Here is a 52440-nt window from a genome sequence, read left to right on the forward strand (position 1 = left end):
GCGGAAGGCGCGCTTCTCGTTCTTCGGCACCTGGATGCCGACCAGGATGTTGGACGTGTCCGCGCCCTGGTTGCGGTAGTGGAACAGGCTGATGTTCCAGTTCGGGGCCATGCTCGACAGGAACTTCATCAGCGCGCCCGGGCGCTCGGGGAATTCGAAGCGGTACAGCAGCTCGTCATGCGCCAGCGCCGAGCGCCCGCCCACCATGTAGCGGATATGCTGCTTGGCGAGTTCGTCGTTGGACAGGTCCAGCGTGTCGAAGCCATGCTTGCGGAAGCTGGCGGCGATCTTGTCGTTCTCGGCGCGGCTGGCGATCTGCACGCCGACGAAGATATGCGCCATGCTGGTGTCGGCGATGCGGTAGTTGAACTCGGTCACGCTGCGCGTGCCGACCAGCTCGCAGAAGCGCTTGAAGCTGCCGCGCTCTTCCGGGATGGTCACGGCGAACACCGCTTCGCGCGCCTCGCCCACCTCGGCGCGTTCGGCGACGAAGCGCAGCCGGTCGAAGTTCATGTTGGCGCCGCAGGCGATCGCCACCAGATGCTGGCCCTTGAGCTTCTCGCGCTCGGCGTACGCCTTCAGCCCCGCCACCGCCAGCGCGCCGGCCGGCTCGAGGATGCTGCGGGTGTCCTGGAACACGTCCTTCACGCCCGCGCAGATCGCGTCGGTATCGACCAGAATGATGTCGTCGACCAGCTCGCGCGTGATGCGGAAGGTCTCCTTGCCGACCAGCCTGACCGCGGTGCCGTCCGAGAACAGGCCCACTTCCTTCAGTTCGATGCGCTTGCCGGCATCGACCGAGCGCTTCATCGCGTCCGAGTCCACGGTCTGCACGCCGATCACCTTGATCTCCGGGCGCACCGCCTTGATGTAGGCGGCGATGCCCGAGATCAGCCCGCCGCCGCCGATGGCGACGAACACGGCGTGGATCGGGCCCGGGTGCTGGCGCAGGATTTCCATGGCGATGGTGCCCTGGCCGGCGATCACCTCGGGGTCGTCGAACGGGTGGATGAAGGTCAGCTTGTGCTTTTTCTCCAGCACCGCGGCGTGGTTGTACGCGTCGCTGTAGGACTCGCCGTGCAGCACGATCTCGACCCACTGGCCGCCGCGCTCGCGCACGGCGTCGATCTTCACCTGCGGCGTGGTCACCGGCATGGCGATGATGGCCTTCGATTGCAGCCGCGCCGCCGCCAGCGCCACGCCCTGCGCGTGGTTGCCGGCCGATGCGGCGATCACGCCGCGCCTGAGTTCTTCCGGCGACAGCGAGGCCATCTTGTTGTACGCGCCGCGCAGCTTGAAGGAGAAGACCGGCTGGGTATCCTCGCGCTTGAACCAGACCGAATTGCCGGTGCGGGCCGACAACCGGTGCGCGTAGGTCAGTTCGGTCTCCTGCGCCACGTCATAGACCTTGGCGGTCAGGATCTTCTTCAGGTAATCGGGTCGGGCGGCGGACTGGCGGGTCATGGTCTCGGGGCTGGCCGGCGCGCGCGCGGCGGCGCGCAAAAAAGCCGGGAAATTCTGGCGGAAACCGTCAATGATAAAGGATGCCGGCCTGGCGCACCCCGGCCGGGAGGCCCGGCCGCCGCCTGGCGACGACCGCGGCGATGTCGAAATCTCGCTGGGGGAGTGGCTCAGCATTCACTCGCGGCGGGGCCGGAAACGCGGGCGGCCGTGGCTGGCGCCGGACTTGCATCGGCCCCGGGTTGCGCTTGCGCCATGTAGGACGGCGCCCGGTGGACGCCGGTCAAAACGACGTGTTACGGTGTAACGCGATGCCACAGCTACCGCTAATCGAACCCAATACCGCCCTGTTTCTCGACTTCGACGGCACGCTGGCCGACCTGGCCCCGCGGCCCGAACTGGTGCAGGTCGAACCAGAACTGGTCGGCACGCTGCGCACGCTGTACCAGCGGCTGGACGGCGCGCTGGCCGTCATCTCCGGGCGCCCGATCGTCGAACTCGACTACTTCCTGCAACCGCTGCAATTGCCGGCCGCCGGCATCCACGGCGCCGAATTCCGCACCGACGGCGGCATGGTGTCCAAGACCCCGGCCCCGGGGCTCGAGCCCCTGATTCCCCACCTGGAAGCGCTGGTGCGCGCCTACCCGGCGCTGCGGCTGGAGCGCAAGTCGGTCGCGGTCGCGATCCACTACCGGCAGGCGCCCGAGCTGGCCGGCATCGTCGATGCCGCGGTCACTGACGTATTGCGCCATGCCGTCGGCCTGGAAGCGCTGCCGGGCAAGATGGTGGTCGAGATCAAGCCGGCCGGCGTCGACAAGGGCGATGCCATCGCGGCCTTCATGAAGGCCGCGCCCTTTGCCGAGCGCGTGCCGCTGTTTGCCGGCGACGACCTGACCGACGAGCCCGGCTTCGCCGCGGTGCGCAAGCTGGGCGGGCTGGGCGTGCTGGTGGGCCAGCGCGAGACCGTCGCCGCCGTCAGCGTGCCCGGTCCGGCGGCGCTGCGCAGCTGGCTGCACCGTTCGGCGCATGCGCTGGCGTCATCCGCCGGCGCACCGCGCGCCGTGCCCCACGAGGCCGGGCCAGGCCGGGGCCGGCGCCCAACGACATCGTAAGGGAGAACCCGTCGTGATCCATCCGAGCAGCCCCGGAGAACTGGGCAAGCCGTCGAGCGAAGGCGTCAACCGCACCGTGGACGGCGGCACGCGCTTCGCCAACCCGTCGCTGTCGCTAGGCATGATCGGCAACTGCGCGATCTCGGCGCTGGTCGACTGCCGCGGCCGCATCGTCTGGTCGTGCCTGCCGCGCTTCGACGGCGACCCGGTGTTCAACGCCTTGCTCGACCCGAGCGAGAACGCCGGCCATTTCTCGATCGAGATCGAGGACTTCCATTCGTCGCGGCAGTGGTATGAGCCCAATACCGCGGTGCTGCGCACGCGGCTGACGGACACCCATGGCAACTGCCTGGAGATCACCGACTTCGCGCCGCGCTTCTTCCGGCTCGGGCGCTATTTCCGCCCGACCACGCTGATCCGCCGCATCCGCCCGGTGCGCGGCGCGCCGCGCGTGCGCGTGGTGGTGGCGCCGCGCTTCGAATGGGGCCGCAAGGCGCCGCAGACCACGCGCGGCAGCAGCCACGTGCGCTACATCGGCGACGACATGACGCTGCGCATGACCACCGACGCACCGATGGCCTACGTGCTGTCGCACACGCCGTTCCTGGTCACGCGCGGGTACAACTTCATCCTGGGCCCCGACGAAACGCTCACGCACGGCGTGGAAGAGACCGCGCGCGACTTCGAGCAGGAAACCACCGCCTACTGGCGCCTGTGGAGCCGCCGGCTGGCGGTGCCGCGCGAATGGCAGGACGCGGTGATCCGCGCCGCCATCACGCTGAAGATGTCGCTGTTCGAAGAGACCGGCGCCATCGTCGCGGCCATGACCACCAGCATTCCGGAAGCGCCGGGCAGCGGCCGCAACTGGGACTACCGCTTCTGCTGGCTGCGCGATGCGTTTTTCGTGGTGCGCGCGCTCAACAGCCTGTCCGAGGTCGGCACCATGGAGGACTACCTGCGCTGGCTGTCCAACGTGGTGATGCAGTCGCAGGACGGCCATATCCAGCCGCTGTACGGCATCGGCCTGGAGCGCGAGCTGCCCGAAAGCATGCTCGACCACCTGCCCGGATACCGCGGCATGGGGCCGGTGCGCGTGGGCAACCAGGCGCAGGAGCACTTCCAGCATGACGTCTACGGCAACGTCGTGCTGGGCGCGGCGCAGGCCTTCCATGACCACCGGCTGCTGCATCGCGGCGGCCCGGCCGAGTTCGCCCGCCTGGAAACGGTGGGCGAGCAGGCGGTGCGGGTGTTCGGCACGCCCGACGCCGGCATGTGGGAGCTGCGCACGCGGGCGCGGGTGCATACCTCGTCGGCACTGATGAGCTGGGCCGCCTGCGACCGCCTCGCCAAGGTCGCCGAGAAGCTGGTGCTGCCCGAGCGCGCCGCGTACTGGCACGGCCACGCCCAGCGCATGAAGGAACGCATCCTGGCCGAGTCGTGGAGCGAATCGCGCCAGGCCTTTGCCGAGAGCTTCGGCGGGCGCGAGCTGGACGCCAGCGTGCTGCTGATGGCCGAGGTCAACTTCATCGACCCGCGCGACCCGCGCTTTATCGCCACCGTCAAGGCGCTGGAGACCACGCTGTGCGATGGCCCCTATATGCGCCGCTACGAGGCCCCTGACGATTTCGGCAGGCCCGAGACCGCGTTCAATATCTGCACCTTCTGGCGCATCGACGCGCTCGCGCGCATCGGCCGACGCGACGAGGCGCGCGAGATCTTCGAGGCCATGCTGGCCGCGCGCAACCCGCTCGGGCTGCTCTCGGAAGACACCCATCCGGTCACCGGCGAGATGTGGGGCAACTTCCCGCAGACCTATTCGATGGTCGGCCTGATCAATGGCGCGATGCGGCTGTCGGCGCCGTGGGACACCGTGATCTGAGCCGGCGCGCGTGGCGGCACCAAGAACAAAGGACTGAAGAAAAACATCTATGCCAAGACTTGTAGCGGTATCCAACCGGGTCGCAGATCCCCGCAACGTCGCCGCGGGCGGCCTGGCCGTCGCGCTTTCGGAAGCCCTGCGCCAGACCGGCGGCCTGTGGTTCGGCTGGAGCGGCAAGGCGCTGGAAACCGCGCAGGGCGGCACGCCCGGTGAAGGCGACCTGCACCTGCAGCAGGCCGGCAACGTCACGCTGGCGACGGTCGACCTGTGCCGCGAGGACCATGACGCCTATTACCAGGGCTACAGCAACGGCGTGCTGTGGCCGGTGTTCCACTACCGGCTGGACCTGGCGGACTTCGATTCCAACTTCCTGAACGGCTACCGGCGCGTGAACCAGCTGTTCGCACGCAAGCTGGCGCCGCTGCTGGAGCCCGACGACATCATCTGGATCCACGACTACCACCTGATCCCGCTGGCGTCCGAGCTGCGCGCGATCGGCTGCGGGCAGAAGATCGGCTTCTTCCTGCACGTGCCGCTGCCGCCGCCGCTGATCCTGGCCGCGATCCCGCAGCACGAGTGGCTGATGCGCGCGCTCTTTGCCTACGACCTGCTCGGCTTCCAGAGCCATGCCGACGTCGAGCATTTCTCGCGCTACGTGCAGGCCGAAGCGCAGGCCGAGCCGATGGGCGAGCACCGCTACCGCGCGTTCCACCGCACGGTGCGGGCGCAGGCGTTCCCGATCGGCATCGACGTCGACGAGTTCATGGAACTGGGCCGCGGCGAGGAAGCGCAGGAAACCTACGAGATGATGTGCGCGCAGTACGCGCGCCGCCGGCTGCTGCTGGGCATCGACCGGCTCGACTATTCCAAGGGCCTGCCGCAGCGGCTCAAGGCGTTCTACCGGCTGCTGGCCGAATACCCCGAGAACCGCTCGAGCGCAACGCTGGTGCAGATCGCCGCGCCGTCGCGCGAATCGGTCGACGCCTATGCCGACCTGCGCCGCGAGATGGAGCAGCTGAGCGGTTCGATCAACGGCGAATTCGGTGAGCTGGACTGGATGCCGGTGCGCTACATCCACCGCACCACCGCGCGCAAGCGGCTGCCGGGCCTGTGCCGCGCCAGCCGCGTGGCGCTGGTGACCCCGCTGCGCGACGGCATGAACCTGGTGGCCAAGGAATTCATCGCTGCTCAGGATCCCGAAGACCCTGGCGTGCTGGTGCTGTCGCGCTTTGCCGGCGCGGCCGAGCAGCTGCGCGAGGCGCTGCTGGTCAATCCCTACGACACGCGCGCCACCGCGCAGGCAATCCAGCAGGCGCTGCACATGCCGCTGGCCGAGCGCCAGCAGCGCCACCAGAAACTGCTGGAGCGCATCCGCGCGCAGGATGTGCACTGGTGGAGCCGTGAATACCTGCGCGCACTGACTGAGACCGAGGGCGCATAGCGCAAGCGCGTTCCTGCAGAAGGCGGGGGCGTCCCGGTCGGGGAGCAAGACCATGAGCGAAAACCTGGCAGCGCAATCCTGCACGCCTTGCCGTGGCGGCGTGCCGCCGCTGACGCCCGACGAAGCCGAGGCCCTGCTGCAGCAGGCACCCGGCTGGGAACTGGCGGACGGCGCCACGCGGCTCGAACGGCGTTTCAGCTTCGGCAATTTCGCGCAGGCGCTGGCCTTCGTGAACGGCGTCGGACAACTGGCCGAGGCGCAGGGGCATCATCCCGAGATCAGTTTCGGCTGGGGGCATGCCACGGTGTCGTGGCGTACGAAGAAGATCAAGGGGCTGCATCGCAATGATTTCATCATGGCGGTGAAGACCAGCGAGCTGGCGGAAGGGGACGATGGTGACGGCGGCTGAGGCCGACGCTGTCTGGACGACGGCGCGCGGCGTTAGCGTGTGAACTACTGCAAGCCGGTCCCCTCTCCCGCTTGCGGGAGAGGGCTAGGGTGAGGGCCAGCGGTTGCGGACCAACCCGCCATATCGCAAGGCAAGCGCCTGCCCTCACCCCCGGCCCCTCTCCCGCAGGCGGGAGAGGGGAGAAAACCGGCGGGATTCGTGCGCCTCAGTCAGCGCAAATCCGCCGGCGTATCAATATCCCTGAACGCCCCTTCCTCTTCCGTCAGGATCCGCGTCACCGGCTTGTCCTTCAGCAGCGCGCGCGCGCCCTCGTCGCCCTCCAGCGCCAGCAGGGCCTCGCGCCAGGCCGCGCCAAAGCCAACCGGATGCCCGCGCTGCCCATTGCGCCACGGTGCGGCGATGGTATCGGGCGTGGTGATGGTCAGCGCCACCGCGCGGATCAGCTCCATCGGCAGCCACGGCATGTCCGCCAGCGCCACCACCCAGCCGCGCGCTTCCGGCGTGGCCGCCACCGCGGCGCGCAGCGCCGCGCCCATGCCGGCCTCGGCCTCCGGCGCTTCCAGCACGCGGCAGCCGCCGCGGCGCAGTTCCTGCGCCAGCGCCGGGTTGCCGGGGCGGATCACCGCGATCGACTCCGGCAGCGCGGCGGCCAGCGTGCGGGCGCTGCGCCAGGCGACGGTGCGCCCGCCGGGCAAGACCTCGAGCAGCTTGTTGCGCTGGCCGGCGGCATCGAAGCGGCGGCCGAAGCCGGCCGCCAGCAGGATGCCGGTGGGCAGGTCGGTGCGGAGCAGGGGGGCGTTGGGGGCGGCGGTCATGGCGGCACTCGCGGGGTCGTCAGGCAGGATCGGGCGCCACGTCGCAGCTGCTGCCGGTGCTGGCAGCCATCTCGCGCGCGGCCTTGGCGCCTTCCACCTGCAGGATGTCGGGCAGCGATACGTGGTTCTTGGCCGCGATCACCTCGGCCAGGATCGAGATCGCGATTTCCGGCGGCGTGCGGCTGCCGATATAGATGCCCACCGGGCCGTGCAGGCGCGCCAGCTGCAGTTCGGTCAGGTCGAACTCCTTGAGCCGTTCGCGGCGCGCCTGGTTGTTGCGGCGCGAACCCAGCGCGCCCACATAGAAGGCGCGGGTGCGCAGCGCCTCCATCAGCGCCAGGTCGTCGAGCTTGGGGTCGTGCGTCAGCGCGATCACCGCGCTGCGCTCGTCCAGCTTCATGTCGGTGACGGTGTCGTCCGGCATGGTGCGCACCATGGTGACGCCGGGGATGTCCCAGGTCTCGGTGTACTCCTCGCGCGGGTCGCAGACGGTGACCTGGAAGCCCAGCCCCACCGCGATCTGGCACAGGTACTTGGACAGCTGCCCGGCGCCGATCACCAGCATGCGGTAGCGCGGGCCGTGGATGGTGAGCAGGGTCTTGCCGTCGAACGCCAGCCCGTCGGTGGCATTGGCCGGACCCAGCGTGGCCGCGCCCGTGCCCAGGTCGAGCGTGCGTGCGACCAGGCGGCCGTTTTCCACCGCATCGAGCAGCTCGGCGATGCCGCTGGCCGGCTTGAGCGGCTCGGCGACCAGTTCGATGGTGCCGCCGCAGGGCAGGCCGAAGCGGTGGGCTTCCTCGGCGCTGATGCCGTACTTGATCGCTTCGGGGCGGTCCGAGGTGATCCCTTGCTTGCGCACGCGGTCGATGATGTCGTCCTCGATGCAGCCGCCCGAGACCGAGCCCACCACCAGGCCGTCGTCGCGCACGGCCAGCATCGCGCCTTCGGGCCGGGGCGACGAGCCCCAGGTGCGCACTACCGTCACCAGCAGCACGCGATGGCCTTGCTGCTGCCACTGCACGCTGTTCTTCAGGACTTCGAGATCCACGCTGTCCATGATCGTTTCCGCTTCGCTTGTTCTGTCGGTTCGTTATCGGGGTTGTCGCCGGCGGCTGCGGCGGGGGCGCCCTCGGCCGCTGGCGTGCTGTCTGTGGCGTCAGGGGTGACGGCCTCGGTGAAGCGCGCAAAGAAGGTGTCAGCCATCTTGCGTGCCGCGGCGTCCACCAGCCGCGAGCCGATCTGCGCGATCTTGCCCCCCACCTGGGCGTTGACGGTATAGGTCAGGACAGTTTCCTCGCCGTCCGGTTCCAGCCGGACCCGCGCACTGCCCTTGCCGAAGCCCGCGGCGCCACCCTGGCCGTCGAAACGGATGGTGTAGCTGTCGGGCGCCTGGATGTCTTCCAGCGCCATGCGGCCCTTGAAGCGCGCCTTGACCGGGCCCACCGCGGCCGTCATGGCCAGCAGGTAGGCGTGGTCGCCGTCGGGCTCGATACTCTCACATCCGGGGATGCATTGCTTGAGCAGCTCGGTGTCGTTGAGCGCTTCCCATGCCACCTGCTGCGGGACCGGCAGGCGCTGGCTCTGGTTCATTTCCATGGCGGGGCTTCCTTGTTTGGCGTGGCGGGGGCGGTGGCCCGGGGCGGGCCGCCGTGGTCGGACAGCAGCGTCTCGAGCGCCAGCAGGCTGTCCAGGTTATGGGCCGGGCGCAGCGCGTCGACGTGCGGCAGGATGGCTTGCACGCCACGCGCCTGCGGCGCGAAGCCGGGGTAGCGCAGCAGCGGGTTGAGCCAGACGATGCGGTGCGCAAAGCGGCGCAGCCGCGCCATCTCTGCGCCCAGCAGGTCGATCTGCTCGTGGTCCAGGCCGTCGGTGACCAGCAGCACGGTGGCGCGCCCGGACAGCGTGCGCCGCGCCCAGTGGCGGTTGAAGCTCGCCAGCGCGGGGCCGATGCGGGTGCCGCCGGCCCAGTCGCGCACCTGCGCGGTGATCACGGCGACGGCCTCGTCCGGGTCGCGTTCGCGCAGCGAGCGGGTGATGTTGGTCAGCCGCGTGCCGAACAGGAACACCGACATGCGCTCGCGCGACTGCATCAGCGCATGGCAGAAGTACAGCACCGCGCGCGAGTACTGGCTCATCGAACCGGAAATATCGAGCAGCAGCACCACTGGCGGCTTGCGCTCGGCGTGCTTGCGGAATTTCCAGCGCAGCCATTCGCCGTGCTGGCGCACCGCCAGGCGCGCGCTGGCGCGCAGGTCGGCGTGGGAGCCGCAGGCGGCGGCGCGCAGCCGGCGCGTGCGCTGCAGCGCCAGGTGGGCGCGGCGCGTGCGCACCAGGTGCTGCAGCGCGCGCCATTCCTGCGCGGTCAGAGTGTCGAAGTCGCGCTGCGCCAGGCGTTCCTGGTCGGAGAAGGTCAGCGGCACGTGAACGCGCTGCGCTTCCGTCTGCGCCGGGCGCGCTGGCATGTCGGGCTGGCGCGCGGCCAGCGCATCGGCCAGCCGGTTGCTGCGCCTGGGCGGCGGCGCGCCGGCGTCGACGCGCGGCAGCAGCAGCGCGCGCAGCTTGCCTTCCCAGTCAGGGTCGCGCCAGAACAGGTCGAAGGCGGCGTCGAACAGCGGGCGCTGGTCGGGGCCGGACAGCACCAGCGCCGCCAGCGCGGCGCGCACCTCGTCGCGCTGGCCGATATCGACCAGCCGCAGCGCGCTCAGCGCATCGACCGCGTGCGCCGGCGACAGCGCAAAGCCGCCATCGCGCAGCAGCCGCATGAAGTGGGTGACGTTGCGCGCCAGCACCGGCAGTCCCGCTGGCGGACCGCCGCTGCGCGCGCCGGCGTGCAGCATCGGCACGGCTCAGCCTCCCGGCGCGGCGCCCGCCAGCAATTCCGCCACGGTGGGGCCGTCGACGCGCGCCAGGTCGTCCTGGTACTTGAGCAGCACGCCCAGCGTATCGCGCACCGATTGCGGATCGAGTTCGGTGGTGCCCAGCGCGGCCAGCGCGCGGCACCAGTCGATGGCCTCGGCGATGCCGGGCGCCTTGAACAGGTCGATGCCGCGCAGCCGGTGCACGAAGTCGACCGCCTGCACCTGCAGCGCGGCCGCGGCCTCGGGCGCGCGCGCCGCGACGATCTGCAGTTCGCGCTCGCGCTCCGGATAGCCGACCCACTGGTACAGGCAGCGGCGCTTGAGCGCGTCATGGACCTCGCGCGTGCGGTTGGAGGTGATCACGATCAGCGGCGGGCGCTCGGCGCGGATCACGCCGATCTCCGGGATCGACACCTGGAATTCGGACAGGACTTCGAGCAGGAAGGCCTCGAACGGTTCGTCGGCCCGGTCGATCTCGTCGATCAGCAGCACGCGCGGCACGTCAGGTGCGGCGGGGTCGGGCAGCAGCGCCTCCAGCAGCGGGCGCTTGAGCAGGTAGTCGTCGTGGTACAGCGATTGCGCCTCGGGCCGCTCGCCGCGCGCCTCGGCCAGCCGCAGCGCCATGATCTGGCGCGGGTAGTCCCATTCGTACAGCGCGCTGGCGGCGTCGAGCCCCTCATAGCACTGCAGCCGCAGCAGCCGCGTGCCGAGCACGCCGGCCATCGCCTGCGCCAGCGCGGTCTTGCCGACGCCGGGCTCGCCCTCGAGAAACAGCGGGCGCTGCATGCGCAGCGCGAGGTAGAGCACCGTGGCGGTTTCGCGGTCGGCGAAGTATTGCTGGCGGGCGAGCTGGGCGAGGGTGTCGTCGATGGAGGTGGGGAGCATGATTTCTAGGCTGGGCGTCACTACGCCTGGCGGTTTGCTCCCCTCTCCCGCGTGCGGGAGAGGGGCGGGGGTGAGGGCGGGCGTTGGCAATAGCGAGGGCGCCTGCTCCGTGGATGCTCCGGCCCTCACCCCCGGCCCCTCTCCCGCCTTGCGGGAGAGGGGAGCACACAATCGGAAACGGGAAACGCCACTAACTCTTCACCGCCGCCTCCACCGCCCTGGCAGCCAGCACCGGAATCAAATGCGCCCGGTACTCCGCCGACCCATGCAGGTCGGCATTCAGCCTCGCCGCGTCGATCTTCACCGCGCGCGCTGCCTGCGCGGTGAAATTCGCCGACAGCGCCTGCTCCAGCGGCTGGCAACGGAACACGCTGTCCGCCGCGCCGGTGACGGCCACGCGCACCGTCTTGCCGGTGCGCGCCACCATCACCCCCACCAGCGCGAAGCGCGACGCCGGGTTGGCGAACTTGACGTAGGCGGCCTGGTCGGGAATCGGGAAGCGTACCGCGGTGATCAGCTCGTCCGCAGCCAGCGCGGTCTCGTAGAGGCCCTTGAAGAAATCGTCGGCCGCGATGCTGCGGCGGTCGGTGACCACGGTGGCTCCTAGTCCGAGCACGCCTGCCGGATAGTCGGCGGCGGGATCGTCATTGGCGAGCGCGCCGCCAATGGTGCCCATCGCGCGCACCTGCCGGTCGCCGATGCCGCCGGCCAGCGCCGCCAGCGCCGGGATGCGCTGGCGCACCTCGGCGTTCCCGGCGACGTCGGCATGGCGCGCGGCGGCGCCGATGACGACCTCATTGCCTTCGACGCGGATCGCGGCCATGCCGGGAATGCGCGCCACGTCGACCAGCGTCGAGGGCGACGCCAGCCGCAGTTTCATCGCCGCCAGCAGGCTCTGGCCGCCGCCGAGGAACTTGGCGTCGGGATCGGCCTTGAGCCTGGCGACCGCCGCCTGGGCATCCGCGGCGCGTTCAAAGTTGAATGCGTACATGTCGGTTTCCTTTGCGGTGCGGTGGGGTCAGGGTTGGGGCTGCGCGGCCTGGATCGCCTGCCACACGCGGTGCGGCGTGGCGGGCATCTGCACATCCTTCACGCCCAGCGGCGACAGCGCATCGACCAGCGCGTTGATGAACGCCGGCGGCGAGCCGATCGCGCCGGCCTCGCCGCAGCCCTTGACGCCCAGGGGGTTGTGCGTGCATGGGGTGCCGCTGGCGGTCTCGACGGTGAAGTCGGGCAGGTCGGCGGCGCGCGGCATGGCGTAGTCCATGTAGGAGCCGGTCAGCAGCTGGCCGCTGTCGCTGTCGTAGACGCACTGCTCCAGCATGGCCTGGCCCAGCCCCTGGCCGATGCCGCCATGCACCTGGCCTTCGACGATCATCGGGTTGATGATATTGCCGAAGTCGTCGACCGCGGTGAACTTGACCACCTGCGACTCGCCGGTGTCGGGGTCGACTTCCACCTCGCACACATAGGCGCCGGACGGGTAGGTGAAGTTGGTCGGGTCGTAGAACGCGTTTTCGTTCAGGCCCGGCTCCAGCTTGTCGAGCGGGTAGTTGTGCGGCACGTAGGCGCTCAGCGCGACCTCGCCGAAGGTCTTGGTGCGGTCGGTGCCGGCGACGCGGAACACGCCGTTGCTGAACTCGATGTCGGAGTCCGATGCCTCCAGCAGGTGCGCGGCGATCTTCTTGGCCTTGGCCTCGATCTTGTCGAGCGCCTTGACGATGGCCGAGCCGCCCACCGCCAGCGAGCGCGAGCCGTAGGTGCCCATGCCGAACGGCACGCGCCCGGTGTCGCCGTGCACGATCTCGACCTGGTCGAGCTGCAGCCCGAGCCGGTCAGCCACCACCTGCGCGAAGGTGGTCTCGTGCCCCTGGCCGTGGCTGTGCGAGCCGGTGAAGACCGTCACCGTGCCGGTCGGGTGCACGCGGATCTCGCCCACTTCGAACAGGCCCGCGCGTGCGCCCAGTGCGCCGGCGATATTGGAAGGCGCCAGCCCGCAGGCTTCGATGTAGCAGGAATAGCCGAGCCCGCGCAGCTTGCCGCGCTGCTTCGCTTCGTCGCGCCGGGCCGGGAAGCCGTTGACGTCGGCCAGCTCCTGCGCGCGCGCCAGGCAGGGCTCGTAGTCGCCGGTGTCGTAGGTCAGGCCCACCGGGGTGGCGTAGGGGAACTGGCGGATGAAGTTCTTGCGGCGCAGTTCGGCCGGATCCAGGTTGAGCTCGCGCGCGGCGGTTTCGACCAGGCGCTCGACCACATAGGTGGCCTCGGGCCGGCCGGCGCCGCGGTACGCGTCGACCGGCGCGGTGTTGGTGAAGACGGCCTGCACCTCGGCGTAGATCGCGGGCGTGGCGTACTGGCCGGCGAGCAGGGTGGCATACAGGATGGTCGGCACGCTGCTGGCGAAGGTCGACAGGTAGGCGCCCATATTCGCCACCGTATGCACCCGCATCGCCAGGAACTTGCCGTCGGCGTCGAGCGCGAGCTCGGCCCTGGTCACGTGGTCGCGGCCGTGCGCGTCGGTCAGGAAGGACTCGGACCGGTCCGCCGTCCACTTGACCGGGCGGCCGATCTTCTTCGACGCCCAGGTCAGCGCCACGTCTTCCGGGTACAGGAAGATCTTGGAGCCGAAACCGCCGCCCACGTCGGGCGCGATGATGCGCAGCCGCGACTCGGGCAGGCCGAGCACGAACGCGCCCATCAGCAGGCGCTCGACATGCGGGTTCTGGCTGGCGACGTAGACGGTGTAGCTGTCGTCCTGGCGCGCATAGCTGGCGTTGACCGCGCGCGGCTCGATCGCGTTGGGAATCAGCCGGTTGTTGACGATTTCCAGCGTGGTCACGTGCGCGGCCCTGGCGAAGGCGGCGTCGGTGGCGGCCTTGTCGCCGTGGCCCCAGGTGTAGCAGGTGTTGGCCGGCACCTCGTCGTGCACCAGCGTCGACGCCTGCGCGGCATCGGCGGCGCCGACCACGGCGGGCAGCTCTTCGTAGTCGACGTCGATCTGCTCGGCGGCGTCGCGCGCCTGCTGCAGGGTCTCGGCGATCACCAGCGCGACCTGGTCGCCGACGTGGCGCACCTTGTCGTGGGCGATCACCGGGTGCGGCGGCTCCTTCATCGGCGTGCCGTCGATGCTGTGGATCAGCCAGCCGCAGGGCAGGCCGCCGACCTTGTCGGCGGCGAGCTCGGCGCCGGTCAGCACGGCGATCACGCCGGGCGCGGCCTCGGCCGCGGTCTTGTCGATCTTGCGGATGCGCGCGTGCGCGTGCGGCGAGCGCAGGAAGTACGCGTAGCTCTGCTGCGGCAGCACGATGTCGTCGGTGTACTGGCCGTTGCCGGTCAGGTAGCGGTAGTCTTCCTTGCGCTTGACGGAGGCGCCCACCAGGCGCTGGTTCTCGGGTGCGTTCATGGCGGTCTCCGTTATTCAGCGCCGGCCGTGGCGGACTGCATGCCCGCCTGGCCCTGCTGCACCGCGCGCACGATATTGTGGTAGCCGGTGCAGCGGCACAGGTTGCCCTCCAGGTGCTTGCGGATGGTGGCGGCGTCGGCGTCGGGATGTTCCTGAACCAGTGCGGTCGCGCTCATCACCATGCCGGGCGTGCAGAAGCCGCATTGCAGCCCGTGGCATTCGCGGAACGCCTCCTGCATCGGATGCAGGCCGTTGCCGGGCTTGTCGCCGGTCTTGGCGGCCAGCCCTTCGATGGTGGTCACGGTGGCGCCGTCCGCCTGCAGCGCCAGCAGGTTGCACGACTTGACCGCCCGGCCATCCAGGTGGACCGTGCAGGCGCCGCACTGCGCGGTGTCGCAGCCGACGTGGGTGCCGGTCAGGCGCAGCTGTTCGCGCAGGAACTGGACCAGGAGGGTGTTGGGTTCTACCTGCGCGTCGACGGGCTTGCCGTTGACCGTCAGGCGGATCGGAATCGCCATGCTTGTCTCCATGTGGGGTGGACGCGCATGACCAATTCCCAGATCCCGAAAGCCACTGCGCGGGACTGGCCACGACGCGGTACTGCCGTTTGGTACTGCCGCTTAAGACGGCTATAGGACGGCTAATTCGTGATATTGGTGCTGCCGCTGCAACTGCCATGGGTGCGCCAGCGAACGTTGCGGCCGGCGCGTGGGCGCGGCCGGCGAACGTTTGGCCGCGACAGGCTCTAACAGTTAATCACAAATCAAGCACAGGTGCCATGTGGTTTGCCCGCGCCCCGTTCGGGGCACGCCCGGCTAGAATGAGCCGCGCCACCGGCCCTGTCCCCTTAGCCGCCGGCCCCGGCCCCTTGGCCACCGGCCCTGTCCCTTTACATGGAAGCCTTCTTCGACTGGCTGTTTGAAACCGTTGCCTTGCCCAAGGTCGGCCTGCCCGCGATCTTCGTGATCAGCCTGGTGTCGGCCACCTTGCTGCCGCTCGGGTCCGAGCCCGCCGTGTTCGGCTACGTCAAGCTCGACCCGCAGATGTTCTGGCCGGCGATCCTGGTGGCCACCGCCGGCAACACCGTCGGCGGCGCGATCGACTGGTGGCTGGGCTATGCCGCCAAGCTGGCGCTGGTGCGCTACCACAAGCGGCGCCGCGCGCGCGAGCACGAGGCCGAGCACCTGGAGCACCGCGCCCACGCGCGCAAGCCGCCCAAGCCCAAGCTGGACGCGCGCTACTTCCGCTGGATGCGGCGGCTGGGCCCGCCCACGCTGCTGCTGTCGTGGCTGCCCGGCGTAGGTGATCCATTGTGCACACTGGCGGGCTGGCTGCGGCTGTCGTTCTGGCCCAGCCTGGCCTGGATGGCGGTGGGCAAGTTCCTGCGCTACCTGGTCATGACCGCCAGCCTGATGTGGATCCCGGACACTTTCTGGCAGAACATTGCGCACACGGTGAAGGCCTGGTTCTGATTCCGGACCGTGCCGGCGCTGTCTCCGGGGGCGTCCGGGGTGCCGCAAAGGCGCTAATCCCTTGTTCCGACAAGGATTCCGTCATGCTGCGGTGCGGCGAAAGCAGGGCTTGAAGTACAATCGCCCTTTACTGAACGATTCGCGCACTGTCCCCGTGCGCAGCAGGAAGCGGTCCCCCCATGAACGCCCCACTCGTGCTCGACGCCAAGCTCGCCGCGCAGGACGCCCCGCCGCGCCTGCGTGAAATCCCCTATAACTACACGTCGTTCTCCGACCGCGAGATTGTCATCCGGCTGCTGGGCGAGGAAGCCTGGCGCATCCTGGACGAGCTGCGCAGCGAGCGCCGCACCGGTCGTTCCGCCCGCATGCTGTACGAGGTGCTGGGCGATATCTGGGTGGTTCGCCGCAACCCCTACCTGCAGGACGACCTGCTGGAAAATCCCAAGCGCCGCCAGATGCTGGTCAGCGCGCTGCACCACCGCCTGAACGAGATCGAGAAGCGCCGCGCCGCCGACCGTGCCGAGCACGCCGAGCCCGCCGCCGAGGACCGCTCGCACCGCGTGGAGCAGCTGGTCGCGTTCGCCAAGCAGGCGATCGAGGACTTCAAGAACGAATTCGCCGCCGCCTACGACCTGCGCAAGCGCGCGCAGCGCGTGCTGGGCCGGGTCACGCAGAAGGACAACATCAAGTTCGACGGCCTGTCGCGCGTGTCGCACGTGACCGACGCCACCGACTGGCGCGTGGAATACCCGTTTGTCGTGCTGACGCCCGATACCGAGGAAGAGATCGCCGGCCTGGTCAAGGGCTGCTTCGAGCTGGGCCTGACCATCATCCCGCGCGGGGGCGGCACCGGCTATACCGGCGGCGCCGTGCCGCTGACGCCGATGAGTGCGGTGATCAATACCGAGAAGCTGGAGCAGCTCGGCCCGGTCGAGCAGACCGACCTGCCTGGCGTGTCGCACAAGGTCGCGACCATCTTCTCCGGCGCCGGCGTGGTGACGCGCCGCGTCGCCGATGCCGCCGACAAGGCGGGCCTGGTGTTCGCGGTCGACCCGACCTCGATCGATGCCTCGTGCATCGGCGGCAACGTGGCCATGAACGCAGGCGGCAAGAAGGCCGTGCTGTGGGGCACCGCGCTGGACAACCTGGCCTGGTGGCGCATGGTGGACCCGGAAGGCAACTGGCTGGAAATCACCCGGCTGGACCACAACCTGAGCAAGATCCACGACGTGCCGGTGGCCACCTTCGAACTGAAGTGGTCGGACGGCAACCGCGCCCCGGGCGAGAAGGTGCTGCGCACCGAGACGCTGGCGATCGAGGGCCGCAAGTTCCGCAAGGAAGGCCTGGGCAAGGACGTTACCGACAAGTTCCTGGCCGGCCTGCCCGGCGTGCAGAAGGAAGGCTGCGACGGCATCATCACCAGCGCGCGCTGGATCCTGCACCGCATGCCGAAGCACATCCGCACCGTGTGCCTGGAGTTCTTCGGCCAGGCGCGCGACGCCATTCCCAGCATCGTCGAGATCAAGGACTTCCTCGACGCCGAGACCAAAAAACCGGGCGGCGCCATCCTGGCCGGCCTGGAGCACCTGGACGAGCGCTACCTGCGCGCGGTCGGCTATGCCACCAAGAGCAAGCGCAACGCCTTCCCGAAGATGGTGCTGATCGGCGATATCGTCGGCGACGATGAAGACGCCGTGGCGCGCGCCACCTCGGAAGTGATCCGCATGGCCAACGGCAAGAGCGGCGAAGGCTTTATCGCCGTCAGCCCGGAGGCGCGCAAGAAATTCTGGCTCGACCGTTCGCGTACCGCCGCCATCGCCAAGCACACCAACGCCTTCAAGATCAATGAAGACGTGGTGATTCCGCTGAACCGGATGGGCGAGTACACCGACGGCATCGAGCGCATCAATATCGAGCTGTCGATCAAGAGCAAGCTCAAGCTGGTCGACACGCTGGAAGCGTTCTTCGCGCGCGGCAACCTGCCGCTGGGCCGCAGCGACGACGCCAACGAGATACCCAGCGCCGAGCTGCTGGAAGACCGCGTGCAGCACGCGCTGACGCTGCTGCGCGAGGTGCGCGCGCGCTGGCGCTACCTGCAGGCGCACCTGGACACGCCGCTGGCGCAGGCCAAGGCCTCGCTGATCGGGCATGGGCTGGGGCTGCTGGGGCAGGAGTTCGAGGCGCGGCTGCAGCAGCAGCCGGACGCCAACGTGTTCCACCTGCTGCAGGACCGCACCATCCGCGTGTCGTGGAAGAACGAGATCCGCGCCGAGCTGCGCAAGATCTTCAACGGCGGCGAGTTCAAGCCGATCCTGGACGAAGCCCAGAAGATCCACAAGCAGGTACTGCGCGGCCGCGTCTTCGTGGCGCTGCACATGCACGCCGGCGACGGCAACGTGCACACCAATATCCCGGTCAACTCCGACGACTACGACATGCTGCAGGACGCGCACCGCGCGGTGGCCCGCATCATGGACCTGGCGCGATCGCTCGACGGCGTGATCTCGGGCGAGCACGGCATCGGCATCACCAAGCTGGAATTCCTCACCGAGGAAGAGATCGGCGACTTCCGCTCCTACAAGCTGAAGGTCGATCCGCAAGGCCGCTTCAACAAGGGCAAGCTGCTGCCCGGCGCCGACCTGCGCAATGCCTACACGCCGTCGTTCGGCCTGATGGGGCATGAGTCGATCATCATGCAGCAGAGCGATATCGGCGCCATTGCCGAAAGCGTCAAGGACTGCCTGCGCTGCGGCAAGTGCAAGCCGGTGTGCGCCACGCACGTGCCGCGCGCCAACCTGCTGTACAGCCCGCGCAACAAGATCCTGGCGACCTCGCTGCTGGTCGAGGCCTTCCTGTATGAAGAGCAGACCCGCCGCGGCATCTCGGTCAAGCACTGGGACGAGTTCTCCGACGTGGCCGACCACTGCACGGTCTGCCACAAGTGCGTGACGCCGTGCCCGGTCAAGATCGACTTCGGCGACGTGTCGATGAACATGCGCAACCTGCTGCGCAAGATGGGGCAGAAGAAGTTCAATCCCGGCACCGCGGCGTCGATGTTCTTCCTGAACGCCACCAACCCCGAGACCATCAACCTGACCCGCAAGGTCATGATCGACTGGGGCTACAAGGCGCAGCGGCTGGGCAACGACGTGCTGAAGAAAATCGCGAAGAAGCAGACCGCGCATCCGCCCGCCACCGTGGGCAAGCCGCCGGTGCGCGAGCAGGTGATCCACTTCATCAACAAGAAGATGCCGGGCAACCTGCCCAAGAAGACCGCGCGCGCGCTGCTCGACATCGAAGACAACGAGATCGTGCCGATCATCCGCGACCCGAAGGCGACCACGCCGGAAACGGAAGCGGTGTTCTACTTCCCGGGCTGCGGCTCGGAGCGGCTGTTCTCGCAGGTGGGGCTGGCGACGCAGGCGATGCTGTGGCACGTCGGCGTGCAGACCGTGCTGCCGCCGGGCTACCTGTGCTGCGGCTATCCGCAGCGCGGCAACGGCCAGTACGACAAGGCCGAGAAGATTGTCACCGACAACCGCGTGCTGTTCCACCGCGTGGCCAACACGCTGAACTACCTCGACATCAAGACCGTGGTGGTCAGTTGCGGCACCTGCTACGACCAGCTGGCGGGCTATGAATTCGACAAGATCTTCCCGGGCTGCCGCATCATCGACATCCACGAGTACCTGCTCGAGAAGGGCGTGAAGCTGGAAGGCGTGACCGGTACCCGCTACATGTACCACGATCCCTGCCACACCCCGATCAAGACCATGGACCCGACCAAGCTGGTCAACGACCTGATGGGCGGCAACACCGGCGTGGGCAAGATCGAGAAGAACGAGCGCTGCTGCGGTGAATCGGGCACGCTGGCGGTGACGCGTCCTGACATTTCGACCCAGGTCCGCTTCCGCAAGGAAGAAGAGATGACCAGGGGCGCCGACAAGCTGCGCGCCGACGGCTTCACCGGCGACGTCAAGATCCTGACCAGCTGCCCGTCGTGCCTGCAGGGTTTGTCGCGCTACAAGGAAGATGCCACGGTGCAGGCGGATTACATCGTGATCGAGATGGCGAAGCATCTGCTGGGGGAGAACTGGATGCCGGAGTATGTGGCGAAGGCGAATGCGGGCGGGATCGAACGGGTGCTGGTGTAAAGGCTGACGACGTTTAACTCCCCGCTTGTTTGCTCCCCTCTCCCACTTGTGGGAGAGGGGAGCAAACAAGCGGGGTCTTGGTATGCATCGAGCATTCCAACCCGAACAAGGATCTCCATGCCCCGCACCCCCAACTGCCCCCTCTGCGAAACCGACGGCGGCGAGCTGGTCTGGATGGGCGACCGCGCCCGCCTGATCCTGGTCGAGCATGACCGTTTCCCGGGCTTCTGCCGCATCGTCTGGAACGACCACGTGGCCGAGCTGAGCGACCTGGACGAGGGCGACCAGGCCTGGCTGATGCGGCTGGTCGCGCGCGTCGAGCGGGTGGTGCGCGAGGTGATGACGCCCGACAAGGTCAACCTGGCGGCGTTCGGCAACATGGTGCCGCACCTGCACTGGCATATCATCCCGCGCTACCGCTGGGACACGCATTTCCCCGAGGCGATCTGGGCCGCGCCGCAGCGCGCGGCGGACCCCGTGCGCGTGCAGGAGCTGGCCAGCCGGCTGCCGGCGCTGCGCACGGCGCTGGCGCTGGTCGAGGCGGACGACGCCTGAGGCCGCCGGCCGGCGACAAGCCGCGCGCGCGGAGCCCGCGGAACCCGCGGAACCCGCGCAGGGCCGCGACCGTCTGAATGCTGTTGCCGCCGTGGCCCGCCACGGTATCCAGAACAACAAGCCCGGCCGGCCTGCGCTGGCGGGCCAAGCGCTGCCGCTATGTCCTCCACACCGACTTCCGTCACCGTACCGGGCCCTGCCGTACCGGCCCAGGCCCTGAAGATCCAGAGCCGCCTGCGCATGGGCGCGACCTGGGCGCTGATCAAGCCCTACTGGAAATCCGAAGACCGCCTCGCCGGGCTGGGGCTGCTGGCGCTGGTGGTGGTGCTCAACCTGGGCATCGTCTATATCAACGTGCTGCTCAACGAATGGAACCGCGTGTTCTACAACGCGCTGGAGCAGCGCGACTATGCCTCGTTCAAGGTGCTGCTGCTGCGCTTCTCGTGGATCGCGGCGTTCTTTATCGTCGCGGCGATCTCGCGCCAGTACTACACCATGATGCTGCAGATGCGCTGGCGTACCTGGATGACCGGCCGCTTCATGGGGCACTGGCTGGGGCACCAGGCCTACTACCGCATCGAGCAGACCCACGCCACCGACAACCCCGACCAGCGTATTGCCGATGACCTGCGGCTGTTCACCGACGGCGCGCTGTCGCTGTCGCTGGGGCTGCTCAACTCGGTGGTGACGCTGCTGTCGTTCGTCGGCATCCTGTGGACGGTGTCGGGCCCGATCAGCTTTGCGCTGGGCGGCACCGAGTGGACCATCCCGGGCTATATGGTCTGGTTCGCGGCCGGCTATGCGGTGATCGGTTCGCTGGTGGCGCACGTGGTCGGCCGCCCGCTGATCGGCCTGAACTTCCAGCAGGAGCAGTACGAGGCCGACTTCCGTTTCACGCTGGTGCGCCTGCGCGAGAACAGCGAGCCGGTGGCGCTGTACCGCGGCGAGCCGACCGAGCAGGCCGGCCTGCGCGCGCGCTTCGACCGCATCCGCGCCAACTGGAACCAGCTGATGCGCTATACGCGGCGGCTGACCTTCGTCAGTTCCGGCTATGCGCAGTTCGCCATCATCTTCCCGATCCTGGTCGCGGCGCCGCGCTACTTTGCCGGCAAGATGACGCTGGGCGGGCTGATGCAGACCAGTTCGGCGTTCGGCCAGGTGCAGGGCGCGCTGTCGTGGTTTGTCGACAGCTACGCCACGCTGGTGGGCTGGAAGGCGGCGGCCAACCGGCTGATCGACTTCCAGGAAGCGATCCGCGTGGCCGAGCGGCAGGAAGCCGCGCAGGACGGCAGCCGCGATATCGAGGTGGCGTACCACGGCCGGCCGCAGGAAGGCATCGCCATCGACAGCCTGGCGCTGGCCTTGCCGGTGCGCGCCGCGCGCGGCGCGGCGGTGGGACAGCGCCCGCTGGTGGCGCCGTTCTCGCTGGCGGTGGCGCCGGGCGAGCGCTGGCTGGTCAGCGGCCCGTCGGGCTGCGGCAAGAGCGTGCTGTTCCGCGCGCTGGCCGGGATCTGGCCGTACGGCAGCGGCACCGTGACCATGCCCGAGGGCGCGCGGCGGCTGTTCCTGCCGCAGCGCAGCTACCTGCCGATCGGCACGCTGGCCGATGCGCTGGCCTACCCCGACGCCGGCACCCAGCACAGCAAGGAGGTGCTGCAGGCGGCGCTGCGGCAGACCCGCCTGGCCGCGCTGGCGGACCAGCTCGACGTGTTCGACAACTGGTCGCTGCGGCTGTCGCCGGGGGAGCAGCAACGCCTGGCCTTCGCGCGCGCGCTGCTGCAGAAGCCGGACTACCTGTTTCTCGACGAAGCCACCAGCGCGCTGGACGAGGACACCGAGCGCGCCATGTACCAGCTGATGGTGGAGCAGCTGCCGCAAGCCGCCATCGTCAGCATTGCGCACCGCAGCACCGTGGCGACGTTCCACCAGCGCCGGCTGCGCTACGTGCCGCAGGACGCGCAAGCGGCCCGGGCTGCGCAAGCTGGCGAGCCTGGGGTAAGCTATCGGGTCGTATGCGAAGCGTGATGCGGGCTGCGGCAGCCGGCGCGGCCACCGCGGCATCATGCGGCATCATGCGGCAATCACCCCTCAGGAGCGCCCGTCACCGGGCTGCAATCACCATGGCAGGCCTGGAAAAAGATACCCCCCATCCCACCGCGCTGACGGTCCACACGCAATCGCGCGTGCTCGAGATCGGCTTCGACAACGGCCGCAGCTTCCGGCTGCCGTTCGAGCTGCTGCGCGTCTATTCGCCCTCCGCCGAAGTCCAGGGCCATGGCCCCGGGCAGGACGTGCTGCAGACCGGCAAGCGCGAGGTCGGCGTCGAGGCGGTCGAGCCGGTCGGCAACTACGCCATCCAGATCCGCTTTTCCGACGGCCACGACACCGGCATCTATTCGTGGGACCTGCTGTACCGCCTGGGCGACAACCAGGACGCGTTGTGGCAGGACTACCTGCAGCGCCTGGCAGCGGCCGGCGCCGACCGCGACACCCCGATGCCCGCCGCCGGCGGCGGGCACGCCTGCGGCCATCATTGAGCCGCCCCCGACAATCCTGGAGTCTTGAAAGATGAGTGAAACCCACTTCGGGTTCGAAAAGGTCGACGAAACCGAAAAGGCCGGCAAGGTTGCCGGCGTGTTCCATTCGGTGGCCGCCAAGTACGACGTGATGAACGACCTGATGTCGGGCGGCATGCACCGGCTGTGGAAGATGTTCACCATCGCCCAGGCCGGGGTGCGCCCGGGCCACAGGGTGCTGGACATTGCCGGCGGCACCGGCGACCTGGCCAAGGCGTTCGCGAAGCAGGCCGGCCCGACCGGCCAGGTCTGGCTGACCGACATCAACGAGTCGATGCTGCGCGTCGGCCGCGACCGGCTGCTGAACAAGGGCATCGTCACGCCGGTGGCGCTGTGCGACGCCGAGAAGATCCCGTTCCCCGACAACTACTTCGACCTGGTCACGGTGGCGTTCGGGCTGCGCAACATGACGCACAAGGAAGCCGCGCTGGCCGAGATGCGCCGCGTGGTCAAGCCGGGCGGCAAGGTCATGGTGCTAGAGTTCTCCAAGGTATGGAAACCGCTGGAGAAGGCCTACGACGTCTATTCTTTCAAGGTGCTGCCGTGGCTGGGCGAACGCGTGGCAGGGGATGCCCCCAGCTATCGCTATCTCGCAGAATCGATCAGAATGCATCCAGACCAGGTTTCACTTGTACGCTTAATGGAACATGCGGGCCTGGAGAATGTCGAATACTTCAATCTGACGGCCGGAGTGGTGGCGCTCCATGTCGGACGCAAGTATTGAGAACACTTGAAAGAACACTTGAAATCGCCATGCTCGCCCGAATATGGGCGAAACTGACAGGGGATAACAGCATATGTCGTCAATTCGTGGAAAATTCCTGGTGGGGTCGCTGGTCACGGCGCTGGCCGTCGGCATGGCGTTCGACGCCGAGGCCAAGCGCATGGGCGGCTCGCGCAGCATTGGCAAGCAGTCCGAGTCGGTGACCCAGCGCCAGCAGACCCAGCCCACCTCGCCGACGCAGCAGGCGCAACCCGCACAGCAGGCAGCGCCGGCCACCGCCGGGGCAGCCGGCGCGGCCGCGGCCGCGGCGCCCAAGCGCAACTGGGGCGGCATCCTGGGCGGCATCGCCGCCGGCCTGGGCATCGGCTGGCTGCTGTCGCACTTCGGCCTGGGCGGTGCGGCACTGACCTTCCTGTCCAACCTGATCCTGATCGCGCTGGTGGCGTTCGCCGCGATCTGGCTGATCCGCAAGTTCCGCGGCAGCAAGCGCACGGCTCAACCGGCCTACGCCGGTGCCGGCGGCGCGCCGAACCTGGGCCGCAACGCCGAGCCGATGTTCCGCGGCGAGCCGACGCCGGTGTCGTCGGGTAGCCAGTCCGCCAGCCCGGTGCTGCCGGCAACGGCAGCCCCGCTCGCGGCCGGTGCCGTGGCGCAGCAGCCGTGGGGCGTGCCGGCCGACTTCGATACCGAAGCCTTCCTGCGCAACGCCAAGGTCCACTTCGTGCGCCTGCAGGCCGCGTGGGATGCCGGCAACCTGGACGATATCCGCGAGTTCACCACGCCGGAAATGTTCGCCGAGATCAAGATGGACCTGTCCGAGCGCGGCGCCGAGGTCAACAAGACCGACGTGGTCACGCTGGAAGCGCAGCTGCTCGGCATCGAGTCGGCCGCGGCCCAGCATATCGCCAGCGTGCGTTTCTCGGGCATGATCCGCGAGAAGGCGGGCGAGGCGGCGCAGCCGTTCGGCGAGGTCTGGAACCTGGCCAAGCCTGCCAGCGGCAACGGCGGCTGGCTGCTGGCCGGGATCCAGCAAGAGTCCTGATGCCGCACCCCGCGGCGGTGATGCGCCGGGGGAGTAGCTTAGAATGGAGGCCCACGCGAAAGCGTGGGCCTTTTTTGTCTGGGACGCCAGCCGTCGCCGCCTGCCCGCCAACCGCGCTGTCATGAATACTCTGCCTTCCGCCCTGGCCACGCCTGCCGTTTCGGCACTGAACCACCTGCTCGAGCAGGAGCCGTGGGCCCGCAACCAGCTGGCGCCGTTTGCCGGACGCGTGATCCGCTTCGATGCCGCCGCCTTCGAGCTGTCGCTGAAGGTGACCGAGCACGGCTGCACCGAACTGGCGCCGGCGGCCGAGGCGCCGGCGGTGACGCTGCGCGTGCCGGTGCAGCAGTGGCCGCTGGTCGCCGCCGACGTGGCCGAGGGCGGCCAGGCCGCCGCCATGCGCCATGTGCGCATCGAGGGCGACGCCGAGCTGGCCAACACGGTGTCGACGCTGGCGCGCAACCTGCGCTGGGATGCCGCCGAGGACCTGTCGCGCGCGCTGCGCGGCATCCTGGGCGGCCCGGTCAGCGACAGCGTGGCGCAGCGCGTGGTCGACGGCGCGCGCCAGGTCCATGCACAGGCCACGCGCGTGGGCCGCGCGCTGGTCGACAACGTCACCGACTACTTGCTCGACGAGCAGCCGACGCTGGTGCGCCACGCCGCGCTCGACGAATTCGGCGCCGACGTCGGCCGGCTGCGCGACCGCCTGGCGCGGCTGGAGAAGCGCCTGGAACGGCTGGAGCGCGGCGGCACGCCGCCCGCGCCAGGCCAGTCCGGCCAGTCCGGCACGAGCGGCAAGCTGCCGTCGCCGCACCGCTGAGCCGGCCCCGCCGCGCTTGCCCCCCAACCTCCGCTGACTGCCTGCCCGGCCCTGTGAAGACTCCCGAATGACCCGCCTCCTGCGCCTTGGCAAGATCCTTTTCGTCATCCTCTACTACGGCCTGGACGAGCTGGTGCTCTCCGGCTTCAGCAGCCGCAGGATCCGCTTCCTGGTTCGGGTCATCACCATCGGGCGCAAGCTCGACATGCCGCGCGGGGTGCGGCTGCGGCTGGCGCTGACGCGCCTGGGCCCGATCTTCGTCAAGTTCGGCCAGGTGCTGTCGACCCGGCGCGACCTGATGCCGCCGGACATTGCCGACGAACTGGCCAAGTTGCAGGACCAGGTGCCGCCGTTCGATTCGGTGGTGGCGGTGAAGATCATCGAGCGCGCGCTGGGGCGGCCGCTGGACCAGCTGTTCGAGACCTTCGAGCACCAGCCGGTAGCCAGCGCGTCGATCGCGCAGGTGCACTTCGCCACGCTCAAGGGCGGCCCCAGCCACGGGCGCGAGGTCGCGGTCAAGGTGCTGCGTCCGGGCATGCTGCCGGTGATCGACAGCGACCTGGCGCTGATGCGCGACATGGCGACCTGGCTCGAGCGCTTCTGGGCCGACGGCAAGCGCCTGAAGCCGCGCGAGGTGGTGGCCGAGTTCGACAAATACCTGCACGACGAGCTCGACCTGATGATCGAGGCGGCCAACGCCAGCCAGCTGCGCCGCAACTTTTCCGATACCAGCCTGCTGCTGGTGCCCGAGGTGTTCTGGGACTGGTGCAGCAGCACGGTGTTCGTGATGGAGCGCATGCACGGCATCCCGATCTCGCGCACCGAATCGCTCAAGGCCGCCGGCGTCGACATGCACCAGCTGGCGGAGGAGGGCGTCGAGATCTTCTTCACCCAGGTGTTCCGCGACGGCTTCTTCCACGCCGACATGCACCCGGGCAACATCTTGGTGTCGGTGCAGCCCGAGACCTTCGGCCGCTATATCGCGCTGGACTTCGGCATCGTCGGCGCGCTGTCCGAATTCGACAAGAACTACCTGGCGCAGAACTTCATCGCCTTCTTCCGCCGCGACTACCACCGCGTGGCGCTGCTGCACGTGGAATCCGGCTGGGTCCCGCCGGAGACCCGCGTGGAAGAGCTGGAAAGCGCGGTGCGCGCCTGCTGCGAGCCGTACTTCGACAAGCCGCTGAAGGAAATCTCGCTGGGCATGGTGCTGATGCGGCTGTTCCAGACTTCGCGCCGCTTCAATGTCGAGATCCAGCCGCAGCTGGTGCTGCTGCAGAAGACGCTGCTCAATATCGAAGGGCTGGGGCGCCAGCTCGACCCCGACCTGGACCTGTGGAAGACCGCCAAGCCGTTCCTGGAACGCTGGATGCATGAACAGGTCGGCTGGAAGGGCGCGTGGGAACGGGTCAAGGTGGAGGCGCCGCTGTGGGCCAAGATGCTGCCCGACTTCCCGCGCCTGGCGCACCAGTTCCTGGAGCGGCGCGCGCTGACCAGCAACGGCGAGCAGGACAAGCTGCTGGCGATGCTGGTGCTGGAGCAGCGCCGCACCAACCGGCTGCTCGGCACCGCGGTGCTGCTGGTCGGCGGCTTTGTCGCCGGCGTCGTGCTGACCCATGTGCTGGGGTGGGCCGGCTACTGGTAGCGGCCCCGGGACCCGTCCATACTGGAAACGACCATGAGCGACACCGCCAAGCCTGCGCCGACCTTTGCCACCCGCAACGCTGCCGACCCGGCGTTCTGGGACGAGCGTTTCAAGGAGGGCTTCACGCCCTGGGACCTGGGCGGCGTGCCCGAGGAATTCCGCCGCTTTATCGAAGTCCGCCAGCCCTGTCCCACGCTGGTGCCCGGCTGCGGCAACGGCTGGGAAGCGGCATGGCTGTTCGAGCGCGGCTGGCCGGTGACGGCGATCGACTTCTCGCCGCAGGCGGTGGCGTCGGCGCGGCGCGCGCTGGGGCCGGCCGGGGCGGTGGTGCAGCAGGGCGATTTCTTCGCCTTCACGCCGCAGCCGCCGTGCGAACTGATCTACGAGCGCGCCTTCTTGTGCGCGCTGCCGCCGGCGCTGCGGGCCGACTACGCCGCCCGGGTGGCGCAGTTGCTGCCGCCGGGCGGACTGCTGGCGGGCTACTTCTACCTGGGCGAAGCGCGCGGCGGGCCGCCGTTCGCGATGCCGGCCGAGGCCCTTGACGCGCTGCTGGCGCCGGCCTTCGAGCGCATCGAGGACCAGCCTTCGTCCGCGCCGCTGCCGGTGTTCCAGGGGCAGGAGCGCTGGCAGGTATGGCGCCGGCGCGGCGGCTAAGGCCGTCGCCGGCCCGCCGCTGTGGTGAAGCCGATGCCCCGCGTGGCGCATTCGCGCCAGCGGGGAATTTTTTTCGCCCGGGCCGGTCTGCGTCGCTATAATCCGCGTTTTGATTCGGCTACGACCGCGGGCCCCCGCCGCGTTACCCGCCCCGCCGGGACGACGCCAGGCACCCCGATATGCGGCCCCGACCGATGAATTGGACTCCGGGCCACCGCGCGCATCCCCGCGCGCTGCCGCCCGGCATTCGGTTTCTCGCCACAAGGGCACCTTCTGCATAGGGCAGCGGCATGCTGATCTGGTTTGTCATCATCTACTGGGTAATCTCGGTCGGCATCGGCCTGTGGGCGGCGCTGCGCGTGCGCAACACCACCGATTTCGCCGTCGCCGGGCGCAGCCTGCCGTTCCATATCGTCACCGCCACCGTCTTCGCCACCTGGTTCGGCTCGGAGACGGTGCTGGGCATCCCCGCCGTGTTCCTGAAGGAAGGGCTGTCGGGCGTGGTCTCCGACCCGTTCGGCTCGTCGCTGTGCCTGATCCTGGTGGGCCTGTTCTTCGCCCGGCCGCTGTACCGGATGAACCTGCTGACCATCGGCGACTACTACCACAACCGCTATGGCCGGCTGGCCGAAGTGCTGACCACGCTGTGCATCGTGGTTTCGTACCTGGGCTGGGTGGCGGCGCAGATCAAGGCGCTGGGGCTGGTGTTCTATACGGTTTCGGACGGCGCGCTGTCGCAGGAGGCCGGCATGATGATCGGCGCCGCCAGCGTGCTGGTCTATACGCTGTTCGGCGGCATGTGGTCGGTGGCGATCACCGACTTCATCCAGATGATCATCATCGTGATCGGCATGATGTATATCGGCTACGAGGTCAGCGGCCAGGCCGGCGGCGTCACCGCGGTGGTGTCGCACGCGGCCGCGGCCGGCAAGTTCGAGTTCTGGCCGGCGCTGGATTTCGTGCAGATCATCGGCTTCGCCGCGGCGCTGTTCACCATGATGTTGGGCTCGATCCCGCAGCAGGACGTGTTCCAGCGGGTGACCTCGTCGCGCACAGAGCAAATCGCCGGGCGCGCCTCGGTGCTGGGCGGCGTGCTGTACTTCTGCTTCGCCTTTATCCCGATGTTCCTGGCGTATTCGGCCACGCTGATCGATCCCGGCATGGTGGCGAAGTACATCGACACCGATTCGCAGCTGATCCTGCCGCAGCTGATCCTGCAGCACGCGCCGATGTTCGCGCAGGTGATGTTCTTCGGCGCGCTGCTGTCGGCGATCAAGAGCTGCGCCTCGGCGACGCTGCTGGCGCCGTCGGTGACCTTTGCCGAGAACATCCTGCGGCCGTATTTCCGCCATCTCGACGACCGGCAGTTCCTGCGCGTGATGCAGACCGTGGTGCTGGTGTTCACCACGCTGGTGACGCTGTTCGCGCTGAACTCGCACCTGTCGATCTTCCATATGGTTGAAAATGCCTACAAGGTCACGCTGGTGTCGTCGTTCGTGCCGCTGGCCTTCGGCATGTTCTGGAAGCACGCCACCCGCCAGGGCGGGCTGGCGGCGATCCTGCTGGGGCTGTCGTCGTGGCTGACCTGCGAGATAGCGTTTGCCGATGCCGTGGTGCCGCCGCAGATGGTGGGCCTGCTGTTCTCGGTCAGCGGCATGGTGATCGGCTCGCTGCTGCCGCAGTGGATTGCAGATCACGCGCCGGTCAAGGAAGTCCATATCGCCTGACGGCGCGAGGGGGGCCACCCCCTTATTTCCACCGATCAGGCAGCCCCGGAACGGTTTATAATTCAAGGCTTTGCATCGCCGCGCGGGATCTTCCCGCTGCCGCCATGGCGCGCGACGATGTCCGCCCTGGTACCGATTCCCACGTTTTCTCGCGAAATAACACCATGCCGATCTATGCCTACCGTTGCGACGCCTGCGGCCACGGGCGCGATGTGCTGCAGAAAATGAGCGATGCGCCGCTGACGGACTGCCCGTCCTGCGGCGCCGCCGGCGCGTTCAAGAAGCAGCTGACCGCTGCCGGGTTCCAGCTCAAGGGCTCGGGCTGGTATGTGACCGACTTCCGCGGCGGCAGCGGCGGCGCCGCCGCGCCTGCAGCTGCCGGTGCGACCGGCGGCGCCGCGGCGACCGCCAGCGCCCCCGCGGCGGCTGAAGCGTCGGGCGGCACGGCTGCGGCAAGCCCGGCGCCGGCCGCCGGCGGCTGCGGCAGCGCCTGCGCCTGCCACTGAGCCGGACCCGCCCCGTGGTAGCCAAGAAAACTTCCGCCCTGAAAACCTGGTTCCTGACCGGGCTGCTGGTGCTGGTGCCGCTGGGCATCACGCTGTGGGTGCTGAGCCTGATCATCGGCACGATGGACCAGAGCCTGGCGCTGCTGCCGGAAGCGTGGCGCCCGGACCGGCTGATGTTCGGCAAGCGCGTGACCGGCCTCGGCGCGATCCTGACGCTGCTGTTCATCCTGCTGGTCGGGCTGCTGGCGCATAACTTCATCGGCCAGCGCCTGGTGCGCTGGTGGGAAGCGCTGCTGGGCCATATCCCGGTGGTGGGCCCGATCTACACCAGCGTCAAGCAGGTTTCGGACACGCTGCTGTCGTCGTCGGGCAATGCCTTCCGCAAGGCGCTGCTGGTGCAGTACCCGCGCGAGGGCTCGTGGACCATCGCCTTCCTGACCGGCCGTCCCGGTGGCGACGTGCAGAACCACCTGCAGGGCGAATACGTCAGCGTCTACGTGCCGACCACGCCCAACCCGACCTCGGGCTTCTTCCTGATGATGCCCAAGGCCGACACCATCGAACTCGACATGACCGTCGACGCCGCGCTCAAGTACATCGTCTCGATGGGCGTGGTGGCACCGGCGGAATTGCCGCGCAAGAACGGCAGCGCCCCCCGGCCGGCGGTCCCCGCCAATCCGGCCGGCAGGGCCAGCAGCGAGGAACCGGTCCAGACCACCGATCCTTGAGCCTACAAACTGATCACGGGCTGCCCGATGCAATCGGGCAGCCGCGTTTTACCGGGAATCTCCTTATGTCCTCCATGCGTACTCACTACTGCGGTCTGGTGACCGAACAATTCTCGGGCCAGGAAGTGGCCCTGACCGGCTGGGTCCAGCGCCGCCGCGACCATGGCGGCGTGATCTTCATCGACTTGCGCGACCGTGAAGGCCTGGTGCAGGTGGTGTGCGACCCGGACCGCCCCGAGATGTTCAAGGCCGCGGAAGAGATCCGCAACGAGTTCTGCATCCGCGTCACCGGCAAGGTGCGCCCGCGCCCGGCCGGCACCGAGAACGCCAACCTGACCTCGGGCAAGATCGAGGTGCTGTGCCACGAGCTGACCGTGCTGAACCCGTCGGTCACGCCCCCGTTCCAGCTGGATGACGACAACCTGTCGGAAACCACGCGCCTGACGCACCGCGTGCTGGACCTGCGCCGCCCGCAGATGCAGTACAACCTGCGCCTGCGCTACAAGGTGGCGATGGAAGTGCGCAAGTTCCTGGATGCGCAGGGCTTTATCGACATCGAGACCCCGATGCTGGGCAAGAGCACGCCCGAAGGCGCGCGCGACTACCTGGTGCCGTCGCGGGTCAACCCGGGCCACTTCTTCGCGCTGCCGCAGTCGCCGCAGATCTTCAAGCAGATGCTGATGGTGTCGGGCTTCGACCGCTACTACCAGATCACCAAGTGCTTCCGCGACGAAGACCTGCGCGCCGACCGCCAGCCGGAATTCACGCAGATCGACTGCGAGACCTCGTTCCTGACCGAGCAGGAGATCCGCGACCTGTTCGAGGACATGATGCGCACGGTGTTCAAGAACGCCATCGATGTCGACCTCGACGCCAGGTTCCCGGTGATGGAGTTCCGCGAGGCCATGGCGCGCTTCGGCTCGGACAAGCCTGACCTGCGCGTCAAGCTGGAATTCACCGAGCTGACCGAGGTGATGAAGGACGTCGACTTCAAGGTGTTCTCGGGTCCCGCCAACAGCGACAACGGCCGCGTGGTCGGCCTGCGCGTGCCGGGCGGCGGCGCCATCTCGCGCGGCGAGATCGACGCCTACACCCAGTTCGTCGGCATCTACGGCGCCAAGGGCCTGGCCTGGATCAAGGTCAACGAAGTGGCCAAGGGCCGCGACGGCCTGCAGTCGCCGATCGTCAAGAACCTGCACGATGCGGCGATTGCCGAGATCCTGAAGCGCACCGGCGCGCAGGATGGCGACATCATCTTCTTCGGCGCCGACAAGGCCAAGGTGGTCAACGACTCGATCGGCGCGCTGCGCCTGAAGATCGGCCATTCGGACTTCGGCAAGGCCAACGGCCTGTTCGAGGACGCGTGGAAGCCGCTGTGGGTGGTCGACTTCCCGATGTTCGAGTACGACGAGGAAGACGCGCGCTGGGTGGCGATGCACCACCCGTTCACCAGCCCCAAGGACGAACACCTGGAATACCTGGAGACCGACCCGGGCAAGTGCCTGGCCAAGGCCTACGACATGGTGCTGAACGGCTGGGAAATGGGCGGCGGCTCGGTGCGGATCTTCCGCTCGGACATCCAGAGCAAGGTGTTCCGCGCGCTCAAGATCAACGACGAGGAAGCCCGCGCCAAGTTCGGCTACCTGCTGGACGCGCTGCAGTACGGCGCGCCCCCGCACGGCGGCCTGGCCTTCGGCCTGGACCGCATCGTCACGATGATGGCCGGCGCCGACTCGATCCGCGACGTGATCGCCTTCCCCAAGACCCAGCGTGCCCAGGACCTGCTGACGCAGGCACCGAGCTCGGTCGACGAGAAGCAGCTGCGCGAACTGCATATCCGCCTGCGCACCGCCGAGCCGAAGCCGACCGCCTGACCGGTTCTGGTCGCCTGATCTGCAAGAAAGCCGCGCCATTGCGCGGCTTTTTTGCTTGATGCGCAATGCCGGCGCGCCGCGCATTGGTTTCGATTTGTTACCGGTCGGAACGAAGGCACCGGCGTGCCGGTCTCCTCCCTTTGACACGCAATTTGCCGAGGGGCCCTGTCATGAAGGTTCCCGGCGCTCGGGAGGAAATTCGTGAACATGACGCTGGATACCGAACTGATCCGCCAGTTCCTGCTGGCCCACCAGGAAACCATCCTGACCTGGCTGGCGGCGGGCCTGATCATGATGCTGCTGGCCCGTTTCGAGCTGCGCCGCGCCCAGCGCCGCGCGGCGCAGGCGATGTCCGAAGCGGTGGCCACCACCGTGGCCGCGTGCGTGCCGGATATCGCCCATGCGGTGCAGGCGGCGTCGCCGCAGGCGGTGGCCGAGCCGGTCGAGATGCAGCGCGCCGAAGCCTTGCGCCGGCTGGCGCTGGATACAGTGGGCGTGGTGATGACGCGCGGCCGCTGGCTCGATGAACTGGGCAACCTGCGCCTGGCCGACGATGCCCTGCTTGCCGGCCAGCGCGCCGACGGCGCCGACCCGCTGCTGGTGGTAGCGCCCCAACCGGTGGTGCAGGCCTACCTGGACGCGCAGCGCGCGTTCGAGGACGAGGCCGCGCAGGTGCAGGCACTGCGCCGCGACGCCCAGCGCGTGCACGAGGCGCTGCAGGCGCTGGACGCGGAAGCCGCCCATATCGAACAGGAAACCGGCAGCATCGTGCTGCGCTTCGAGCAGGTCAACGCGCAGGCGGCGCAGGGCATGGATGGCGGCGATTACCAGCGCTTCCTGATCCAGAAGTACAACACGCTGGGCCAGCGCGAGAAGGAAATCGCGCAGGAGCGCACCCGGCTGCAGGGCGAGGCGCGCCAACGCGCCGAGGCGCTGGCCGCGCACGCGCATGGCGCCTCCCGGCGCTACCGCCAGGCGCTGGCGCCGCTGATGGAGCAGCTGCGCGCGGCCTGGGGCCACGGCGAATCGCCGCAGGTGTTCGACACCTGGCAGCGCCACGACAGCGCCGAGCCCTACCTGGCCCCGCATCCGGTGCACGGCGCGCGCAACGCGGCCTGATCCGGCGCACGCCTGCGCCCTGGCGGCGCAGGCGTGCGGCGCTTTCGCGTGGCAAGCGCGCGCGCCTGCGCTATCCTTGGGTTTGTCCTTTGGCCCCAGACCCATGTCCTACAAGATCCCGGAATCCGTGCTGGTGGTGATTTACACGCCAGATCTTCAAGTCTTGCTGCTGGAACGCGCCGATCGCCCGGGGTTCTGGCAGTCCGTCACCGGCAGCCTCGACACCCTGGACGAACCGCTGGCCCTGACCGCCGCGCGCGAAGTGGCCGAGGAAACCGGCATCATCGCCGGCGAGCACCAGCTTACCGACTGGGGCCATGCCATCCAGTACGACATCTACCCGCAGTGGCGCCACCGCTACGCCGAAGGCGTGACGCGCAATACCGAGCACTGGTTCGGCCTGCGCGTCGCCGAGGCATTGCCGGTGACGCTGGCGCCACGCGAACACCTGCAATACAAGTGGCTGCCGTGGCAAGAAGCGGCGCAGCAGTGCTTTTCGCGCAGCAATGCCGACGCCATCCGGCAACTCGCCTGGCGCGCGGAAGGCGCCAGCGCTGGCACCGTTGCCAGCCGCGAGGCGGCCGTCGGAGGGCAGCCATGAAGCTGCGCGTGGTCACCTACAACATCCACAAGGGAGTGACCGGCATCGCGCGGCGCCCGCGCATCCAGAACGTGCGCGCCGGCCTGCACGCGATGGACGCGGACATCGTGTTCCTGCAGGAAGTGCAGGACCGCAACGACCGGCTGGTGGCGGCGGCGCTGTTCGACCCGGAACACACCCAGCTCAACTACCTCGCCACCGACGCCTATCCGCATTCGGTCTACGGCCGCAACGCGGTCTACGACTACGGCCATCACGGCAACGCGATCCTGTCGCGCCATCCGATCCTGATGTCCGAAAACCTCGATATCTCCGACCACCGCTTCGAGCAGCGCGGGCTGCTGCATGCGGTGGCGGACGTGCACGGCATCGAGACCCACCTGATCTGCGTGCATTTCGGGCTGTTCGCGCGCAGCCGCGCGCGCCAGGCCGAGGCGCTGGTGGAACGGGTGCGCAATGTGGTGCCGGCCGGCGTGCCGCTGGTGATCGCCGGCGACTTCAACGACTGGAACCACCGGCTCGACGCGCAGATCTGCAATACGCTGGGCGCGGTCGAGGCCTCGCACGCGCGCGGCGCGCGGCTGCATACCTTCCCCAGCCACATGCCGTGGTGGCAGCTGGACCGCATCTATGTGCGCGGCTACGAGATCGAGCGCGCCCACGCGCTGACCGGCCGCGACTGGGCGCAGCGCTCGGACCACGTGCCGCTGGTGGCGGAACTGGGCCATCCGCTGGGTGAAGTGGTGGAGCGCGTCGCGCCCGCGGACCAGGCCGCGTGAGGCTGCCGGAAATCCGGCTCAGTGGCTGCCGGGCAGGGGGTAGTCGCGGATAAACACGAACACCGCCTGCGGATCGTTCAGGTCCAGCACCGGCAGCGAAGTCATGGCGGCGACGGCGGCGGGCTCGTCGCTCGCCACCGCCACCACGCCCGGCACTTCGTGCCACAGCGGCGCCCGGCCCAGCGCGGGCCGGAATACCTCCAGCTTGGGAAAATCGCTGCGCTTGTACCCTTCCACCAGCACCAGGTCGGTGTCGGGCGGCAGCACCGCGAGCGCGTCGTCGAGTTCGGGTGACGGCACGGCTTCCGGGTAATGGCGCATCAGCGTCAGGTGGCGCGCGCCGACCAGCACGACATTGGCGCAGCCGGCCGCGCGCATGCGCCATGAATCCTTGCCGGGCGTATCCGGATCGAAGCCGTGGTGGGTGTGCTTGACGCCGGCCACGCGCAGGCCGGCGCCGACAAAGCAGGGAATGAGCTGGTCCAGCAGCGTGGTCTTGCCGCTGCCGGACGAGCCGGTAATGCCGAATACCTTCACCATGGTTTCCGTAGGGGGCGTCGGAGTTGGCCTGCGCGCAACGGCAGTGCCGGCGGACAGGCATCGGCATCGACGATAGCAGAGTTCCGCGCGCCAATGTGCAGGCGGCGCCTTGCGCGCGGCAAACTGTCCGATAATCACGGCATGTCACGGATCTCCCACTCCGCCCAGGCCGAGGATGCCCCGGTGCACGACACGGCCACCACCGGCGAGCCGCCCTATCGCCACCACATGCTGCGCTGGGCCTGGCGCCGCGGCAAGCCCACCACCGGCAACACGGTGCGGCTGCTGCACGGCGGCCAGGACTTCTTTCCGGCGCTGATCGCCGCCATCGACCAGGCCGCGTTCCAGGTCATGCTGGAAACCTACATCTATGCCGACGACGAGGTCGGCCGCGCCGTCGCCGACGCGCTGATCCGCGCCGCCGCGCGCGGGGTCGCGGTGCGCGTGACGGTGGACGGCTTCGGCGCCGGCGACATGCCCGCCGAGCTCGCCGGGCGGCTGCGCGCCGGCGGCGTGCGGCTGCGTGTGTATCGCGCCTTGCGCGGCTTCCGCCTGGCGCGGCGGCACCTGCGCCGGCTGCACCGCAAGCTCGCCGTGATCGATCGCCACATCGCCTTCGTCGGCGGCATCAACATCATCGACGACCACAACCACGGCCCCTTCGAAGGCGCCAACCTGGGGCCGCGCTATGACTTCGCGGTGCAGGTCAGCGGGCCGCTGGTGGACCGCATCGCGCTGTCGTCCGAGCGGCTGTGGTGGCGGCTGTCGCTGCGCGAAGCGCGCGGCAGCGAGCGCGCCGCCGCGGTCGCCGACTACCCGCTGGTGACCGACCTGCCGCCGCGCCCGGAAGCCACCGGCGGCATCCGCGCCGCGCTGCTGCTGCGCGACAACCTGCGCAACCGCCGCACCATCGAGCGCGAATACCTGCGCGCGCTGGGCGCCGCGCGCCATGACGTGATCCTCGCCAACGCCTACTTCCTGCCCGGCCACAAGATGCGGCGCGCCTTGCTGGCCTGCCGCTAGCGCGGCGTGCGGGTGCGGCTGCTGCTGCAGGGCATGGTCGAATACCGGCTGCAGCACTACGCCACGCACGCGCTCTATGCGTCGTTGCTCGAGGCCGGCGTGGAGATCTACGAGTACGCCGAAAGCTTCCTGCACGCCAAGGTCGGCGTGGTCGACGAGGCCTGGGCCACGGTCGGCTCGAGCAACATGGACCCGTTCAGCCTGCTGCTCGCGCGCGAGGCCAACGTTGCCGTTTATGATGCCGCCTTCGCCGCCGAACTGCGCGAAGCGCTGGAGCGCGCCATTGCGCACCGCAGCGTGCGCGTGCTGCCCGACGCGCATGCGCGGCGCTCGCCGCTGCACCGGCTCGCCAACTGGGCGGCGTATATGCTGCTGCGCCTCGGCGTGATCATCGCCGGCGTTACGGGCCGCTACTGAAGCGGTGTGCGCCGCGCTGCTGTGCGTTTGCTGCCATGCGGCAACGCGAACGCTGCAACCGGTTGCAGCGCGGCCGCTGGCGGACATGCTGCATTGCAGTCCGTTTAGAAACAGCGGTCTAATTAAAAGCTTGATGGGCAGGTGCCGCGCCAGAATAATCTGAACGACCGTTCTTTTTTGGCTTAGACTGCGTGCATTCGCGGTATGCACCGGCAAATCCGCCGGCCGCCCGCAAGCAATGAATGCAACGTCAGGGTCATACGCAGGGCCACAGCAGGCCCCGCAGAACGGAGAAAAAACATGCGACACCAGTCAGCCCGTCTCGAATCCGCCTCGTCGTCCCCCTCGCCCATGCGCAAGGGCGAGATGACGCGCGTGGCGATTCTGGATGCCGCACTGGAATTGTCGTCCCGCGACGGGCTCGAAGGTCTGACCATCGGGCTGCTCGCGGAACGCATGCAGATGAGCAAGAGCGGCGTGTTCGCGCATTTCGGTTCGCGCGAGGACCTGCAGGTGGAGGTGGTGCGGGAGTATCACCGCCGGTTCGAGCAGGAGGTGTTCTATCCCTCGCTGCAGGAGCCGCGCGGCCTGCCCCGGCTGTGGTCGATGGTGCGGCGCTGGATGGAAAAGCGCATCCAGGAAGTGACGACGGGATGCATCTACATCAGCGGCGCCGTGGAGTACGACGACCGCGCCGGCAGCCTGGTGCGTGACGAGCTGGTCAAGAGCGTCACCATCTGGCGGGCAGCGCTGAACCGCGCCATCAACCAGGCCAAGGAAGAGGGGCACCTGCGCGCGGACTGCGATCCGCGCCTGATGCTGTTCGAGATGTACAGCCTTGAACTAGGCTTGCATCATGACGCCCGTTTCCTGCGCCTGCCCGACAGCGCCGAGCTTGCCATGGTCGCGCTCAACAAACTGATTCAGTCTTACCGTACCTGAGGCCGTCGGGTCGGACCGTATCGCGCAAGCGGGACGGGCGGCGTGGCGGCATCGCACAACTCCAAGGAGTCTCTGATGGGCCAGTACACCGCACCGTTGCGCGACATGCAGTTCGTGCTCCATGAACTGCTCGGCGCCGAAGCCGAACTCAAGGCGATGCCGCCGCACGCGGACATCGACGCGGACACCATCAACCAGGTCATCGAGGAAGCCGGCAAGTTCTGCTCGGACGTGGTGTTCCCGCTCAACCAGGTGGGCGACCGCGAGGGCTGCACCTATGTCGGCGACGGCGTGGTCAAGGCCCCCACCGGCTTCAAGGAAGCGTACCAGCAGTATGTCGAGGCCGGCTGGCCGGCACTGGCGTGCGATCCGGCCTACGGCGGCCAGGGCCTGCCGATCGTGGTCAACAACGTGGTCTACGAGATGCTGAACTCGGCCAACCAGGCCTGGACCATGTACCCCGGCCTGTCGCACGGCGCCTATGAGGCCCTGCACGCACACGGCACGCCCGAACTGCAGCAGACCTACCTGCCCAAGCTGGTGTCCGGCGTCTGGACCGGCACCATGTGCCTGACCGAGCCGCATTGCGGCACCGACCTGGGCATCCTGCGCAGCAAGGCCGAGCCGCAAGCCGACGGCTCCTACCTGATCACCGGCACCAAGATCTTCATCTCCGCCGGCGAGCACGACCTGGCCGAGAACATCATCCACCTGGTGCTGGCGCGCCTGCCTGACGCGCCCGCCGGCACCAAGGGCATCTCGCTGTTCGTGGTGCCCAAGTTCATTCCCGATGCCAGCGGAAACCCGGGCGAGCGCAATGGCATCCAGTGCGGCTCGATCGAGCACAAGATGGGCATCCACGGCAACGCCACCTGTGTGATGAACCTGGACGGCGCGCGCGGCTGGATGGTGGGCGAGCCCAACAAGGGCCTGAACGCCATGTTCGTGATGATGAACGCCGCGCGCCTGGGCGTGGGCGCGCAGGGCCTGGGCCTGACGGAAGTGGCGTATCAGAACTCGGTCGCCTACGCCAAGGACCGCCTGCAGATGCGCTCGCTGACCGGCCCCAAGGCGCCCGAGAAGGCCGCCGACCCGATCATCGTGCACCCCGACGTGCGCCGCATGCTGCTGACCCAGCGCGCCTACGCCGAGGGCGGCCGCGCGTTCAGCTACTGGACCGCGCTGCAGATCGACCGCGAGCTGTCGCACCCGGACGAGGCCGTGCGCAAGCAGGCCGGCGACCTGGTCGCGCTGCTGACGCCGGTGATCAAGGCGTTCCTGACCGACAACGCCTTCACCGCCACCAACGAGGGCATGCAGGTGTTCGGCGGCCACGGCTACATCTCCGAATGGGGCATGGAGCAATACGTGCGCGACGCCCGCATCAACATGATCTACGAGGGCACCAACACGATCCAGGCGCTGGACCTGCTGGGCCGCAAGATCCTGGGCGACATGGGCGCCAGGATGAAGGCCTTCGGCAAGATCGTGCAGGAGTTCGTCGAAGCCGAAGGCACCAACGAAGCCATGCAGGAGTTCATCAACCCGCTGGCCGACCTGGGCGACAAGGTGCAGAAGCTGACCATGGAAATCGGCATGAAGGCGATGGGCAACGCCGACGAAGTCGGCGCCGCCGCGGTGCCGTACCTGCGCGTGGTGGGCCACCTGGTGTTCGCGTACTTCTGGGCCCGCATGGCCAAGGTCGCGCTGGAGAAGCAGGGCAGCGGCGACAAGTTCTACACCGCCAAGCTGGCCACCGCACGCTTCTACTTTGCCAAGCTGCTGCCGGAAACTGCGGCGGAGATCCGCAAGGCGCGCGCGGGTTCGGCTTCGCTGATGGCGCTGGACGCGGAATTGTTCTGATCTGATCTGCGGAACTGACTCCCGCTGACGGTTTCTCCCCTCTCCCATTTATGGGAGAGGGGCCGGGGGTGAGGGCCGGTGCTTCGACGAAGTGATTCGGCATAGCAACCTCCTGCCCTCACCCCCTGCCCCTCTCCCGCAAGCGGGAGAGGGGAGCCAACCGGCAGCAATGGGAGAGCCATACCCCCTCACCTCAACGCTCACTAATCCAGGAGCGAGCATGTCCAATTTCATCGTCAAGAAAGTCGCCGTGCTGGGTGCCGGCGTCATGGGCGCGCAGATTGCCGCCCACCTGATCAACGCGCGCGTGCCGGTGGTGCTGTTCGATCTTCCGGCCAAAGAAGGCCCCAAGAACGGCATCGCGCTGCGCGCCATCGAGAACCTGAAGAAGCTGTCGCCGGCGCCGCTGGGCGTCAAGGACGAGGCCGGCCTGATCCAGGCCGCCAACTACGAAGACGATATCGCCCTGCTCAAGGAATGCGACCTGGTGATCGAGGCGATCGCCGAGCGCATGGACTGGAAGCACGACCTGTACAAGAAGGTCGCGCCGCATCTCGCTTCGCATGCGATCTTTGCCACCAACACCTCGGGCCTGTCGATCACCGCGCTGTCCGACGGCTTTGATGACAACCTGAAGTCGCGCTTCTGCGGCGTGCACTTCTTCAACCCGCCGCGCTACATGCACCTGGTCGAGCTGATCCCGACCGCGGCCACGCAGCCGGAAATCCTCGACCAGCTGGAAGCCTTCCTGACCACCACGCTCGGCAAGGGCGTGGTGCGCGCCAAGGACACGCCCAACTTCATTGCCAACCGCGTCGGCATCTTCTCGATCCTGGCGGTGTTTGCCGAGGCCGAGAAGTTCGGCATCCCGTTCGACGTGGTCGACGACCTGACCGGCTCCAAGCTGGGCCGCGCCAAGTCCGCCACCTTCCGCACCGCGGACGTGGTCGGCCTGGACACCATGGCGCACGTGATCAAGACCATGCAGGACAACCTGCAAGACGACCCGTTCGCGCCGGTGTACAAGACCCCGGCCGTGCTCAAGGGCCTGGTCGATGCGGGCGCGCTGGGCCAGAAGACCGGCGCCGGCTTCTACAAGAAGGAAGGCAAGGCCATCAAGGTGCTGGACGCGAAGACCGGCCAGTATGTCGAGTCGGGCAAGAAGGCCGACGAGATCGTGGTGCGCATGCTGAAGAAGGAACCGGCCGAGCGCATCAAGCTGCTGCGTGAATCGGCCAACCCGCAGGCGCAGTTCCTGTGGGCGGTGTTCCGCGACGTGTTCCACTACATCGCCGTGTACCTTGAGCAGATCGCCGGCTCCGCCGCCGATATCGACCTGGCGATCCGCTGGGGCTTCGGCTGGAACTCGGGTCCGTTCGAGGACTGGCAGGCGGCCGGCTGGAAGCAGGTGGCCGAGTGGGTGAAGGAAGACGTCGAAGGCGGCAAGGCGCTGTCGGGCGCGCCGCTGCCGGCATGGGTGTTCTCCGGCCCGGTCGCCGACAACCAGGGCGTGCATGCGGCGGCCGGTTCGTGGTCGCCGGCGACGCAGTCGTTCGTCGCGCGCAGCACGCTGCCGGTGTACCAGCGCCAGGCCTTCCGCGCCGCGATCCAGGGCACCGCCGCGGCCGATCCGCGCAAGGCCGGCCGCACCGTCGAAGAGAACGATGCGGTGCGCATCTGGGTGGGCGAGGGCCAGGACGACGTGCTGGTGGTCTCGTTCAAGAGCAAGATGAACACCATCGGGCCGGACGTGATCGACGGCCTGACCCGCGCCATCGACCTGGCCGAGGCCGGCTACAAGGGCCTGGTGGTGTGGCAGCCGACCTCGCTGCAACTGGGCGCGCCGGGCGGCCCGTTCTCCGCCGGCGCCAACCTTGAAGCCGCGATGCCCGCGTTCATGATGGGCGGCGCCAAGGGCATCGAGCCGTTTGTGAAGAAATTCCAGGACGGCATGATGCGCGTGAAATACGCCGCGGTGCCGGTGGTGTCGGCGGCGTCGGGCATTGCGCTGGGCGGCGGCTGCGAGCTGATGCTGCACTCCGCCGCCCGCGTGGCCGCGCTGGAAACCTATATCGGCCTGGTCGAAGTGGGCGTGGGCCTGGTGCCGGCCGGCGGCGGGCTGAAGGAAGCGGCGATTGCTGCGGCGCGCGCCGCGCAGGCCGCGGGCAGCACCAACTACCTGCAGTTCCTGACCAGCCGCTTCCAGAGCGCGGCCATGGCCAAGGTCTCGGGCTCGGCGCTCGAAGCGCGCCAGATGGGCTACCTGCAGCCGTCCGACCAGATCGTCTTCAACGTGCATGAACTGCTGTACGTGGCACAGAACGCCGTGCGCGCGCTGGCCGACGCCGGCTACCGCGCGCCGCTGCCGACGCTGATCCCGGTGGCCGGCCGCTCGGGCGTGGCCACCATCAAGGCCTCGCTGGTCAATATGCGCGACGGCGGCTTTATCTCGGCGCACGATTTCCTGATCGCCACGCGCATTGCCGAAGTGGTGTGCGGCGGCGACGTCGACGCCGGCGCGCTGGTCAGCGAGGAATGGCTGCTGGCGCTGGAGCGCAAGGCCTTCGTCGACCTGCTGGGTACCGGCAAGACGCAGGAGCGCATCATGGGCATGCTGCAGACCGGCAAGCCGGTGCGCAACTAATCAGCGAAGCGAGGAACCGACATCATGAAACAACTGCAAGACGCATATATCGTTGCGGCCACCCGCTCGCCGATCGGCAAGGCCCCCAAGGGCGCGTTCAAGCATACGCGCCCGGACGACCTGCTGGCCACCATCCTGAAGGCCGCGCTGGCGCAGGTGCCCGGCCTGGATCCGAAGCTGATCGAGGACGCCATCGTCGGCTGCGCCATTCCCGAGGCCCAGCAGGGCCTGAACGTCGCGCGCATCGGCGCGCTGCTGTCGGGGCTTCCCAACACCGTCGGCGGCATCACCGTCAACCGCTTCTGCGCCTCGGGCCTGAGCGCGGTGGCGATGGCCGCCGACCGCATCCGCGTCGGCGAGTCCGACGTGATGATCGCCGCCGGCGTCGAATCGATGAGCATGGTGCCGATGATGGGCAACTCGCCGTCGATGTCGCCGGAGATCTTCACCCGCGACGAGAACGTCGGCATCGCCTACGGCATGGGCCTGACCGCCGAGAAGGTCGCGCAGCAGTGGCAGGTCAGCCGCGAGGACCAGGACGCGTTCTCGCTGGCGTCGCACCAGAAGGCCATCGCCGCGCAGCAGGCCGGCGAGTTCCGCGACGAGATCACGCCGGTCGAGACCGTCGAGCGCTCCCCCGACCTCGCCAGCGGCCAGGTCAGCGTGAAGACCCGCACCATCGCGCTGGATGAGGGCCCGCGCCCGGATACCTCGCTCGAGGGCCTGGGCAAGCTGCGCCCGGTGTTCGCCAACAAGGGCAGCGTCACCGCCGGCAACAGCTCGCAGACGTCCGACGGCGCCGGCGCGCTGATCCTGGTTTCGGAAAAGATCCTCAAGCAGTTCAACCTGGTGCCGCTGGCGCGCTTCGTTTCGTTCGCGGTGCGCGGCGTGCCGCCCGAGATCATGGGCATCGGCCCCAAGGAAGCGATTCCCGCGGCGCTGAAGGCAGCCGGGCTGACGCAGGACCAGCTCGACTGGATCGAGCTGAACGAAGCGTTTGCCGCGCAATCGCTGGCAGTGATGCGCGACCTCCAACTGGATCCGGCGCGGGTCAACCGCATGGGCGGCGCGATCGCGCTGGGCCACCCGCTCGGTGCCACCGGTGCGATCCGCTCGGCCACGGTGGTGCACGCGCTGCGCCGCCACAACCTGAAGTACGGCATGGTCACCATGTGCGTGGGCACCGGCATGGGCGCCGCAGGTATCTTCGAGCGCGTCTGAACGCGCCTGCGGGATGGCCCGGGGCCATCCCGCCCTTCTGGATCAGGTGAAGAAAGCAGTACCGGGGGCTGCCGCCCGCGACGCGGGTCACCAGGTAGGGGAGGAGACAACAATATGCAGGAGACAGCCATCCTGGCCGATGCCGCGTGCGATCTGCCGCGCGACGTCATGGCCCAGCTGAAGGTCCACACGATTCCGTTCCGCATCCGCGCCGGCGAACACTTTGTCGCCGATACGCGCGACGAGGACGCGCTGCCCACGCTCTACCAGCAATACCTGGTCGGCCGCCAGGACCACTACGCCGAATCGATCCCGCTGCTCGAGCGCGAGCTGGAAGAACACCTGCTGCGCAACGTGGTGGCGCATTGCGACCGCGCCATCCTGTTCACCATCGCCAGTTCGCGCAGCAAGCTGTATGCGCATGCGAGCGGCGCGGTGATCGGCACGGTGGCCCGCAGCGTGCGCCTGCGCAAGGCAGCCGGGCGCACCGGCCTGTTCGAGCTGACCGTGGTCGACACCGGTGCGATCGGGCCGGGCCAGGCGTTGATCGTGCGCGAAGCCGCGCGCATGGCCGCCGCGGGCGCCAGCGCGCAGGCGGTGCGCGAAGCGGTCGAGACGCGCCTGCGCGATGCGGCCCATATGTTCCTGGTGCCCGACGAACTGCTCTACCTGTACACGCGCGCGCGCCAGAAGGGCGAGGGCAGCGTTACCTGGGGGCGCTATGTGATGGGCAGCGCTTTCAATATCCGCCCGGTGGTGCGCATGCACCGCGGGCACACCGACGCCATCGCCAGGGCGCGTGGCTCCGACGAGGGCGCGCGCCGCGTGCTGCAGCATGCCGAGCAATGCATCCGCGGCGGCAAGCTGATGGTGCCGGCAATCTCGGTCTGCTATGCCGGCCCGCTCGACGCCGTGCGCGCGATGCCGGCCTACCAGTCGCTGGCGCGCACCGCGCGCAGCCACGGCGTCGAGCTGATGCTGGCGCCGATGAGCCTGACCGTGGCGCTGAATGTCGGTGCGCGCGCGTTCGGGCTCAGCTATCTCGCCGAATCGCCGCCGCCTTTCGAATAACTCCCACAGACGAGGACACCATGAGCATCCGTACCAGCATCGAGCAGGGCATCCTGACGCTCGAGTTCGACCGCATCGACAAGAAGAACGCCATCACCGCGGCGATGTACCAGGCGCTTGCCGACGCGCTGCGCGCGGCCGAGACCGATCCTGCCGTGCGCGCCATCCTGCTGCGCGGCAAGCCCGAAGTCTTCACCGCCGGCAACGACCTCGAAGATTTCATGCAGCGCCCGCCCAGCGCGGGCGAGGGCGCCGAAGCGGCCCTGGTGTTCCAGTTCCTGCATCAGATCAGCCATGCCAGCAAGCCGGTGGTGGCGGCGGTCAGCGGCGCCGCGGTCGGCGTGGGCACCACCATGCTGCTGCATTGCGACCTGGTCTATGCCTCGGACACCGCCAAGCTGTCGCTGCCGTTCGTGCAGCTGGGGCTGTGCCCGGAAGCCGCATCGAGCCTGCTGCTGCCGCGGCTGGTGGGCTACCAGCGCGCAGCTGAAAAGCTGCTGCTGGGCGAGGCCTTCAGCGCGCAGGAGGCGCTGGAGATCGGGCTGGTGACGCGCGTGCTGCCGGTGGCCGAGCTGCACGACTTTGCGCTGGCGCAGGCGCGCAAGCTGGCGGCCTTGCCGGCATCGTCGCTGCGCGAGACCAAGCGCCTGATGAAGGCCGGCGCGCAGGCGGAGGTGGACAAGCAGATGGCCGACGAGGGCGCGGTGTTCCGGCGCATGCTGGTGGCGCCGGAAGCGAAGGAGGCGTTCAGCGCGTTCTTCGAGAAGCGCAGGCCGGATTTTATGAAGTTTGCGTGAGCCCTGGCTGAGCGGAAGAGGAGAGCGGTGTTGCGCGCTCCCAAGCCGCCCGAACTCGCCTTAGCAAGGTGTTCTCCCTCTCCCCTCATGGGGAGAGGGCCGGGGTGAGGGGTGGGCTGGCAAGGCATCACAAGAAGCAGGGCCAACGGTTGTTTCCAGCGCGGCGGCTTCGGCCAGCGCCCGCCCTCACCCCGACCCTCTCCCGCAAGCGGGAGAGGGAGCACACCGATCGATGATCGGAGGCCTTTGCGTCGTCAAGCCGTCGGCAACACCCGCGGCTGCCGCGACTCATCCGTCGCCACATACGTCAGCGTGGCCTCCGTCACCTTGACGATCTCATTGCTGTGCCGCATGCGCTGCGCATAGACCTCGACCTCGACCGTGATCGAGGTCCGGCCGGTCTTGACGATGTCGGCATAGAAACTGACCAGGTCGCCGACCAGCACCGGGTGCTTGAACAGGAAGGAGTTGACCGCGACGGTGGCCACGCGCCCCTGCGCGCGCTCGACTGCCGGGATCGAGCCGGCGATATCCACCTGCGACATGATCCAGCCGCCGAACACGTCGCCATGGACATTGGCGTCCGCGGGCATCGGGACCACGCGCAGGGCGGGATTCTTGCCGGCAGGCAGGGCGGGGACGGTGTGGGGAGCGTTCATGAGGCGGTATGGTGGACAGCGGAAGGGGGCGGGCGCGGCGAAAAGACCCTTCGCCAGCCGCAATATGCGAATCCTGCGACAATCTCGCATTGGCCCGAATTCTAACGTATGCGCCGCTATTCCACGACCGCCGAGCCGGCCCCCGACCGCGCCTCGGTCAAGCTCTTTCCCGGCCAGCGCGCGCCCCGCAGCGACTGGCAGACCGTGCGCAACCTGCTGCCCTACGTCTGGCACTACAAGTGGCGCGTGATGCTGGCGCTGGCCTGCCTGGTGGCGGCCAAGGTCGCCAACCTGGGCGTGCCGGTGCTGATGAAGCGGCTGATCGACAGCATGAACATCACCGCGGGCGATCCGCGCGCGCTGCTGGCGGTGCCGGTCGGGCTGATCGGGGCCTACGGCCTGCTGCGCCTGTCCGCGACGCTGTTCACCGAGTTGCGCGAGATCCTCTTTTCCAAGGTCACGCAGAGCGCCGTGCGCGAGATTGCGCTGCAGGTGTTCCAGCACCTGCATGCGCTGTCGCTGCGCTTCCACCTGGACCGCCAGACCGGCGGCATGAGCCGCGACATCGAGCGCGGCACGCGCGGCATCCAGTCGCTGATCTCGTATTCGCTGTACAGCATCCTGCCCACGCTGGTGGAAATGGCGCTCGTGATCGGCTTCTTTATCCTGCACTACGACATCTGGTTCGCCGCCATCACCGGCTGCGCGCTGGTGGGCTATATCGTCTTCACCATCGTGGTGACGGAATGGCGCACGCACTTCCGCCGCCGCATGAACGAACTCGATTCGCGCGCCAACCAGAAGGCGATCGATTCGCTGCTGAACTTCGAGACCGTCAAGTACTTCGGCAACGAAGCCTACGAGGCGCATCGCTATGACGAAAACCTGCGCAAGTACCGCACCGCGGCGATCCGTTCGCAGAACTCGCTGTCGTTCCTGAACTTCGGCCAGCAGGCCATCATCGCCGTCGGCCTGATCCTGATCCTGTGGCGCGCCACCGTGGGCGTGGTCGACGGCAAGCTGACGCTGGGCGACCTGGTGCTGGTCAACACGCTGATGATCCAGCTCTATATCCCGCTGAATTTCCTCGGCGTGATCTACCGCGAGATCAAGCAGGCCACCACCGACATGGACCGCATGTTCGTGCTGCTGGGCACGCACCAGGAAGTGGCCGACGCGCCGGGCGCCCCCGCGCTGCGGGTCAGCGGCGCGCAGGTGCGCTTCCGCGACGTGCGCTTCAGCTACGAGCCCGACCGCCTGATCCTGGACGGCGTGGATTTCACCATTGCGGCGGGCAGCACCACCGCGGTGGTGGGGCACAGCGGCTCGGGCAAGTCGACGCTGGCGCGGCTGTTGTTCCGCTTCTACGACGTGGGCGGCGGCGCGATCGAGATCGACGGCCAGGACATCCGCGCGATCACGCAGGACAGCCTGCGCCGCGCCATCGGCATCGTGCCGCAGGACACCGTGCTGTTCAACGACAGCATCTACTACAACATCGCCTACGGCCGCCCGGACGCGACCCGCGACGAAGTCATCGCCGCGGCGCAGGCGGCGCAGATCGACGCCTTTATCCGCGAGCTGCCGCAGGGCTACGACACGCCCGTGGGCGAGCGCGGCCTGAAGCTGTCGGGCGGCGAGAAGCAGCGCGTGGCGATCGCGCGCACGCTGCTGAAGAACCCGCCGGTGCTGGTATTCGACGAGGCCACTTCCGCGCTGGATTCGCGCACCGAGCAGGCGATCCAGGCCGAACTGATGCGCCTGGCGCAGAACCGCACCACGCTGCTGATCGCGCACCGGCTCTCCACCGTGGTCCATGCCGACCAGATCCTGGTGATGGACCACGGGCGCATCGTCGAGCGCGGCACCCATGCGCAGCTGATGCGCGCGGGCGGGCGCTATGCCGAGATGTGGGATATCCAGGCGCGCGCCGCGGCCAAGGGCGGCGAAGCGCTCGGCGCGCAGGCACTTGCGCTCGACGTGGGCGACGCCACCCAGGACGCCTGAGCCGTTATCCGCCGCGCCCGCTTGCACCGGGAAGCGGCGCGGATTGTCGGCAATTGCTGCCGACGATGCCGCTGCGGCAATCGCCGCGCCCATTTCTGGTTCGACAATCGCGTGCGGCCACGCCCTGAAACGGGGCCTGCAAGGCTGGCATGTCCCTTGCGGACACATCCCTCCGAAATCCTTTATCCACGGAGAGATGCCATGCCCCAATCCCGCGCTGCGCAAGTGTCGCCCGGCGTTTTCACGGCTGCCAGCGAGAGCGTTGGCCACACCGCCGCGCGTCCGGCCCGTGCCGCCGCACGCCGCCGCCTGCTGAAGCTCGGCGCCATCATCGGCACCAGCCTGGTGCTGTCGACACAATTCGCCGGCGCGGCCCATGCACAGGCTGCGTCCACCAGGGTCCGGTTCCAGCTCGACTGGCGCTTCGAAGGGCCGGCCGCGCTGTTCCTGCTCGGCGAGCAGAAGGGCTACTACAAGGCCGAGAAGCTCGACGTCGCGATCGATGCCGGAAACGGCTCGGGCAACGTGGTCAACCGCGTGGCCTCGGGCACCTATGACATGGGCTTCGCCGACATGTCGTCGGTGATGGAGTTCTACGGCAACAATCCCGACGCGAAGAACAAGCCGGTGGCGGTGATGATGGTCTACAACAACACGCCCGCGGCCATCCTGGCGCTGAAGAAGTCAGGCATCCGCGCGCCGAAGGACCTGGCCGGCAAGCGCATGGGCGCGCCGGTGTTCGACGCCGGCCGCCGCGCCTTCCCGATCTTCGCCAAAGCCAACGGCCTGCAGGCCTCGTCGTTCAACTGGCAGGCGATGGATCCGACGCTGCGCGAAACCATGCTGGTGCGCGGCGACCTCGATGCCATCACCGGCTTTTCGTTCACGTCGATCCTGAACCTGAACGCGCGCGGCGTGAAGGACGAGGACATCGTGGTGCTGCCGTACCCGCAGTTCGGCGTGAAGCTGTACGGCAACGCCGTGATCGCGTCCGAGGACTTCCTGAAGAAAAATCCGGAGGCGGTGAAGGCGTTCCTGCGCGCCTTCAGCAAGTCGGCGCGCGACGTGATCGCGCGCCCGGAAGACGGCATCCGCGCGCTCAAGGCGCGCGACGGCATCATCGACGAGAAGCTGGAAACGCGCCGGCTGAAGCTGGCGCTGGACAGCGTGGTCCGCTCGCCCGACGCGAAGGCCGAGGGCTTCGGCCGCATCAGCAAGCCGCGGCTGGCGCTGATGGCCTCGCAGGTGGCCGATGCCTTCGGCACCAAGGGCCGCATCAACGCGGATGCGCTGTGGACCGACGCCTACCTGCCGAGCGCGGCCGAACTGGATGTGCTGCGATGATGACGCGCCAGGCTGCCTTCATGCCCGCCTCCGGCGGCAGCGCCGCGCCCGCGGCGGCGGAACCGTTTGTCGATTTCAACCGGGTCTGGCTGGCCTATAACGACGAGCTGGCGCACCAGGGCGAGTTCGCGGTCGAGGACCTGTCGCTGCAGGCCGCGCCGGGCGAATTCATCGCCATCGTCGGCCCGTCCGGCTGCGGCAAGTCCACCTTCATGAAGCTGGCGACCGGGCTCAAGCCCGCCACGCGCGGCATCGTGAAGATTGCCGGGCAGAAGGTGAACGGGCCGCTCAAGCAGGTGGGCATGGCGTTCCAGGCTCCCACCTTGCTGCCGTGGCGCACCACGCTCGACAACGTGATGCTGCCGCTGGAGATCGTCGAGCCCTACCGCTCGACGCTGCGGGCGCGGCGCGACGAGTACATCGACCGCGCCCGCCGGCTGCTGCATACCGTGGGGCTGGGCGGCTACGAGGACAAATACCCGTGGCAGCTCTCCGGCGGCATGCAGCAGCGCGCGTCGATCTGCCGCGCGTTGATTCACCAGCCGCGCATGCTGCTGCTGGACGAGCCCTTCGGCGCGCTCGATGCCTTCACCCGCGAGGAACTCTGGTGCGTGCTGCGCGACCTGTGGCAGGCGCAGCGCTTCAACGTGATCCTGGTCACGCACGACCTGCGCGAGGCCGTGTTCCTGGCCGACACGGTCTACGTGATGAGCCAGCGCCCCGGCCGCATCCTGATGCGCAAGGAGATCGACCTGCCGCGGCCGCGCGATCTCGAACTGACCTATACCGAACCCTTCGCCGAGCTGGTGCACGCGCTGCGCGAGAAGATCGGCCATGTGCGCCAGCACTGAAGCAAACACCGAGGCAAGACGATGATGATGACCCTGACTTCCGCGCAGGAGCGCCGCGTGCAGCGCGTGGCGCCCTGGCTGTTGCTGGCCGCGGTGCTGCTGCTGTGGCAGGGCGCGTGCATGGCCTTCGACGTCTCCGACTTTATCCTGCCCACGCCGTCCGCCATCGTGGCCGCGCTGGTGGAGTACGCGGACGTGATCGCCGGCCATGCGTGGCGCACCTTCTGGACCACCATGGTGGGATTCGGCGTGGCCATCGGCGTGGGCGTGCTGCTCGGGCTGGCGATGGGCTCGTCGCGGCTGCTCTATGCCGCCAGCTACCCGCTGATGACCGCCTTCAACGCGCTGCCCAAGGCCGCCTTCGTGCCGATCCTGGTGGTGTGGTTCGGGCTTGGAGCCGGGCCCGCCATCCTGACCGCGTTCCTGATCTCGTTCTTCCCGATCATGGTCAATATCGCCACCGGCCTCGCCACGCTGGAGCCGGAGCTCGAAGACGTGCTGCGCGTGCTCGGCGCCAAGCGGCGCGACGTGCTGTTCAAGGTGGGGCTGCCGCGTGCGCTGCCGTATTTCTTCGCCTCGCTGAAGGTCGCGATCACGCTGGCCTTTGTCGGCACCACGGTATCGGAGATGAATGCCGCCAACGAGGGCATCGGCTACCTGCTGGTGTCGGCCGGCTCGGCCATGAAGATGCCGCTGGCGTTCGCCGGACTGGTGGTGATCGCGGTGATGGCGATGGCCATGTACGAGCTGTTCGCGGTGGTGGAAAAGCGCATGACCGGCTGGGCCCACCGCGGCTGAGGCGCCAGGTGACGAAGCGCATGGCGCCGGTGGATAATCCGCGTCATGGAAATCAAATGGCTTGAAGACTTCGTCAGCCTGGCCGAGACGCACAGCTTCTCGCGCTCGGCCGAGCTGCGCCACGTCACGCAGCCGGCGTTCTCGCGCCGCATCCAGTCGCTGGAGGCGTGGGTCGGCACCGAGCTGATCGACCGCTCGAGCTATCCCACCAGCCTGACCCCGGCCGGCAAGGTGTTCTACGAACAGGCGCTGGCGATGCTGGCGCAGGTCAGCGAAACGCGCGCGCTGATGCGCGGCCAGCGCTCGGCCAATGCGCAGGTGCTGGAGTTCGCGGTGCCGCATACGCTGTCGCTGACCTTCTTCCCGGAGTGGCTCAAGGCGCTGGAACGCAAGCTCGGCACGCTGCCGTGCCGGCTGCGCGCGCTCAACGTCCATGACGCGGTGCTGATGCTGGTGGAGGGCGGCTGCGACCTGGTCATGGTCTATCACCACGCGCGCCAGGCCATCCAGCTCGATCCGGCGCGGTACGACATGCTGGTGCTTGGTACCGAACGGCTGTCGCCCTACAGCGTGCCGGACCCCGCCGGCAAGCCCCAGTTCCGGCTGCCGGGGACCGACAAGAAGCCGGTGCCGTTCCTCAGCTATACGCCCAATGCCTTCCTCGGCCGCATGGTCGACCTGCTGCTGGCCGATACCGCCGAGGCGCTCAAGCTCGACAAATGCTACGAGACCGACATGGCCGAGGCCCTCAAGGTGATGGCGCTGTCGGGCCACGGCATGGCCTTCCTGCCCGAGAGCGCGGTGCGCGACGACGTCGCGGCGGGGCGGCTGGTGCGGGCCGAGTCGGCGCGCGGGCTGCCGTTGTCGATCGACATGGAGATCCGGCTGTATCGGGAGCGCCCGGGCGAGAATGGGGGCGAGCGGCGCGCGGGGGCCAGGCGCAAGCGGCAGCTGGTGGACCAGGTGTGGGGGACGTTGTCGGGGGGCTAGTGCACCGCTGGTGTGCTCCCCTCTCCCGCGTGCGGGA

The 52440-nt window shown here is 68.4% G+C and carries 43 protein-coding genes and 1 pseudogene (1 of these 44 only partly in view); 33 read left to right on the top strand and 11 right to left on the bottom strand.

Annotated features, from left to right (window positions below; translation table 11 throughout):
- Positions 1-1464, bottom strand: partial view of a threonine ammonia-lyase, biosynthetic gene (gene ilvA, locus CBM2594_RS03230; RefSeq protein WP_116357671.1) — the 5' portion only. Its footprint begins 75 nt before the window's first position; 1464 of the gene's 1539 nt are visible here — the first part of the coding sequence; the start codon lies at positions 1462-1464; the stop codon falls past the left edge of the window.
- Positions 1465-1772: 308 nt separating this feature from the next.
- On the opposite strand from ilvA, the gene otsB reads away from it, so the two are divergent.
- The 4 genes from otsB to CBM2594_RS03250 are packed head-to-tail and all read left to right on the top strand — an operon-like array spanning position 1773 to position 6302.
- The gene (otsB, locus tag CBM2594_RS03235) at positions 1773-2573 is read left to right on the top strand and encodes a trehalose-phosphatase (protein WP_116355576.1); all 801 of its coding nucleotides are present in this window, start codon (positions 1773-1775) and stop codon (positions 2571-2573) included.
- A 13-nt stretch (positions 2574-2586) separates the two neighbouring features.
- Positions 2587-4452: a glycoside hydrolase family 15 protein gene (locus CBM2594_RS03240; protein WP_116355577.1), complete on the top strand. Its 1866-nt coding sequence runs from the start codon at positions 2587-2589 to the stop codon at positions 4450-4452.
- Between the two features lie 49 nt (positions 4453-4501).
- Positions 4502-5893 carry an alpha,alpha-trehalose-phosphate synthase (UDP-forming) gene (otsA, locus tag CBM2594_RS03245; protein ID WP_116355578.1) on the top strand — a complete coding sequence of 464 codons (1392 nt, stop codon included), beginning with the start codon at positions 4502-4504 and terminating at the stop codon, positions 5891-5893.
- Positions 5894-5945: 52 nt separating this feature from the next.
- Positions 5946-6302 (top strand): 4a-hydroxytetrahydrobiopterin dehydratase, encoded by a 357-nt coding sequence (locus tag CBM2594_RS03250; RefSeq protein ID WP_116355579.1) that lies wholly within the window; start codon positions 5946-5948, stop codon positions 6300-6302.
- Positions 6303-6511: 209 nt separating this feature from the next.
- Here CBM2594_RS03250 and CBM2594_RS03255 read toward each other — a convergent pair whose 3' ends face one another.
- From CBM2594_RS03255 to CBM2594_RS03290, 8 genes are all read right to left on the bottom strand, one after another.
- Positions 6512-7117 carry a nucleotidyltransferase family protein gene (locus CBM2594_RS03255; protein WP_116355580.1) on the bottom strand — a complete coding sequence of 202 codons (606 nt, stop codon included), beginning with the start codon at positions 7115-7117 and terminating at the stop codon, positions 6512-6514.
- Positions 7118-7136: 19 nt separating this feature from the next.
- Positions 7137-8174 carry an XdhC family protein gene (locus tag CBM2594_RS03260; protein ID WP_116355581.1) on the bottom strand — a complete coding sequence of 346 codons (1038 nt, stop codon included), beginning with the start codon at positions 8172-8174 and terminating at the stop codon, positions 7137-7139.
- A complete protein-coding gene (locus tag CBM2594_RS03265) occupies positions 8147-8713 on the bottom strand; it encodes a CoxG family protein (RefSeq protein WP_116355582.1) in 567 nt (188 codons plus the stop codon). The genes CBM2594_RS03260 and CBM2594_RS03265 overlap by 28 nt, the downstream gene beginning before the upstream one ends.
- Positions 8704-9954, bottom strand: a complete 1251-nt coding sequence (locus CBM2594_RS03270; RefSeq protein ID WP_116355583.1) for a vWA domain-containing protein — start codon at positions 9952-9954, stop codon at positions 8704-8706. The genes CBM2594_RS03265 and CBM2594_RS03270 overlap by 10 nt, the downstream gene beginning before the upstream one ends.
- A gap of 9 nt (positions 9955-9963) precedes the next feature.
- The gene (locus tag CBM2594_RS03275; protein WP_116355584.1) at positions 9964-10860 is read right to left on the bottom strand and encodes an AAA family ATPase; all 897 of its coding nucleotides are present in this window, start codon (positions 10858-10860) and stop codon (positions 9964-9966) included.
- Between the two features lie 190 nt (positions 10861-11050).
- Positions 11051-11851, bottom strand: a complete 801-nt coding sequence (locus CBM2594_RS03280) for an FAD binding domain-containing protein (RefSeq protein ID WP_116355585.1) — start codon at positions 11849-11851, stop codon at positions 11051-11053.
- Between the two features lie 27 nt (positions 11852-11878).
- Positions 11879-14260 (bottom strand): xanthine dehydrogenase family protein molybdopterin-binding subunit, encoded by a 2382-nt coding sequence (locus tag CBM2594_RS03285; protein ID WP_116355586.1) that lies wholly within the window; start codon positions 14258-14260, stop codon positions 11879-11881.
- 11 nt (positions 14261-14271) lie between these two features.
- A complete protein-coding gene (locus CBM2594_RS03290) occupies positions 14272-14778 on the bottom strand; it encodes a (2Fe-2S)-binding protein (RefSeq protein WP_116355587.1) in 507 nt (168 codons plus the stop codon).
- 375 nt (positions 14779-15153) lie between these two features.
- Between CBM2594_RS03290 and CBM2594_RS03295 the strand changes: the two genes are divergently transcribed.
- The 17 genes from CBM2594_RS03295 (at position 15154) to CBM2594_RS03375 (ending at position 35236) form a co-directional block, all read left to right on the top strand.
- Positions 15154-15732: a YqaA family protein gene (locus CBM2594_RS03295; RefSeq protein WP_116355588.1), complete on the top strand. Its 579-nt coding sequence runs from the start codon at positions 15154-15156 to the stop codon at positions 15730-15732.
- Between the two features lie 179 nt (positions 15733-15911).
- Complete coding sequence (locus CBM2594_RS03300; RefSeq protein WP_116355589.1) at positions 15912-19886, top strand: DUF3683 domain-containing protein; 3975 nt, start codon at positions 15912-15914, stop codon at positions 19884-19886.
- A 117-nt stretch (positions 19887-20003) separates the two neighbouring features.
- A complete protein-coding gene (locus CBM2594_RS03305; protein WP_116355590.1) occupies positions 20004-20441 on the top strand; it encodes an HIT family protein in 438 nt (145 codons plus the stop codon).
- Positions 20442-20600: 159 nt separating this feature from the next.
- Positions 20601-22466, top strand: a complete 1866-nt coding sequence (locus tag CBM2594_RS03310; protein WP_116355591.1) for an ABC transporter ATP-binding protein/permease — start codon at positions 20601-20603, stop codon at positions 22464-22466.
- Between the two features lie 95 nt (positions 22467-22561).
- Positions 22562-22978 carry a gamma-butyrobetaine hydroxylase-like domain-containing protein gene (locus tag CBM2594_RS03315; RefSeq protein ID WP_116355592.1) on the top strand — a complete coding sequence of 139 codons (417 nt, stop codon included), beginning with the start codon at positions 22562-22564 and terminating at the stop codon, positions 22976-22978.
- 31 nt (positions 22979-23009) lie between these two features.
- Positions 23010-23741, top strand: a complete 732-nt coding sequence (gene ubiE / locus CBM2594_RS03320) for a bifunctional demethylmenaquinone methyltransferase/2-methoxy-6-polyprenyl-1,4-benzoquinol methylase UbiE (protein ID WP_116355593.1) — start codon at positions 23010-23012, stop codon at positions 23739-23741.
- Between the two features lie 73 nt (positions 23742-23814).
- On the top strand, positions 23815-24783 hold the full coding sequence (locus tag CBM2594_RS03325) for a Tim44 domain-containing protein (RefSeq protein WP_116355594.1): 969 nt from the start codon (positions 23815-23817) through the stop codon (positions 24781-24783).
- 121 nt (positions 24784-24904) lie between these two features.
- Positions 24905-25603 carry a ubiquinone biosynthesis accessory factor UbiJ gene (locus CBM2594_RS03330; protein ID WP_116355595.1) on the top strand — a complete coding sequence of 233 codons (699 nt, stop codon included), beginning with the start codon at positions 24905-24907 and terminating at the stop codon, positions 25601-25603.
- A 67-nt stretch (positions 25604-25670) separates the two neighbouring features.
- Positions 25671-27248 (top strand): ubiquinone biosynthesis regulatory protein kinase UbiB, encoded by a 1578-nt coding sequence (gene ubiB / locus CBM2594_RS03335; protein ID WP_116355596.1) that lies wholly within the window; start codon positions 25671-25673, stop codon positions 27246-27248.
- A 33-nt stretch (positions 27249-27281) separates the two neighbouring features.
- On the top strand, positions 27282-27902 hold the full coding sequence (locus tag CBM2594_RS03340; RefSeq protein WP_116355597.1) for a methyltransferase domain-containing protein: 621 nt from the start codon (positions 27282-27284) through the stop codon (positions 27900-27902).
- A gap of 290 nt (positions 27903-28192) precedes the next feature.
- The gene (locus tag CBM2594_RS03345) at positions 28193-29629 is read left to right on the top strand and encodes a sodium:solute symporter family protein (protein ID WP_116355598.1); all 1437 of its coding nucleotides are present in this window, start codon (positions 28193-28195) and stop codon (positions 29627-29629) included.
- 164 nt (positions 29630-29793) lie between these two features.
- Complete coding sequence (locus CBM2594_RS03350; RefSeq protein WP_116355599.1) at positions 29794-30135, top strand: FmdB family zinc ribbon protein; 342 nt, start codon at positions 29794-29796, stop codon at positions 30133-30135.
- 14 nt (positions 30136-30149) lie between these two features.
- A complete protein-coding gene (locus CBM2594_RS03355) occupies positions 30150-30863 on the top strand; it encodes a DUF502 domain-containing protein (RefSeq protein ID WP_116355600.1) in 714 nt (237 codons plus the stop codon).
- A 65-nt stretch (positions 30864-30928) separates the two neighbouring features.
- Positions 30929-32737, top strand: a complete 1809-nt coding sequence (gene aspS, locus CBM2594_RS03360; protein ID WP_116355601.1) for an aspartate--tRNA ligase — start codon at positions 30929-30931, stop codon at positions 32735-32737.
- A gap of 207 nt (positions 32738-32944) precedes the next feature.
- On the top strand, positions 32945-33856 hold the full coding sequence (locus CBM2594_RS03365; protein WP_116355602.1) for a hypothetical protein: 912 nt from the start codon (positions 32945-32947) through the stop codon (positions 33854-33856).
- 103 nt (positions 33857-33959) lie between these two features.
- Positions 33960-34457, top strand: coding sequence for a dihydroneopterin triphosphate diphosphatase (gene nudB / locus CBM2594_RS03370; protein ID WP_116355603.1), 498 nt, complete (start codon positions 33960-33962; stop codon positions 34455-34457).
- Entirely contained in the window at positions 34454-35236 is a 783-nt protein-coding gene (locus CBM2594_RS03375) for an endonuclease/exonuclease/phosphatase family protein (RefSeq protein ID WP_116355604.1), read from the top strand. The genes nudB and CBM2594_RS03375 overlap by 4 nt, the downstream gene beginning before the upstream one ends.
- A gap of 18 nt (positions 35237-35254) precedes the next feature.
- Here the strand turns inward: CBM2594_RS03375 and mobB are convergent, their stop codons facing one another.
- Positions 35255-35773, bottom strand: a complete 519-nt coding sequence (gene mobB / locus CBM2594_RS03380; RefSeq protein ID WP_116357672.1) for a molybdopterin-guanine dinucleotide biosynthesis protein B — start codon at positions 35771-35773, stop codon at positions 35255-35257.
- Between the two features lie 96 nt (positions 35774-35869).
- On the opposite strand from mobB, the pseudogene clsB reads away from it, so the two are divergent.
- From clsB to CBM2594_RS03415, 7 genes and pseudogenes are all read left to right on the top strand, one after another.
- A pseudogene (gene clsB, locus CBM2594_RS03385) lies at positions 35870-37216 on the top strand (cardiolipin synthase ClsB).
- A gap of 351 nt (positions 37217-37567) precedes the next feature.
- Entirely contained in the window at positions 37568-38158 is a 591-nt protein-coding gene (locus CBM2594_RS03390; protein ID WP_062796770.1) for a TetR/AcrR family transcriptional regulator, read from the top strand.
- 75 nt (positions 38159-38233) lie between these two features.
- Entirely contained in the window at positions 38234-40021 is a 1788-nt protein-coding gene (locus CBM2594_RS03395; protein WP_116355605.1) for an acyl-CoA dehydrogenase C-terminal domain-containing protein, read from the top strand.
- A gap of 220 nt (positions 40022-40241) precedes the next feature.
- Entirely contained in the window at positions 40242-42665 is a 2424-nt protein-coding gene (locus tag CBM2594_RS03400) for a 3-hydroxyacyl-CoA dehydrogenase/enoyl-CoA hydratase family protein (protein ID WP_116355606.1), read from the top strand.
- A gap of 21 nt (positions 42666-42686) precedes the next feature.
- Entirely contained in the window at positions 42687-43886 is a 1200-nt protein-coding gene (locus CBM2594_RS03405; RefSeq protein WP_116355607.1) for an acetyl-CoA C-acyltransferase, read from the top strand.
- A gap of 114 nt (positions 43887-44000) precedes the next feature.
- Complete coding sequence (locus tag CBM2594_RS03410; RefSeq protein ID WP_116355608.1) at positions 44001-44957, top strand: DegV family protein; 957 nt, start codon at positions 44001-44003, stop codon at positions 44955-44957.
- A gap of 20 nt (positions 44958-44977) precedes the next feature.
- Positions 44978-45754, top strand: a complete 777-nt coding sequence (locus CBM2594_RS03415; RefSeq protein ID WP_116355609.1) for an enoyl-CoA hydratase — start codon at positions 44978-44980, stop codon at positions 45752-45754.
- A gap of 254 nt (positions 45755-46008) precedes the next feature.
- Here CBM2594_RS03415 and CBM2594_RS03420 read toward each other — a convergent pair whose 3' ends face one another.
- Entirely contained in the window at positions 46009-46413 is a 405-nt protein-coding gene (locus tag CBM2594_RS03420; RefSeq protein ID WP_116294268.1) for an acyl-CoA thioesterase, read from the bottom strand.
- A gap of 108 nt (positions 46414-46521) precedes the next feature.
- Between CBM2594_RS03420 and CBM2594_RS03425 the strand changes: the two genes are divergently transcribed.
- From CBM2594_RS03425 to CBM2594_RS03445, 5 genes are all read left to right on the top strand, one after another.
- Entirely contained in the window at positions 46522-48420 is a 1899-nt protein-coding gene (locus CBM2594_RS03425) for an ABCB family ABC transporter ATP-binding protein/permease (protein ID WP_116355610.1), read from the top strand.
- A gap of 201 nt (positions 48421-48621) precedes the next feature.
- A complete protein-coding gene (locus CBM2594_RS03430) occupies positions 48622-49764 on the top strand; it encodes an ABC transporter substrate-binding protein (protein ID WP_198048089.1) in 1143 nt (380 codons plus the stop codon).
- Entirely contained in the window at positions 49761-50615 is an 855-nt protein-coding gene (locus tag CBM2594_RS03435; RefSeq protein ID WP_116355611.1) for an ABC transporter ATP-binding protein, read from the top strand. The genes CBM2594_RS03430 and CBM2594_RS03435 overlap by 4 nt, the downstream gene beginning before the upstream one ends.
- A gap of 24 nt (positions 50616-50639) precedes the next feature.
- Positions 50640-51413 carry an ABC transporter permease gene (locus tag CBM2594_RS03440; RefSeq protein WP_198048147.1) on the top strand — a complete coding sequence of 258 codons (774 nt, stop codon included), beginning with the start codon at positions 50640-50642 and terminating at the stop codon, positions 51411-51413.
- 45 nt (positions 51414-51458) lie between these two features.
- Positions 51459-52403, top strand: a complete 945-nt coding sequence (locus CBM2594_RS03445) for a LysR family transcriptional regulator (RefSeq protein ID WP_116355613.1) — start codon at positions 51459-51461, stop codon at positions 52401-52403.
- The last annotated feature ends 37 nt before the right edge of the window (positions 52404-52440 follow it).

The organism is Cupriavidus taiwanensis, assembly GCF_900249755.1.
In the GTDB taxonomy this organism is placed as follows: Bacteria; Pseudomonadota; Gammaproteobacteria; order Burkholderiales; family Burkholderiaceae; genus Cupriavidus; species Cupriavidus taiwanensis_D.

Excerpts from the sequence above, each read along its gene's own strand:
- CBM2594_RS03350 (WP_116355599.1), top strand. The coding sequence starts at position 29,794 with ATGCCGATCTATGCCTACCGTTGCGACGCCTGCGGCCACGGGCGCGAT.
- ubiB (WP_116355596.1), top strand. The coding sequence starts at position 25,671 with ATGACCCGCCTCCTGCGCCTTGGCAAGATCCTTTTCGTCATCCTCTAC.
- CBM2594_RS03435 (WP_116355611.1), top strand. The coding sequence starts at position 49,761 with ATGATGACGCGCCAGGCTGCCTTCATGCCCGCCTCCGGCGGCAGCGCC.
- CBM2594_RS03430 (WP_198048089.1), top strand. The coding sequence starts at position 48,622 with ATGCCCCAATCCCGCGCTGCGCAAGTGTCGCCCGGCGTTTTCACGGCT.
- CBM2594_RS03400 (WP_116355606.1), top strand. The coding sequence starts at position 40,242 with ATGTCCAATTTCATCGTCAAGAAAGTCGCCGTGCTGGGTGCCGGCGTC.
- CBM2594_RS03255 (WP_116355580.1), bottom strand. The coding sequence starts at position 7,117 with ATGACCGCCGCCCCCAACGCCCCCCTGCTCCGCACCGACCTGCCCACC.
- CBM2594_RS03415 (WP_116355609.1), top strand. The coding sequence starts at position 44,978 with ATGAGCATCCGTACCAGCATCGAGCAGGGCATCCTGACGCTCGAGTTC.
- CBM2594_RS03425 (WP_116355610.1), top strand. The coding sequence starts at position 46,522 with ATGCGCCGCTATTCCACGACCGCCGAGCCGGCCCCCGACCGCGCCTCG.
- CBM2594_RS03260 (WP_116355581.1), bottom strand. The coding sequence starts at position 8,174 with ATGGACAGCGTGGATCTCGAAGTCCTGAAGAACAGCGTGCAGTGGCAG.
- CBM2594_RS03310 (WP_116355591.1), top strand. The coding sequence starts at position 20,601 with ATGTCCTCCACACCGACTTCCGTCACCGTACCGGGCCCTGCCGTACCG.
- CBM2594_RS03315 (WP_116355592.1), top strand. The coding sequence starts at position 22,562 with ATGGCAGGCCTGGAAAAAGATACCCCCCATCCCACCGCGCTGACGGTC.
- CBM2594_RS03285 (WP_116355586.1), bottom strand. The coding sequence starts at position 14,260 with ATGAACGCACCCGAGAACCAGCGCCTGGTGGGCGCCTCCGTCAAGCGC.
- CBM2594_RS03290 (WP_116355587.1), bottom strand. The coding sequence starts at position 14,778 with ATGGCGATTCCGATCCGCCTGACGGTCAACGGCAAGCCCGTCGACGCG.
- CBM2594_RS03340 (WP_116355597.1), top strand. The coding sequence starts at position 27,282 with ATGAGCGACACCGCCAAGCCTGCGCCGACCTTTGCCACCCGCAACGCT.
- CBM2594_RS03375 (WP_116355604.1), top strand. The coding sequence starts at position 34,454 with ATGAAGCTGCGCGTGGTCACCTACAACATCCACAAGGGAGTGACCGGC.
- CBM2594_RS03295 (WP_116355588.1), top strand. The coding sequence starts at position 15,154 with ATGGAAGCCTTCTTCGACTGGCTGTTTGAAACCGTTGCCTTGCCCAAG.
- aspS (WP_116355601.1), top strand. The coding sequence starts at position 30,929 with ATGTCCTCCATGCGTACTCACTACTGCGGTCTGGTGACCGAACAATTC.
- CBM2594_RS03445 (WP_116355613.1), top strand. The coding sequence starts at position 51,459 with ATGGAAATCAAATGGCTTGAAGACTTCGTCAGCCTGGCCGAGACGCAC.
- CBM2594_RS03395 (WP_116355605.1), top strand. The coding sequence starts at position 38,234 with ATGGGCCAGTACACCGCACCGTTGCGCGACATGCAGTTCGTGCTCCAT.
- CBM2594_RS03300 (WP_116355589.1), top strand. The coding sequence starts at position 15,912 with ATGAACGCCCCACTCGTGCTCGACGCCAAGCTCGCCGCGCAGGACGCC.
- CBM2594_RS03280 (WP_116355585.1), bottom strand. The coding sequence starts at position 11,851 with ATGTACGCATTCAACTTTGAACGCGCCGCGGATGCCCAGGCGGCGGTC.
- otsB (WP_116355576.1), top strand. The coding sequence starts at position 1,773 with ATGCCACAGCTACCGCTAATCGAACCCAATACCGCCCTGTTTCTCGAC.
- CBM2594_RS03365 (WP_116355602.1), top strand. The coding sequence starts at position 32,945 with ATGACGCTGGATACCGAACTGATCCGCCAGTTCCTGCTGGCCCACCAG.
- CBM2594_RS03305 (WP_116355590.1), top strand. The coding sequence starts at position 20,004 with ATGCCCCGCACCCCCAACTGCCCCCTCTGCGAAACCGACGGCGGCGAG.
- CBM2594_RS03440 (WP_198048147.1), top strand. The coding sequence starts at position 50,640 with ATGATGACCCTGACTTCCGCGCAGGAGCGCCGCGTGCAGCGCGTGGCG.
- CBM2594_RS03420 (WP_116294268.1), bottom strand. The coding sequence starts at position 46,413 with ATGAACGCTCCCCACACCGTCCCCGCCCTGCCTGCCGGCAAGAATCCC.
- CBM2594_RS03265 (WP_116355582.1), bottom strand. The coding sequence starts at position 8,713 with ATGGAAATGAACCAGAGCCAGCGCCTGCCGGTCCCGCAGCAGGTGGCA.
- CBM2594_RS03275 (WP_116355584.1), bottom strand. The coding sequence starts at position 10,860 with ATGCTCCCCACCTCCATCGACGACACCCTCGCCCAGCTCGCCCGCCAG.
- ubiE (WP_116355593.1), top strand. The coding sequence starts at position 23,010 with ATGAGTGAAACCCACTTCGGGTTCGAAAAGGTCGACGAAACCGAAAAG.
- nudB (WP_116355603.1), top strand. The coding sequence starts at position 33,960 with ATGTCCTACAAGATCCCGGAATCCGTGCTGGTGGTGATTTACACGCCA.
- CBM2594_RS03410 (WP_116355608.1), top strand. The coding sequence starts at position 44,001 with ATGCAGGAGACAGCCATCCTGGCCGATGCCGCGTGCGATCTGCCGCGC.
- CBM2594_RS03345 (WP_116355598.1), top strand. The coding sequence starts at position 28,193 with ATGCTGATCTGGTTTGTCATCATCTACTGGGTAATCTCGGTCGGCATC.
- CBM2594_RS03330 (WP_116355595.1), top strand. The coding sequence starts at position 24,905 with ATGAATACTCTGCCTTCCGCCCTGGCCACGCCTGCCGTTTCGGCACTG.
- CBM2594_RS03390 (WP_062796770.1), top strand. The coding sequence starts at position 37,568 with ATGCGCAAGGGCGAGATGACGCGCGTGGCGATTCTGGATGCCGCACTG.
- otsA (WP_116355578.1), top strand. The coding sequence starts at position 4,502 with ATGCCAAGACTTGTAGCGGTATCCAACCGGGTCGCAGATCCCCGCAAC.
- CBM2594_RS03250 (WP_116355579.1), top strand. The coding sequence starts at position 5,946 with ATGAGCGAAAACCTGGCAGCGCAATCCTGCACGCCTTGCCGTGGCGGC.
- CBM2594_RS03325 (WP_116355594.1), top strand. The coding sequence starts at position 23,815 with ATGTCGTCAATTCGTGGAAAATTCCTGGTGGGGTCGCTGGTCACGGCG.
- CBM2594_RS03270 (WP_116355583.1), bottom strand. The coding sequence starts at position 9,954 with ATGCTGCACGCCGGCGCGCGCAGCGGCGGTCCGCCAGCGGGACTGCCG.